Source organism: Mesorhizobium sp. M4B.F.Ca.ET.017.02.2.1 (genome assembly GCF_003998955.1).
In the GTDB taxonomy this organism is placed as follows: domain Bacteria; phylum Pseudomonadota; class Alphaproteobacteria; order Rhizobiales; family Rhizobiaceae; genus Mesorhizobium; species Mesorhizobium abyssinicae.
In genome coordinates this window covers 1-49,490 of the sequence record NZ_RZOF01000006.1, presented here as the reverse complement: position 1 = coordinate 49,490, position 49,490 = coordinate 1, and the positions used below count along the sequence as shown (strand labels likewise).

The 49,490-nt window shown below is 61.9% G+C and carries 55 protein-coding genes, 1 tRNA gene and 2 pseudogenes; 42 read left to right on the top strand and 16 right to left on the bottom strand.

Annotation, left to right across the window (positions count from 1 at the left end):
• The 4 genes and pseudogenes from EN738_RS02025 to EN738_RS02010 form a co-directional block, all read left to right on the top strand.
• A pseudogene (locus EN738_RS02025) lies at positions 1 to 426 on the top strand (ABC transporter ATP-binding protein); the annotation flags it as partial.
• On the top strand, positions 423 to 1,535 hold the full coding sequence (locus tag EN738_RS02020) for an ABC transporter permease (protein ID WP_127282245.1): 1,113 nt from the start codon (positions 423 to 425) through the stop codon (positions 1,533 to 1,535). The pseudogene EN738_RS02025 and the gene EN738_RS02020, both read left to right, overlap by 4 nt.
• The gene (locus EN738_RS02015; protein ID WP_127282244.1) at positions 1,535 to 2,455 is read left to right on the top strand and encodes an ABC transporter permease; all 921 of its coding nucleotides are present in this window, start codon (positions 1,535 to 1,537) and stop codon (positions 2,453 to 2,455) included. The genes EN738_RS02020 and EN738_RS02015 overlap by 1 nt, the downstream gene beginning before the upstream one ends.
• Before the next feature lie 51 nt (positions 2,456 to 2,506).
• Positions 2,507 to 3,574 carry a BMP family ABC transporter substrate-binding protein gene (locus EN738_RS02010; RefSeq protein ID WP_127282243.1) on the top strand — a complete coding sequence of 356 codons (1,068 nt, stop codon included), beginning with the start codon at positions 2,507 to 2,509 and terminating at the stop codon, positions 3,572 to 3,574.
• Positions 3,575 to 3,618: 44 nt separating this feature from the next.
• Here EN738_RS02010 and EN738_RS02005 read toward each other — a convergent pair whose 3' ends face one another.
• The 4 genes from EN738_RS02005 to EN738_RS01990 form a co-directional block, all read right to left on the bottom strand.
• Positions 3,619 to 4,719 (bottom strand): acyltransferase, encoded by a 1,101-nt coding sequence (locus tag EN738_RS02005; protein ID WP_127282242.1) that lies wholly within the window; start codon positions 4,717 to 4,719, stop codon positions 3,619 to 3,621.
• Positions 4,720 to 4,829: 110 nt separating this feature from the next.
• Positions 4,830 to 6,143 carry a 30S ribosomal protein S12 methylthiotransferase RimO gene (gene rimO, locus EN738_RS02000; protein ID WP_127282241.1) on the bottom strand — a complete coding sequence of 438 codons (1,314 nt, stop codon included), beginning with the start codon at positions 6,141 to 6,143 and terminating at the stop codon, positions 4,830 to 4,832.
• Positions 6,144 to 6,273: 130 nt separating this feature from the next.
• Positions 6,274 to 6,933 carry a TerC family protein gene (locus tag EN738_RS01995; protein ID WP_127282240.1) on the bottom strand — a complete coding sequence of 220 codons (660 nt, stop codon included), beginning with the start codon at positions 6,931 to 6,933 and terminating at the stop codon, positions 6,274 to 6,276.
• Between the two features lie 184 nt (positions 6,934 to 7,117).
• Positions 7,118 to 7,525, bottom strand: a complete 408-nt coding sequence (locus EN738_RS01990; protein WP_127222590.1) for a DUF930 domain-containing protein — start codon at positions 7,523 to 7,525, stop codon at positions 7,118 to 7,120.
• A gap of 179 nt (positions 7,526 to 7,704) precedes the next feature.
• Here EN738_RS01990 and EN738_RS01985 point away from each other — a divergent pair, with 179 nt between their 5' ends.
• Positions 7,705 to 8,229, top strand: coding sequence for an OmpA family protein (locus tag EN738_RS01985; RefSeq protein WP_127282239.1), 525 nt, complete (start codon positions 7,705 to 7,707; stop codon positions 8,227 to 8,229).
• Between the two features lie 14 nt (positions 8,230 to 8,243).
• Here EN738_RS01985 and EN738_RS01980 read toward each other — a convergent pair whose 3' ends face one another.
• Both EN738_RS01980 and EN738_RS36085 read right to left on the bottom strand, forming a co-directional pair.
• A complete protein-coding gene (locus EN738_RS01980; protein WP_127282238.1) occupies positions 8,244 to 9,686 on the bottom strand; it encodes a caspase family protein in 1,443 nt (480 codons plus the stop codon).
• A 402-nt stretch (positions 9,687 to 10,088) separates the two neighbouring features.
• Positions 10,089 to 10,406 (bottom strand): hypothetical protein, encoded by a 318-nt coding sequence (locus EN738_RS36085; RefSeq protein ID WP_245494307.1) that lies wholly within the window; start codon positions 10,404 to 10,406, stop codon positions 10,089 to 10,091.
• A 42-nt stretch (positions 10,407 to 10,448) separates the two neighbouring features.
• On the opposite strand from EN738_RS36085, the gene EN738_RS36080 reads away from it, so the two are divergent.
• The 4 genes and pseudogenes from EN738_RS36080 (at position 10,449) to EN738_RS01965 (ending at position 12,019) form a co-directional block, all read left to right on the top strand.
• A complete protein-coding gene (locus EN738_RS36080) occupies positions 10,449 to 11,072 on the top strand; it encodes an autotransporter outer membrane beta-barrel domain-containing protein (protein ID WP_245494306.1) in 624 nt (207 codons plus the stop codon).
• Between the two features lie 4 nt (positions 11,073 to 11,076).
• Positions 11,077 to 11,214, top strand: coding sequence for a hypothetical protein (locus EN738_RS35285; RefSeq protein WP_187331312.1), 138 nt, complete (start codon positions 11,077 to 11,079; stop codon positions 11,212 to 11,214).
• 49 nt (positions 11,215 to 11,263) lie between these two features.
• A pseudogene (locus EN738_RS35870) lies at positions 11,264 to 11,503 on the top strand (3-beta hydroxysteroid dehydrogenase); the annotation flags it as partial.
• Between the two features lie 219 nt (positions 11,504 to 11,722).
• Entirely contained in the window at positions 11,723 to 12,019 is a 297-nt protein-coding gene (locus EN738_RS01965; RefSeq protein ID WP_127282235.1) for a PilZ domain-containing protein, read from the top strand.
• 843 nt (positions 12,020 to 12,862) lie between these two features.
• On the opposite strand, the gene EN738_RS01955 is transcribed toward EN738_RS01965, so the two are convergent.
• The 4 genes from EN738_RS01955 to EN738_RS01940 form a co-directional block, all read right to left on the bottom strand.
• Positions 12,863 to 13,063, bottom strand: a complete 201-nt coding sequence (locus EN738_RS01955) for a hypothetical protein (RefSeq protein WP_127282233.1) — start codon at positions 13,061 to 13,063, stop codon at positions 12,863 to 12,865.
• A 777-nt stretch (positions 13,064 to 13,840) separates the two neighbouring features.
• A tRNA-Ser gene (locus tag EN738_RS01950) sits at positions 13,841 to 13,930 on the bottom strand.
• An 80-nt stretch (positions 13,931 to 14,010) separates the two neighbouring features.
• Entirely contained in the window at positions 14,011 to 15,198 is a 1,188-nt protein-coding gene (locus EN738_RS01945) for a site-specific integrase (protein WP_127282232.1), read from the bottom strand.
• Positions 15,195 to 15,971: a hypothetical protein gene (locus tag EN738_RS01940; protein ID WP_127282231.1), complete on the bottom strand. Its 777-nt coding sequence runs from the start codon at positions 15,969 to 15,971 to the stop codon at positions 15,195 to 15,197. Before EN738_RS01940 ends, EN738_RS01945 begins: the two co-directional genes overlap by 4 nt.
• Positions 15,972 to 16,097: 126 nt before the next feature.
• On the opposite strand from EN738_RS01940, the gene EN738_RS01935 reads away from it, so the two are divergent.
• The 6 genes from EN738_RS01935 to EN738_RS01910 all read left to right on the top strand — a co-directional run bounded on the left by EN738_RS01935 (position 16,098) and on the right by EN738_RS01910 (position 18,984).
• Positions 16,098 to 16,310 (top strand): hypothetical protein, encoded by a 213-nt coding sequence (locus EN738_RS01935; RefSeq protein ID WP_189605709.1) that lies wholly within the window; start codon positions 16,098 to 16,100, stop codon positions 16,308 to 16,310.
• Between the two features lie 2 nt (positions 16,311 to 16,312).
• On the top strand, positions 16,313 to 16,600 hold the full coding sequence (locus EN738_RS01930; RefSeq protein ID WP_127282229.1) for a hypothetical protein: 288 nt from the start codon (positions 16,313 to 16,315) through the stop codon (positions 16,598 to 16,600).
• A complete protein-coding gene (locus EN738_RS01925; RefSeq protein WP_127282228.1) occupies positions 16,597 to 16,776 on the top strand; it encodes a hypothetical protein in 180 nt (59 codons plus the stop codon). Before EN738_RS01930 ends, EN738_RS01925 begins: the two co-directional genes overlap by 4 nt.
• Positions 16,773 to 17,831, top strand: coding sequence for a bifunctional DNA primase/polymerase (locus tag EN738_RS01920; protein WP_127282227.1), 1,059 nt, complete (start codon positions 16,773 to 16,775; stop codon positions 17,829 to 17,831). The genes EN738_RS01925 and EN738_RS01920 overlap by 4 nt, the downstream gene beginning before the upstream one ends.
• A 101-nt stretch (positions 17,832 to 17,932) precedes the next feature.
• Complete coding sequence (locus EN738_RS01915; RefSeq protein ID WP_127282226.1) at positions 17,933 to 18,433, top strand: hypothetical protein; 501 nt, start codon at positions 17,933 to 17,935, stop codon at positions 18,431 to 18,433.
• Positions 18,430 to 18,984, top strand: coding sequence for a transcription termination/antitermination NusG family protein (locus EN738_RS01910; RefSeq protein WP_127282225.1), 555 nt, complete (start codon positions 18,430 to 18,432; stop codon positions 18,982 to 18,984). Before EN738_RS01915 ends, EN738_RS01910 begins: the two co-directional genes overlap by 4 nt.
• Positions 18,985 to 19,351: 367 nt before the next feature.
• Here the strand turns inward: EN738_RS01910 and EN738_RS01905 are convergent, their stop codons facing one another.
• Positions 19,352 to 19,669, bottom strand: a complete 318-nt coding sequence (locus EN738_RS01905) for a hypothetical protein (protein ID WP_127282224.1) — start codon at positions 19,667 to 19,669, stop codon at positions 19,352 to 19,354.
• A gap of 94 nt (positions 19,670 to 19,763) precedes the next feature.
• Between EN738_RS01905 and EN738_RS01900 the strand changes: the two genes are divergently transcribed.
• The 23 genes from EN738_RS01900 (at position 19,764) to EN738_RS01795 (ending at position 43,836) form a co-directional block, all read left to right on the top strand.
• Positions 19,764 to 20,354, top strand: coding sequence for a terminase small subunit (locus EN738_RS01900; protein WP_127282223.1), 591 nt, complete (start codon positions 19,764 to 19,766; stop codon positions 20,352 to 20,354).
• Positions 20,351 to 21,916, top strand: a complete 1,566-nt coding sequence (locus tag EN738_RS01895) for a terminase (protein ID WP_127282222.1) — start codon at positions 20,351 to 20,353, stop codon at positions 21,914 to 21,916. Before EN738_RS01900 ends, EN738_RS01895 begins: the two co-directional genes overlap by 4 nt.
• Positions 21,913 to 22,143 carry a hypothetical protein gene (locus tag EN738_RS01890; RefSeq protein ID WP_127282221.1) on the top strand — a complete coding sequence of 77 codons (231 nt, stop codon included), beginning with the start codon at positions 21,913 to 21,915 and terminating at the stop codon, positions 22,141 to 22,143. The genes EN738_RS01895 and EN738_RS01890 overlap by 4 nt, the downstream gene beginning before the upstream one ends.
• A gap of 12 nt (positions 22,144 to 22,155) precedes the next feature.
• Positions 22,156 to 22,341: a hypothetical protein gene (locus tag EN738_RS01885; protein ID WP_127282220.1), complete on the top strand. Its 186-nt coding sequence runs from the start codon at positions 22,156 to 22,158 to the stop codon at positions 22,339 to 22,341.
• Entirely contained in the window at positions 22,342 to 23,976 is a 1,635-nt protein-coding gene (locus tag EN738_RS01880) for a portal protein (RefSeq protein ID WP_127282219.1), read from the top strand.
• Positions 23,973 to 24,284, top strand: coding sequence for a hypothetical protein (locus EN738_RS01875; protein ID WP_189605707.1), 312 nt, complete (start codon positions 23,973 to 23,975; stop codon positions 24,282 to 24,284). Before EN738_RS01880 ends, EN738_RS01875 begins: the two co-directional genes overlap by 4 nt.
• On the top strand, positions 24,274 to 25,239 hold the full coding sequence (locus EN738_RS35280) for a hypothetical protein (protein ID WP_189605706.1): 966 nt from the start codon (positions 24,274 to 24,276) through the stop codon (positions 25,237 to 25,239). The genes EN738_RS01875 and EN738_RS35280 overlap by 11 nt, the downstream gene beginning before the upstream one ends.
• A 180-nt stretch (positions 25,240 to 25,419) precedes the next feature.
• Entirely contained in the window at positions 25,420 to 26,262 is an 843-nt protein-coding gene (locus tag EN738_RS01865) for a phage capsid protein (protein ID WP_127282217.1), read from the top strand.
• Between the two features lie 14 nt (positions 26,263 to 26,276).
• On the top strand, positions 26,277 to 26,552 hold the full coding sequence (locus tag EN738_RS01860; protein WP_127282216.1) for a hypothetical protein: 276 nt from the start codon (positions 26,277 to 26,279) through the stop codon (positions 26,550 to 26,552).
• 61 nt (positions 26,553 to 26,613) lie between these two features.
• On the top strand, positions 26,614 to 27,207 hold the full coding sequence (locus tag EN738_RS01855) for a hypothetical protein (protein ID WP_127282215.1): 594 nt from the start codon (positions 26,614 to 26,616) through the stop codon (positions 27,205 to 27,207).
• A 16-nt stretch (positions 27,208 to 27,223) separates the two neighbouring features.
• Entirely contained in the window at positions 27,224 to 27,655 is a 432-nt protein-coding gene (locus EN738_RS01850; RefSeq protein ID WP_127282214.1) for a hypothetical protein, read from the top strand.
• Positions 27,656 to 27,659: 4 nt separating this feature from the next.
• A complete protein-coding gene (locus EN738_RS01845; RefSeq protein ID WP_127282213.1) occupies positions 27,660 to 28,286 on the top strand; it encodes a hypothetical protein in 627 nt (208 codons plus the stop codon).
• Entirely contained in the window at positions 28,286 to 30,994 is a 2,709-nt protein-coding gene (locus tag EN738_RS01840; protein ID WP_127282212.1) for a hypothetical protein, read from the top strand. Before EN738_RS01845 ends, EN738_RS01840 begins: the two co-directional genes overlap by 1 nt.
• On the top strand, positions 30,994 to 31,353 hold the full coding sequence (locus EN738_RS01835; RefSeq protein ID WP_127282211.1) for a hypothetical protein: 360 nt from the start codon (positions 30,994 to 30,996) through the stop codon (positions 31,351 to 31,353). Before EN738_RS01840 ends, EN738_RS01835 begins: the two co-directional genes overlap by 1 nt.
• Positions 31,335 to 31,832 carry a hypothetical protein gene (locus EN738_RS01830; RefSeq protein WP_145966821.1) on the top strand — a complete coding sequence of 166 codons (498 nt, stop codon included), beginning with the start codon at positions 31,335 to 31,337 and terminating at the stop codon, positions 31,830 to 31,832. Before EN738_RS01835 ends, EN738_RS01830 begins: the two co-directional genes overlap by 19 nt.
• Complete coding sequence (locus EN738_RS01825) at positions 31,832 to 35,230, top strand: transglycosylase SLT domain-containing protein (protein WP_127282209.1); 3,399 nt, start codon at positions 31,832 to 31,834, stop codon at positions 35,228 to 35,230. The genes EN738_RS01830 and EN738_RS01825 overlap by 1 nt, the downstream gene beginning before the upstream one ends.
• Entirely contained in the window at positions 35,230 to 39,438 is a 4,209-nt protein-coding gene (locus EN738_RS01820; RefSeq protein WP_127282208.1) for a hypothetical protein, read from the top strand. The genes EN738_RS01825 and EN738_RS01820 overlap by 1 nt, the downstream gene beginning before the upstream one ends.
• Before the next feature lie 213 nt (positions 39,439 to 39,651).
• Positions 39,652 to 41,673 (top strand): hypothetical protein, encoded by a 2,022-nt coding sequence (locus tag EN738_RS01815; protein ID WP_127282207.1) that lies wholly within the window; start codon positions 39,652 to 39,654, stop codon positions 41,671 to 41,673.
• Between the two features lie 12 nt (positions 41,674 to 41,685).
• A complete protein-coding gene (locus tag EN738_RS35275; RefSeq protein ID WP_189605703.1) occupies positions 41,686 to 41,853 on the top strand; it encodes a hypothetical protein in 168 nt (55 codons plus the stop codon).
• A 35-nt stretch (positions 41,854 to 41,888) separates the two neighbouring features.
• Complete coding sequence (locus EN738_RS01810) at positions 41,889 to 42,731, top strand: N-acetylmuramidase family protein (RefSeq protein WP_127282206.1); 843 nt, start codon at positions 41,889 to 41,891, stop codon at positions 42,729 to 42,731.
• Positions 42,728 to 42,952, top strand: coding sequence for a hypothetical protein (locus tag EN738_RS01805; RefSeq protein ID WP_127282205.1), 225 nt, complete (start codon positions 42,728 to 42,730; stop codon positions 42,950 to 42,952). Before EN738_RS01810 ends, EN738_RS01805 begins: the two co-directional genes overlap by 4 nt.
• 108 nt (positions 42,953 to 43,060) lie before the next feature.
• Complete coding sequence (locus EN738_RS01800; RefSeq protein ID WP_127282204.1) at positions 43,061 to 43,279, top strand: hypothetical protein; 219 nt, start codon at positions 43,061 to 43,063, stop codon at positions 43,277 to 43,279.
• A gap of 134 nt (positions 43,280 to 43,413) precedes the next feature.
• Complete coding sequence (locus EN738_RS01795) at positions 43,414 to 43,836, top strand: hypothetical protein (RefSeq protein ID WP_127282203.1); 423 nt, start codon at positions 43,414 to 43,416, stop codon at positions 43,834 to 43,836.
• Between the two features lie 16 nt (positions 43,837 to 43,852).
• Here the strand turns inward: EN738_RS01795 and EN738_RS01790 are convergent, their stop codons facing one another.
• The 5 genes from EN738_RS01790 to EN738_RS01775 all read right to left on the bottom strand — a co-directional run bounded on the left by EN738_RS01790 (position 43,853) and on the right by EN738_RS01775 (position 45,732).
• A complete protein-coding gene (locus EN738_RS01790) occupies positions 43,853 to 44,140 on the bottom strand; it encodes a hypothetical protein (RefSeq protein WP_127282202.1) in 288 nt (95 codons plus the stop codon).
• 44 nt (positions 44,141 to 44,184) lie between these two features.
• A complete protein-coding gene (locus EN738_RS01785) occupies positions 44,185 to 44,430 on the bottom strand; it encodes a hypothetical protein (RefSeq protein WP_127282201.1) in 246 nt (81 codons plus the stop codon).
• Between the two features lie 49 nt (positions 44,431 to 44,479).
• Complete coding sequence (locus tag EN738_RS35270) at positions 44,480 to 44,629, bottom strand: hypothetical protein (protein WP_189605701.1); 150 nt, start codon at positions 44,627 to 44,629, stop codon at positions 44,480 to 44,482.
• A gap of 390 nt (positions 44,630 to 45,019) precedes the next feature.
• Complete coding sequence (locus tag EN738_RS01780; RefSeq protein ID WP_127282200.1) at positions 45,020 to 45,394, bottom strand: hypothetical protein; 375 nt, start codon at positions 45,392 to 45,394, stop codon at positions 45,020 to 45,022.
• Complete coding sequence (locus EN738_RS01775; RefSeq protein ID WP_127282199.1) at positions 45,391 to 45,732, bottom strand: hypothetical protein; 342 nt, start codon at positions 45,730 to 45,732, stop codon at positions 45,391 to 45,393. The genes EN738_RS01780 and EN738_RS01775 overlap by 4 nt, the downstream gene beginning before the upstream one ends.
• Before the next feature lie 358 nt (positions 45,733 to 46,090).
• Between EN738_RS01775 and EN738_RS01765 the strand changes: the two genes are divergently transcribed.
• The 4 genes from EN738_RS01765 to EN738_RS01750 all read left to right on the top strand — a co-directional run.
• Complete coding sequence (locus EN738_RS01765; RefSeq protein ID WP_127282197.1) at positions 46,091 to 46,816, top strand: hypothetical protein; 726 nt, start codon at positions 46,091 to 46,093, stop codon at positions 46,814 to 46,816.
• Positions 46,813 to 47,223 (top strand): hypothetical protein, encoded by a 411-nt coding sequence (locus EN738_RS01760; protein ID WP_127282196.1) that lies wholly within the window; start codon positions 46,813 to 46,815, stop codon positions 47,221 to 47,223. The genes EN738_RS01765 and EN738_RS01760 overlap by 4 nt, the downstream gene beginning before the upstream one ends.
• Positions 47,220 to 47,513, top strand: a complete 294-nt coding sequence (locus tag EN738_RS01755) for a hypothetical protein (RefSeq protein ID WP_127282195.1) — start codon at positions 47,220 to 47,222, stop codon at positions 47,511 to 47,513. The genes EN738_RS01760 and EN738_RS01755 overlap by 4 nt, the downstream gene beginning before the upstream one ends.
• Positions 47,514 to 48,345: 832 nt before the next feature.
• On the top strand, positions 48,346 to 49,490 hold a 1,145-nt coding region (locus tag EN738_RS01750), incomplete at its 3' end, for a septal ring lytic transglycosylase RlpA family protein (protein ID WP_145966820.1).

Here is a 49,490-nt window from a genome sequence, read left to right as displayed (position 1 = left end):
GTCAAGAGCGCCGCCATTTACGCTGCTTCCCAGCGCATCATCGAGGTGATGGACGTTCGCAAGAGCGCGCCCGATCCGGAGGCCGCGGCATTGTCCGGCGGTAATCTGCAAAAATTCATCGTTGGGCGCGAGCTCGACCGCAAGCCAAGCGTCATGGTGGTCAACCAGCCGACCTGGGGCGTCGACGCGGGGGCCGCCGCCCACATCCGCCAGGCACTGATCGAACTGGCGCGCAGCGGCTCGGCGGTGCTGGCCATCAGCCAGGATCTCGATGAGCTGTTCGAGATCTCCGATGCGATCGCGGTGATGCACAACGGCGAATTGTCGAAACCGCTGCCGATCGCCGAGGCGACCTTCGAGAAGATCGGCCTCTTGATGGGCGGGGCCGAGCCCGGCCACGCCGAACACACGCTGGAGACGGCATGATGCGCCTCGAACTCGTCAAACGCCCGCAGCGCTCGGCGCTGTTTTCGGTGCTGTCGCCCTTCATCGCATTCGCGCTCACGATGGTCGCAGGCGCCATCATGTTCGCGCTGCTCGGCGTCAACCCGCTCAATGCCTTCACGATCTATTTCATCGAGCCGATCAGCCAGGTCTGGCAGCTGCACGAACTGGCGATCAAGGCGGCTCCGCTGATCCTGATCGCGGTCGGCCTGTCGGTCTGCTACCGGGCCAACATCTGGAACATCGGCGCCGAGGGCCAGCTGATCTTCGGCGCCATCTTCGGATCCATCATCCCGGTGGTGTTCCCCGGCTTCGAAGGGCCGCTGGTGCTGCCGCTGATGCTTATCCTCGGCATGTTCGGCGGTGCCGCCTACGCCGCCATCCCGGCGCTCCTGAAGACGCGGTTCAGCACCAACGAGATCCTGACCAGCCTGATGCTGGTCTATGTCGCGCAGCTTTTCCTCGACTGGCTGGTGCGCGGTCCCTGGCGCGATCCGCAGGGCCACGGCTTTCCGCAGACCATCCAGTTCGGCGACTCCGCCATTCTGCCGGAGCTGATGCCGGACGCCGGCCGCGCCAATTGGGGCTTCGTCTTCGCCTTGGTCGCTGCCGTGCTGATCTGGCTCTTGATGAGCCGCATGCTGAAGGGCTTCGAGGTCCGTGTGCTGGGCTCCAGCCCGAGGGCAGGGCGCTTCGCCGGCTTCGGCTTCAACCGCATGGTGTTCTTCACCTTCCTCCTGTCGGGGGCGCTCGCCGGACTTGCCGGCATCTCGGAAGTCTCGGGCGCGATCAACCAGCTGCAGCCGGTGATATCGCCCGGCTACGGCTTCACCGCCATCATCGTCGCCTTCCTCGGCCGGCTCAATCCGCTGGGCATCATCGCGGCGGGCCTGGTTCTGGCGCTGACCTATCTCGGCGGCGAGGCCGTGCAGAGCGCGCTCGGCATCTCCGACAAGGTGGCGCGCGTCTTCCAGGGCATGCTTTTGTTCTTCGTGCTCGGCTGCGACACGCTCATTCACTACCGCATTCGTCTGATCGGCTTCGCCGCGCCAAAACTCGAGGCCGCGCCCAAGCTGGAGGAGGCACGCTGATGGACATCACCGTCAACATCCTTTTGACCATCGCCACCGCGGCGACCCCGCTGCTCATCGCGGCGATCGGCGAGCTGGTGGTCGAGCGCTCCGGCGTCCTCAATCTCGGCGTCGAAGGCATGATGATCATGGGCGCCGTCGGCGGCTTCGGCGCCGGCTACCTGACCGGTTCGCCGTGGATCGGCCTGCTCGCGGCGATCGTCGTGGGTGCGCTGTTCTCGCTGCTCTTTGCCGTCATGACGCTGTCGCTGGCCACCAACCAGGTGGCGACCGGGCTGTCGCTGACGCTGCTCGGCCTCGGCCTCTCCGGCATGATGGGAACGAGCTTCGTCGGCCAGCCCGGCCAGCGCCTGCCCAATCTCGACATTCCCGGCCTGAGCTCGATCCCGGTCGTCGGCAAGCTCATCTTCGGCCAGGATCCGGTCTTCTACATCTCGATCGTGCTGACCGCCGCCGTCATGTGGTTCCTGTTCAGGACCCGCACCGGGCTCACCTTGCGCTCGATCGGCGACAGCCACACTTCGGCGCATGCGCTGGGCATCCAGGTGATCCGCTACCGCTATCTGGCGGTGATCTTCGGCGGCGCCTGCGCCGGCCTTGCCGGTGGACATCTGTCGCTGGTCTACACGCCGCAGTGGGTGGAGAACATGTCTGCCGGGCGCGGCTGGATCGCGCTGGCGCTGGTGGTGTTCGCCTCCTGGCGGCCGTGGAGGGTGCTCGCCGGCGCCTACATCTTCGGCGCGGTGTGGATCGGCCAGCTTCATGCACAGGCTTTTGGCATTCCGATACCGTCGCAGATGCTTTCTTCGTTGCCCTATCTGGCAACCGTCGTGGTTCTCGTTCTAATCTCGCGCAACAAGCGTCTGACGATGATGAACACGCCGGCTTCCTTGGGGCAGCCATTCGTTCCGGATCGTTGACAACAACAAAAAGACGGGAAGCTCCAAGGCTTAACTCAGAGAGGTAACACGATGAAAAAACTGCTTATTGCCCTGATGACCACGACCGCCGCGATTTCGCTGGCGGCGACGGCCGAAGCCGCCGACAAGCTGAAGGCGTGCTGGGTCTATACGGGCCCGATCGGCGACTTCGGCTATTCCTACCAGCACGACCAGGGCCGCCTCGAGGTGGAGAAGGCGCTCGGCGACAAGGTCGAGACCGCCTATCTCGAAAACGTCTCGGAAGGCCCCGACGCCGACCGCGCCTTCGAGCGCCTGGCGCGTGAAGGCTGCAAGCTGATCTTCGGCACCTCCTTCGGCTTCATGGATGCCGAGGTGAAGGTGGCCAAGAAGTTCCCGAAGGTGATGTTCGAGCACGCCACCGGCTACAAAACCGGCGACAATCTCGGCATCTACAATGCGCGCTTCTATGAAGGCCGCTACGTGCTCGGCCAGATCGCCGCCAAGGAATCGAAGGCCGGCGTCGCTGGTTACATCGTCTCCTTCCCGATCCCCGAAGTGGTGATGGGCATCAACTCCTTCATGCTCGGCGCGCAGTCGATCAACCCGAACTTCAAGGCCAAGATCGTCTGGGTAAACTCCTGGTTCGATCCGGGCAAGGAAGCCGACGCCGCCAAGGCGCTTTTCGACCAGGGCGCCGACATCGTCGTCCAGCACACCGATTCTACCGCCGCGCTGCAGGTGGCGGAAGAGCGCAAGCTGCACGGCTTCGGCCAGTCCTCGGACATGATCAAGTTCGCGCCGAAAGCGCAGCTCACCTCGCTAACGGACGAATGGGGGCCGTACTACATCAGCCGCGTCCAGGCCGCCATCGACGGCACCTGGAAGCCGGACAATGTCTGGCTCGGCATCAAGGACGGCGCCGTCAAGCTGGCGCCGTTCACCAACATGTCCGACGACGTCAAGGCGATGGCCGAGGCCACCACCAAGAAGATCGCCGATGGCTGGAACCCCTTCACCGGGCCGATCGCCAAGCAGGACGGCTCGCCGTGGCTGAAGGACGGCGAGGTCGCAGACGACGGCACGCTGCTCGGCATGAATTTCTACGTCAAGGGCGTCGACGACAAGCTGCCGCAGTAAGCGATTGGAACATAAGACAAAAGGGCGCCGCTTGGCGCCCTTTTTCATTCGGCCGGCTGGGCGGTGGTGCGGCGCAGTCTCAATCGCCCGGCCTCGACCGCCCGCGCAAGCCGGATCCGGAGCATGCGCTGCGCCGGCCGCTCGAAATAGTGCCAGATCGCCGAGCAGACAAAGAGCATGAGCGCGACGCAGGCAAAGGCGGCCACCCATCCGCCGGCCAGCGGTGTGGTGGCGTTGATGACGAGATAGCCGACGTTCTGGTGCAGGAGGTAGAGCAGATAGGTCAGGCCGCCGAGCGCCAATGTCAGCGAGGACGAGCTGATTTGGCCGCGCAGCAAGACAGCGGCAATCAACGCGCCATGCATGACGACATTGGCGGCCACTAGATTGGCGGTCGGAACGGCGGCGCCATAGGCCTCCAGCATCCACTGCTGGGTCACGGTGATGGTGCAGCTGGAGATCAGGAACGCAGCCGCGAGGAGCAGCAAGGCGGGCCTTGAACGGCCATGCGCGTGAAGGTGGTGGACCAGCAGGCCGGCGGCGAAGAGTGGGCCGAACTCGGTGATGAACAGGAGCCTGATCGCGCGGCTGCCGATGAAGACCTCGTTCAACGTGGAGATCGCCAGCCAGGCGAAGATCAGCTGCAGCTTTCGGTTCCGGAAAGCCCCGGTCGCCATGGCGAGCGTCACCCAGCCGTAGAAGATCAGCTCCAGGAAGATCGACCAGTAGACGCCGTCCATGAAAGGCTGGCCGAAGACCGGCGCCACCATCGACAGATTTGCTGCATACTGCGCCAAGGAGGTCGAAAACAGCTGCGCGCCGAAAGAGACGATTGCCGCGAAGCTGATCGTCATGCACAGCGCGAAGCCGGGATAGAGGCGGGCGAAACGCGCGATCGCGAACTGCTCCCAGCCGCGGCTTTCCGCTGACCAGGCAATGACGAAGCCACTGATCAGAAAGAACAGATTGACCCCGAGATAGCCGTAGATGGCGATGGGCGCGACATCCGCAAAGCCAGCGCCGGCAAGATCGCCAGCAGCCGCGCCGCGAAAGAAATAGTGAAAGAATACAACGGCAAGCGCCGCCGCCAGCCGCAACAGGTCCAGCGTCGCGATATAGTCCTGCCGCGCCGGTCTGGCGTCCATGCGACCCTCGCATCTACGGTCCGGAACGCATAGCGCGGATCGCGATGGAACGGGATACGGAGGCCGGACCTATCGCAAGTTGTAGTAAATGCGGCGAATTCGAAACGCGGTCAGACCGCAGAGCCGTAAAGATCGTAGGCGTCGGCGCGATCGACCTTGACGGTGACGATGTCGCCGGCGCGCAGCGGGCGGCGCGACTGGATGTGCACCGAGCCGTCGATCTCCGGCGCGTCATATTTGGTGCGGCCCTTGGCCGACGTGCCATGCGCCTCGTCGATCAGCACCGGCAGGCGCTTGCCGACCTTCCTGGCGAGCTGCGTGGCCGAGATCTTCTGCTGGCGCTGCATGAAACGATGCCAGCGCGCCTCCTTGATCTCCTGCGGCACCTGCTCGAGACCGAGATCGTTGGAGCGGGCGCCCTTGACCGGCTCGTATTTGAAGCAGCCGGCGCGGTCGATCTTGGCCTCGTCCAGCCAGTCGAGCAGCATTTCGAAATCCTCGTCGGTCTCGCCGGGGAAGCCGACGATGAAGGTCGAGCGGATGGCGAGATCCGGGCACACCTCGCGCCAGCCTCGGATGCGCTCAAGCGTCTTTTCGCCATGCGCGGGGCGGCGCATGTTCTTCAGCACCTGCGGCGAGGCATGCTGGAACGGGATGTCGAGATAGGGAAGGATCTTGCCCTCCGCCATCAGCGGAATGACGTCGGCGACATGCGGGTAGGGATAGACATAGTGCATGCGTATCCAGATGCCGAGCTTGCCGAGTTCTTCGGCCAGGTCGAGGAACTTCGCCTTGACCTCGCGGTCGCCGAACATGCTGGCCTGGTACTTGATGTCGATGCCGTAGGCGCTGGTGTCCTGCGAGATGACGAGGATCTCCTTGACGCCGGCCTTGGCAAGCTTCTCGGCCTCGCGCAACACGTCTGCAGCCGGCCGCGAAACGAGGTCGCCGCGCAGCGCCGGGATGATGCAGAAAGTGCAGCGGTTGTTGCAGCCCTCGGAGATCTTCAGGTAGGCGTAGTGGCGCGGCGTGAGCTTCACGCCTTGCGGCGGCAAAAGGTCGATGTAGGGGTCGTGGCTGGGCGGCGCCGCCTCGTGCACCGCCGCCATGACGCTCTCATAGGCTTGCGGTCCGGTGATGGCGAGAACGTTGGGATGCTTCTCGCGGATCACCTCCGGTTCGGCGCCGAGGCAGCCGGTGACGATGACGCGGCCGTTCTCGGACAGCGCCGAGCCGATGGCGTTGAGCGACTCGTCGCGGGCGGAATCGAGGAAGCCGCAGGTGTTGACCACGACAAGATCAGCGCCGTCATGCTTGCGGGCGATCTCATAGCCTTCGGCGCGCAGCCGCGTGATGATGCGCTCGGAATCGACGAGCGCCTTCGGGCATCCAAGACTGACGAAACTGACGCGAGGGGCAGACATAAGGTTTTCCGGGCTTTTCGGGATCGGCGGGCGCAATACCACACTAATTGCGGCATTGGTATGGGCTGGCCCGTCCTGCGGCAAAACGCATTGCGCCGGCCCCAGTCCCGGCGATGACGGATATTAAACGTCAGCCCACCGCGTTGTTCACATGCGGCCACACTTCCAACACGCCCCGATAGACCATGTCGACCGCCACATAGAGGATGATCGCCAGGCCGACATAGGCGATCCAGCGATAACGATGCAGCAGCCTGGCGATAAAGCTTGCCGCAAGGCCCATCAGGCCGATCGACAGCACGAGGCCGATGACCAGCACCCAGAAATGATCGCGCGCCGCGCCGGCGACAGCCAGCACGTTGTCCAGCGACATCGACACGTCGGCGACGACGATCTGCAATGCCGCCTGGCCAAGCGTCTTGCGCGGCGCCTTGCCGGCGATCTTGCTGTCGCTGTCGAAGTCGGTGTTGGACAGCGCCTCTGTGGCCTCCTCCTCGTCGGCATGGGAGGTGCGCAGCTCGCGGTACATCTTCCAGCACACCCAGAGCAGGAGGATGCCGCCGGCCAAGAGCAGGCCGACGATCGCGAGCAGCTTGACGGTGACCGCGGCGAACAGGATGCGCAGCACCGTTGCCGCCAGGACGCCGATCAGGATTGCCTTCTTGCGCTGCTCGGTGGGCAGACCTGCGGCCGCCAGCCCGATGACGATCGCATTGTCGCCGGCCAGCACGAGATCGATGGCAATGACCTGGAGAAGGGCGGTCAGGCTTGCGGCGCTGAAAATGTCCATCGACTGGAGGCCCTTTGCTGTTCGCCGAGTATCGGTCGTCGAATGTCCAGACGCCCTAACGTGTATGGTTCGTGCACGTCAAGTCACTGCCCGGAACAAGGTCGGCAAGGCGGGTTCTTTCGGCAAGGCTGATCGATCGGCGATCGGGATCGCAGGGTCGCCGAGAGGCTGGTGCAAGTGCACCTCAGTCGTAGAGGTTGTACTTCGCCCAATCGGTTTCCGGGATCTCGTCGCCGATCCGGTAACGCAACTGCAGAACCTGCATATGGTCGGGCGCGGTCTGGCACTTGAACTTCAGCCGGTACCACTGCCCCTTGCTGCGAAAGGCCGCGCCCGGACTTCTGATGGCGTCGGCGCTCATCTCCGGCGTGGCAAAGGCGTAGGCGACCACCCGGTCGGCCTTGAAGCTTTTATCGTCATGGGTGATCCGGTCGAGCACTTCGGCATCGCATCGCTGTTCGAGCCGGGTCTGTGGATCAAGTTTCAGGAGACCGGCGCGCAACGCATTGTCCATCGCCTTGGCCGGCCAAGCCAGCGTCAGGCACGCCAGAACCAAGAGGCAGAGCTTTTTCATGGGCGCGACAAGCAACATATTTTGTCTGAGAAATCAACCAGACAGGGGTTAGGGGCAGCGTCGAACGGCGGGCGCGACCTTCGCCCGCTACCGCGGTATTTGGGCCTTTTTGCCTGTATGTGAGATGCGTCACATCGTCCGGTCATCCGTTGCGTGACAGTGTGGTTCGATCCGTGACGGCGATACCGGAGGCGGCCATGCGCGCGACCATCTCTCTCCTCGTTCTGGCGGCGGGGCTGATGCCTTCGAGCTCGCTTGCCGGTCCGGCGCAATCGTCGGAAGACATCATCAAGTTCTTCGCCAGCACAGCCCATCTCGGCCAGTCGCGCGGCATATGCGTCGGCGCTGAAGCCGAATGCGACGGCAAGGCGGACGCGCCGGCGGCGGCCGGGCTGGACATGCTGATCAATTTCAACCTCGATTCCGCCGAACTCATGCCGGACGCGCAAGCCAAGCTCGGCGAATTCGCGAAGGCGCTGAAGGACAATCGTCTGAAGGCCCAGAGCTTCGTCGTCGAAGGCTATACCGACGCCTCCGGCTCGCCCGCCTACAATAAAGGGCTTTCGGAACGCCGTGCCGAGTCGGTGACCGCATTCCTGCTGTCGAACGGCATCGAGGCGTCGCGCGTCACGCCCGTTGGTCTTGGTGCAACGCATCCGCGGGTCGCCAATCCGTACGATCCGGTCAACCGCCGCGTCGAGATGCGCATAAACGCTCAATAGATATTGTGGCGCCGCTAGAACACGCCGCCGATGCCGATCCCGCCACTGATGTCAGGGGGAGGGGCAGCCGGCCGCGAGGATTGCGGTTTCGAGGACCTTGCGGCCTTTCGGCCAGTCGCCTTGCCGCGCTCGGGCGCCGTGTCGGACGAGATCCTGGCCGGCTTGGCCTTCTGCACGACGACCGGATCCTTGCACACCCGGCCCGACTGCAAGAACAGGTCGCTCAGGAGCTCGACTGTGGGTTCGGTCGTCGACGCGATCCGCCTGGTGTTCCTGTAGTAGCTGGTGAGGGCGCGGACGGAACCCTTGCCCCAATTCCCGTCGACGGTGGCGCGGTAACAGCCCAATCGGCGCAGCTCCGTCTGGATGCTGCGCGCCAGGTCTGTCGCCTTTTCCTCGTCCGGCTCGCCGGCCGACTTGCCGACGATCAGCGTTTCGAGGCCGGAGACAACGCTTTGCTTGGCGCCCTCGAGGCTGGCGACCTGCGTGCCGGCAGGCTTGACCGAGGGGCCGGCCGGCGGCGTGATCTCGACCGATCGCAATGTCTGCCCGACGATGATCACAGCCGTCTGCAGATCGTTGGAAGCAAGCTCGACCTGCAGTTTTTCCTTCGCGACCGGATCCGACAGGATACGCGAAAGGCTGGCGCTCAATTGGGCCGGATCGAGCACCTGCTGTTCGGTGAAATAGAACTGCTCTCGCAGATTCGACTGATCCCAAGGCACCTGACGGCCGAGCGTGAGCGTCTCGGTCTCGTTGCGCACGCGGATCATCATGTCGGAAATGCTGAGCCCCGGGATTTCGACATTCTGCAGCAGGGCCGTGGTAAAGGGGCTGTTGTCGCCGGCCCCGTCAACCGTGGTGTTACCGGGCTGGGTGGCAAAGGCGACAAAAGTATTCTCCCCCACTTCGACCTGCGCCAGACCGTCGGCGACGCTGGCACCTTTGCCCACCGGGTTGTTCCGGCAGGCGTCGAGGAAGATGAAGGTCTGCCGCTCACGGCTGGCAAATTTCGCGATCACGTCGTTGAGCCTGATGGCGCGCGCGGTCAGCTGCTCCAGGTTCTGCGCGTCGGGCGTGTCGACCGGCAACAGAAAGTTCTCGCCCTGAAGCTGCACGCCGTGACCGGCGTAAAAGATAAGCACCGCGCTGGCGGTCGCGAGCTTGGCGTCGGCTTGCTGAAAGAGTTGTGCAAACCCGTCGGACGAAAGATCAGTTCCGGTCAGGACGTCGAAGTTCAGCCTTTTCAGGCTCTCGGAAAGTCTTCTGGCGTCGTTGTCGGCATTGGCGAGATGGGGGAGGCGGGCGCTCTGGTAGTTGGAATTGCCCATGACGATTGCCAGCCGCTTGGCGGGCTGGGGTGTCGGCTCTTCCACGGCAGCCGCCCAAACGCCTATCAAGCCGAGACAAGAGAAGAGCAGAACCGCCACGATGCGCAGGAAGGGGGCACAGGTCATGACGCGAGCTCGTCTCAGTTGGCGACAGTCTTCGGGCCACCGAAGCGCTCACCCCATGACGGCCCTTGCGCGCCGAACCCGCATCTTCGAAGACCTGAAAATTTTACATCAGAACCCCTCTCGAAGGAAGGGCGAGACCGTGACCGGTCAAAGTGAGTTACTATGATCTTCGATCGATTTTCTGCTAGTATGTCGAAATCGTATCTATGGGCGCCTGATCGTTGTTCTTGGAGAATTCAATCGCATAGCTTGCACCGACTGTTTGAGTAAAACTTTAAGTACGGGGACACGAAAATGAAAGCAGCGAATTGGCTTCTGCGCCTGTGCGCCGCGAGCGCGCTCTCGATTGGCGCAGCATTGGCCTTCATGCCTTCGAAAGCCAATGCTTGCATCATTGAAGGCCTAGACGCCAACTGTTATCTTGGCGGAGTGGCCAACGGCGCGATTGTCGACACGTCTCTGGATGCCCTTCACAACATTGTTGACGACATTGTCGAAGCGGATGTCGGTCCGGCCAAGGCGGCTCCGCCGGCACCAGCCCAGACGGCGCCTTTTGGCGTTTTCGCTTCCGGCCAGCTTGCCCACACCGAACATGACGGCTTCAGGATTTCGAACAGCTTCGACACAATTGATGGACAACCTTTCGATGTCGATGAATTCTCCGCTGCCGTCAGCGTGGATTTCAATGCCGCCAGGCATTTCGGCTTCGATAATGAGCATGGGCTCAACATAGGCCTGTTTGGCGGCTATGCCTCGGCCGAGGTGAGTGTCGACGACCGCCGCTTTTCCAGCGGCGGCGATGCCACCAACAGAAGCGGCATGTTTGGCGGCTATGGACTCTATCGCCATGATACGAGTTATGCGCTTGTGGCGGTGTCCGCATTCCTCGGCAACACCGACGTCGAGAATGTGGACAGCGGCTCCGGCAACTATGACACGCAGGGCTATGCGATCACCGGGTCTGTTGGACGCATCTTCAACATGACCGACCGGGTCCGTTTCGATCTGCGCGGTGGATTGCTGGGCGTCACTTTCACCGGCGACGGATATGAGGACAGCTTCGGCACCGATTACGGCAAGAGCCACCTGTCCTTCGGTGCGGTCAAATTCGAACCCGGCATCTATGCCGATTTCCAGCTTGGCAATGGCATGGTGATCAGCCCCTACGCACGGGCCGATTTCCAGCAGCGTTTCGGCTACTCCAACACGGCCAGCGTCGAGGGCGAGGAAAGCGAATTCGAGGACGCGGACTTTTCCGTGGCGCTGTACTCCGGATTCAATCTGAAGATGACGGGATCCACCACGCTCAGCTCCGAAATTCGTGGCAAGTGGTCCGCGGACAGCACGACCGTCGCCGGCAAGCTGGGCCTGAAGATCGCCTTCTGAGTGGATGTCGACGAATCGAAGCAGTGACGGCGGCGATGCCAAGGGCATTTCGGGCGACGCCGGCGCTGGCGGACTGGGTGGCATCGGCGGCATCGTCAATTTCAACCTCGGCAAGGTCGAGACCTGCTCGGGGTCGGTCTGATTGCGATGCGCTTGGCGCCATCGCCGTCGACGGTACCTAACCGGCCCGTGCCGTCGCCGACGAGGGTGTGTCGACGCGGGAAATCGCCGATGTCATCGGCCGGCGCCTCGGCGTCCCTGTGGTAGCCAAGACCCACGAGGAGGCAGCCGGCCATTTTGGTTTTGTTGGCCACTTCTTCGGTCTGGGCTGGCCGGCCTCGAGCGCGCGGACCAGGGAATTGCTGGGGTGGCCGCCGAGCCAGCCCGGGCTCATCCCGGACCTCGATCGGTCGCGCCATTTCGAAAGCTGAACGGCCGATATCCATCAGGTGAATGATCCAGGCGGTCGGCCGGAGCCCGGCGGCCACCAATTGCGTGCACCACGGGTCTAGCGTGCGACGTTGCCGGTAGCGCAGCCGATTGTCCTTGCTGTATCATTCAACTTCGGGCGGCTGGCAGACCAATAAAGCGCCGGCTAATATGAAGGCGCACCTGCCGCGAGGGTGATTCCGGATCAGGCAAGACACGCGATGGAACCCGACGAACCCAGAAGAGAGCGCCGCCTTCATCCGCGCGAGATTGTCCTGAAGGAGGCCACGATAGTTGCGAGTCCGGACAACCCGGCGATTGGTTGTTCCGTGCGAAATCAGCATGAGCGGGGTGCCGAACTGCGCGTTCCCTCCGACGCCGTCGTGCCGGAGCGGTTTCTGCTGCACGTGCCCGACGATGCAGTCACCTATCAAACGGTGGTGCGCTGGCGACGCAAGGAGCGGCTTGGCGTGCAGTTCTACGGCGCACCGAAGCCTTCGACGACGGCCGGGGAGTAGCCTGTCCGGCTTTTCGTCGGAGATCACGCTTAGTCCAGCTTCTCCAGAGGACTGCCGGCATGAGGCGCGCACGCCGTCGCCATGACTATTGGCGACCTCACCAGACGGTCAGCGCCGCAGGCGGAACCCGAGCCCGCGTTGCAATCAGCCGACCAGCGGCGAGAGCAGCCGCGATTATGAAAACCGCGGTGGCGCAAAGGAAGATCGAAGACGCAAGGACGGTCCCGCTGTTGTCGTAGCAAACCGCGAATTCCATGAGCTCTACCCCTGCAATCCCCGCGCGGCTTGCATGATGATCCTGCTTCGGCATGAAAACAAGCATCTGCTAATAAAAGACAGCGCGATCGGCGGCTGAGCCTGCCTGATGATTCGCAGGCGTCAGGCGGCGGCCTTATGGCAAGACCCACTCTCGGCCGGGAGCTCGTCGCTCGCGCTGCCTGCGGCCCGACAGTCTGTTGGGGTGGATTCGACTGACCGCCGGGCCTAACCGGCTTGGGGTTTGGGGGGCAAGCCGGCTGAGACGAACGTAATATTAGCGACTCTGCAACAAAACCCCGCGGGAACGTTTTCCCCTGCTAATGGCTAGAAGCGCAGCAGCCCGGCGCGCTCTTGTCGGGGGACAGTGACAGAGGGGCGCCGGGCCTTACCGACGTTGCTGCGAGGAAAGCGGCAACCGGCTCCAACATAGTATGCGCCTGCTCATGCAGGCGGAACACATCCATATGAACGAAGGAAGCACTAAAAGGGGGGAACACAAGTCGGGTGCGGCCTACCTCGCGCCCGACTCGGTTCATGCCAGGCGGCGACGGCCATTTGCTGGCGAGGGCAGAGGGGGGGCAGGCCCTAGCGGTCAACGATGATGAATCGCGGGCATCCGGTCACGGCATAGCTCGGCGTCGTGAACGTTCCTGTTCCGGTGAAATAGGAACACACTGCCCCGTCAGCCGCTTTCTCCTGCTGATAGAGAATGCCGCTCGACGTGGCGACCAGCGCGCCATTGGAAAGAACGGCCAGCAGGCACAGGCCGGCGAGGATCGTCCGCATTTTAGCTGACTGACTAGGCGCGTTGAAGCTGTCCGACCGAGTGCACGCGAACCCTCAGCACAAGAAGGCGTGTCGCGGCAAACAGCCCCAGCACATTTGAGGCGATGGCGATGTTGACCAGGACCGACAAGACACAGAATGCGCTGGGCGCGTAACAAACGGCTTGCATAGCCTGAACCCTTCAGTTGCCTGCGCTCCCGCCGCCGCTGGTCCATCCGCAGTCGACGGCGGGTGCAGGGCTCATGTACCCGCTCGGTGCGTGGGATTGCACCGTCCCTACACCTGCGAATCTACGACCACATCAGCGGTCGCGCAATTAATGCAAAAAGGCGGGCGGCCTCATCCTTTCAGGGGCTTGGTCTTGGAAGCAGAATTTCCAAGCCGTCGACAATGGCCGAACTCACCTGTGGCCAGGTTCCAAATCGAAACCGGAAATCTGTGACTTCCCGATCCATCAAAGTCTAACGATCACGAAAGCGCACTGGAAAGCACGTGTGATAACAGTTGATTCAACCATTGCTGGTATATAAGGCGAGGGTGGCGGCTCCGACCGGCCGTAGGGGTTGGGTTGCCGGAGCCGCCGGCGCAGCCAGGGGTAGTTAGTTGACCGCGCTGTCTCAAATTAGGACAGCGCGGTCTACGAACGGTTAACGCGCCGCACTAATTCAGCGGCGGCTAACGGAATGGAAGCGGCTGGATCAAATTCGAATTGCGGGGCGAGGCGTTATGGCAAGTCCCGGTTTCGGCGCGTCTAACGTCCTGTTTTTATTTATATTATGGCGGAGGGAGTGGGATTCGAACCCACGGTGAACTTGCGCCCACGCCGGTTTTCAAGACCGGTGCCTTAAACCGCTCGGCCATCCCTCCAAGCCTTGTTTTCGTTAGCTTTTTTGGTGTTTTGCGCTCAGCCTACTCGGCCGTTGCTACCATTTTGCTACCGAACGAGCTTAGCTACCGGGCTTTACCGCGCTCTGGATCGCTGCGTCAACCGCCTCGGCCGCGTCGGCCTGCATTCCCGGCATGACGTGCGAATATAGATCGAGCGTGATGCCGATCGTCGAATGACCCAAGCGCTCGCTGGCGACCTTTGGATGGACGCCGGCAGATAGCATCTGAGAGGCATGGGTGTGGCGTAGGTCGTGGAAGCGGATACGGGGTAGCTTCGTCTTGCCGAGCACGCGAATCCACTCGTGCGTCAGTGAGCGAGGCTGCAGCGGCTGGCCGTCGACCTGGGCTACCACAAAGCTGTCCGCGTCGGGACGGATGCCAAGGCGCAACTGTTCTTCTGCCTGTCGCGTCCGGTGAGCCTTCAACTCGGAGACTGTCGCGGCTGAAAGCGCCACGGTTCTGGCTCGACCTGACTTCGGCTCCTTGTAGCGCACACCGTCCTTGGTCTGCTCGGCGCTCTCGACAATAGACAACTGACGGAGGTTGTCGCCAAGCTCGACGTGGCGCCATCTCAAGGCCAGGATCTCACCGCGCCGGAGGCCGCACTTCACCGCCAGCAGCATAGGGATGAACATTCTGGTCGGCCGAAGCTCCTCAATGAGCTGCGCAGTCTGCGCAGCGTCGTATGCGAGCATCTTTTTGCGCTCGACCTTCGGCGGCGTCGTAGCAGCCGCTGGGTTGCGAGAAAGCCGCTCCCAAGTCACTGCCTGGCTCAACGCCTTTATGAGTACGCGCCGGTAATGGTGGATCGTCCTGGGCGCCAATGGGAGCAGAGGCTTGGCCTCCTCGCCGTCTTTGCGCTTGCGGTGGTCGGTGCGGGGCTTTGTCAATGCCTCGGAAAAGGCGGCGTCGATGCGGTCGGTCTTCAGCTTGGCCAGGGTCACTGTGCCGATGAGCGGGACCAGTCCCCTGCGACATATCTCGGTGTAGCGCTCGAAGGTCTTCGGCGCGACCGACGGCTTAATGAACCTCAGCCACTCTTCCAGAAATTCGGCGATGGTCTGCTTGGTCGGCTCAATGTAGTTGCCGTTTTTCATTTCGGCGACGAGGCGGGCGCATTCCTCCTGCGCTCCGCGCTTGTTGCCCTCGAAGCTGTGCCACTTCCGGCGGCGCTTGCCAGCCTCGTCATAGAGGTCAAGGACGATGGCCCACTTGCCCGGGCTGCGTTCGGTGATGTGGCCTTTCATGTGTCGCTCTCATCGAGTTTCATGTAAACCAAGGGAGACCCACCGCTTTCGCGCAGGCGCGCTGCCCAGCCAGGCTTCTGCCAGAACATCTTAATGTAGTACCGTTCTCGAAATGCCAGGGGGTCGGCTTCTTCCTCGGCCTTCAAGGCAGAGATCAGCTTGTCCCAATATGCATCCTGCTCGTCCTCTGACATCGCCTCGTATTTCCGGCGGTCTTCGACGGTCATTGGCGAGGACATCATCGCAATGTGAAAGTACCTGTTGTCGTCTCGCTCGGCCTTTTTTTCGGAAGCCTTGTCAGCGATGGCATTGGCTTCGGCCAATCGCTCCTCCGACGCCTTGACCCCACTCTGGAAGGTCCGCGCGTCCGCAATCGGAGCAATCGCATTGTAGAGGGCCAAGAGCATGTGGTGGAGGCCGCCCATACCTTCCTCGGCGTCGCGCGCCATCTGGCTCGCAAATTCCACGACCTGGGATACTTCTTCGGCTCCGTATTTTAGGTCGGCAGTCTTGTCGTTGAACAGCTCCCGATAGACCGTCGTCAACGCGCTCGCGTGATCCGACAAAATTTCTACGCCAGCGGTGGCGGAGTCGACGATGTCCTCAAGGGCGGAGTCGACCAACAGGCCGATACGGCACAACCGGCGGATGGCGTCCGACTTACTCTTCACTCGGTTGTTGTGCTGCCACTCTTCGATCGCTTCCAGCTCTTCGTCACTGATGACCATCTGCAAGCGCTGGCTGTCGCCCTTGCCTAGCTTCGGTCTCGCCATTTCTAACTTTCCCACAGGTTTCGGCTGTAACTTACACACAAAACGGTTGCGGGCAAGACAGTTTGGGCCTAGAAGGGTTTTCTACACATGTTTGGTATCTTTGTGGTGAATGGAAAGGGAACAAAATTGACCCTCGACGAAGCGCTCTCCAAACCAACCGTGTCGGTAAAGGATGCCGGCAAGGTCTTCTTCAACTTGGGGCGCAATGCCGCTTACGACGCGGCAAAGCGCGGTGACTTCGACACGATCCGGATGGGCGGCAAGATTGTTGTGCCGGTGGCGCCTATCGCTGCAAGGCTCGGGCTGCGCATGGCGATGAACGGCCGAAAGGATGCGTGAGGATGAAGTACACGATCCTTGTGAAGGTCGAGCCTGACGGCGCCACGATGCGGTTGGATGGTCGCGTGGCCTGGGCCATTAAGAAGCTCATCGATGCCGGGAAGGGTGGTTGCACTCCGATCACGCATCCCGGGCCTCGCTGGTCGGACTACGTGCACAAGGCGAGGGCGCTCGGCTTCGTCATCGAAACGATCCACGAAAGCCACGGCGGCCATTTCGCCGGACACCATGGGCGCTATGTGCTTCACACAGAGGTCAGCATCCTCGAAGACATGGCGGTCGCCGCATGACGGATGCAAAAGAGGATAGCGGGGGCGTGCAAGCCGCCGCGCATTGGCTCGCCGCTGGCGGCGCGGACCGGTCCAAGGCGGCGGTGCCGCAACTCCGCCAGCGCTTCGGGCTCACCGCTGCGGAAGCGGTCGCGGCGATCAGGGAAAGTAACCTCATCCAGGCGAGGGCGCATTGAGCGGCGTCTTCGCGGAATGGCAACCTGTCTACGCTGAACACGGCATTGCTACCTTCCCGGTGTCGATCGTCGGGAAGGACAAGAAGCCGGCCGTGAAGGGCTATCTCAAGCTCGGGTCCAAGGTGAGCGGGCAACTGGCGATCAAGTTCCCCGGTCATGACGCCATCGGCCTTGCATGCAAGCGTAATAAGATAACAGTGCTCGACGTTGATACGCCGGACGAGCGCATCCTTGCTGACGGTCTGGCGAAGCACGGCCCGAGTCCTTTCATCGTCAGAAGCGGGTCGGGCAACTTTCAGGCTTGGTACAGGCACAACGGTGAGGGGCGTCGCATTCGCCCTGATCCTGCTGTCCCGATCGACATCCTTGGTCATGGCTATGTCGTGGCGCCGCCGTCGCGCGGATCGCGCGGCACCTATGAGATAGTTTTCGGCAAGCTCGACGACCTGGACAGCCTGCCCGTCATGCGGCGTTTGCCAGTGGCCGCGCCTGTCCCTCTGACCAACGACAACGTGCCAGACCTGACTTTGTCCGCCGTGGCGGACATTCCGGCTCCGGCCAGCAAGTCCCAAACCCGGGAAGGCAACCGCAACGACACCTTGTGGCGGCAATGCATGATCTTTGCCCGGCACTGCGGAAACATCGAAGAGCTGATGAGAGCGGCCATGCAACACAACCGAGAAGAATTCTATCCAGCGCTGCCCGCCGAAGAGGTCCTGAAGGTGGTGGCTTCGGCCTGGGGTTACGAAGTCGAGGGCAAGAACTGGTTCGGCTACGGGCCTCGGGTCGTGTTCGCCGCTGATGAAGTCGACAACCTCATGGACGACAACTCCGACGCCTTCATCTTGCTTACCAAGCTCCGGCGTCACCATTGGGGTCGCGACTTCGTGATCGCCAACGCCATGGCAGAAGAGATGCCTGACGGCGGCTGGCGTCGGCATCGCTTTGCTGGCGCCCGCCAATACCTGATCGACAAGGATGTGATCGAGGAAGTGAGGCCGGCAAGCCGTCAGCACGGCCCCGCCGTCTACAGGTTCAAGGGTGGGCGAAAATGAACACCAATAAGAAACAGACACCTTTCTCCTGTCCTGTCTCTTTTCTCTCCCCCCTGTGAGTATCCCGACGGCTCGGCGAATGATCGGCGAACGAGGCACGAATGAGCGACGACCTATCGGAAGATGAAATTCAGCGCATGGCCGAAAAGCTGCTGGCGGGCTACCAGCCGGCATCGGCACTGACCGGCCTGGACCCGGAAGAATTGCGGATGGCGCAACGGCTGCTCGGGCGGTCGAACGCCGAACGGCTGGCAACCACGGGCCGGGACGAGCGCTTCAAATATCGGCGGCCGGTCCACGTGATCGAATACTACCGGGGCGGATGGGGCTGGGCGATCGATCTACTGGAAAACGGGAAGCGCCAGACGTTCAAGGCACAACTGAGCGATGACGAGCTGCGCACCGTGCTCGACGCGATCAGGAAGAAGGGCGTGCCGATCCGGCATTTCGAAACTGAAGGCGAGAAGCAGGACCGGCTGGAACGGGCGCGGCGCCTAGCAGATCGGGAGCGCCAGCTTGAAGAGAACCCAACACCGAAGGACCCGCCGCTGCGAAGCGCGCGTTTCGACATCCTCAACCAGTTGAAGGACTTTCGCGCATGAACATGCAGGTAGCCGCCGCCAAAATGTCAAACGCGTTTGACTCCAGCCCGTGGGTCGTCGTGCGGTCGAAGCCGCAGATGGAACGCGTGGCCGAAGAAGAGATGACCAAGCGCGGGATGACAGCCTACTGCCCAACCTACCGGTACGAGTTCAAGCATCATCGCAACAAGAAGTGGATAATCCGCGAGTGGCCGTTGCTGCGCGGCTATCTGTTCCTCCGCGCCGATACCATCGACTGGTACAAGCTCACGCGGTGCAAGGCGGTGCAGGCCATCCTGCGCAGCGTCGGCGGCGAGCCGATCGGCCTGGCGCCGTCGGTCATCGAAGAGATCCGCGCGCGGCAAGTTGCCGGCGACTTCGACATGTTGCGCGTCCATGGCGCGGTCGTGAAGGCGGGTCTGCCGGTCAAGGTTCTGGAAGGGCCTCTGGCCGGTCTGGAAAGCGTCGTCGAGACTGTCCGCAACGGGAAAGCCGCCAGCATCTTGGTCTCGATCTTCGGGCGGCAGGTCGAAACGACGGTGCCACTTGAAAACCTTGGCAGAAAAGGCTAATTTCGGGGCCGTAACAAATCAGGCGACACGTTCGCAGCGCGGGGCCACCTGAGCCGCCAGCCGGAACGGTACGGGTCCTCGCCACCCGTATGCGAAAGACGTGCGCCTTGAAATACCTCCTTTGAGCCCCCGTTTTCCACCGTCGATACCGGCTATGCGGCCAAAGCCTTTCGCTCGATCCTGAGAAGAACCGATGGGGGCTGGCGCGCGGGCGCCTCATGAAGTCGGGAAGCGAAGGCGCCGGATATCCAACACCAACGTTTGCAAATGGTAGCCAACGTTTGTCACGTGACAGCTACGCCACCGTCACGTGACAGATCAAGGGCCGAGGAGGGAATCGTGGTCCCCAAGGATGTGAATGTGCTGATCAAGCTTTCGGGTAAGGGTTCGGGCGCCCTGACGCTTCCCATTGTGAAAGCGAGCGGCCGACCTCATCGTAAAGTTGGGTAATGTGAGCCGCCATGTCTTTACGGAGTTCGGCTTTGGAGGCTTCATCGCCCGTTGTGATCTCAAAGCCCTTGATCCCGCGCTCGGCAACCTCCCGCATGACGCGAAGGCGTTCGCGCCAATCGTTGGCTTCCCCAGCTATTTGTCCGATGAGACCAAGTAGTACCAATTGATGAGCACGCTGCTCGGCGATGATGGCGTTTAGAGCCGCTTCGATCTGCTTGATGAAATCTTCCAAGATGAGTCTCCCTCTGTAGAGAGGGCAACCTATCCGCAGAAATCCGTAACGTCACGTGACGATGCAGTAACGTTACACTGTAACGCGAGAGGCTATGCCGGACCTGAACGACCAGCAGGCGCGCTTCGTCGACGAATACCTGATCGACCTGAACGCCACACAAGCCGCCATCCGTGCCGGCTACAGCGAGAAGACCGCATATTCGCAGGGCCAGCGCCTGTTGAAGCATGTTGAGGTGCAGGCGGCTCTCTCTGCGGCACAGAAGGCGCGCTCGGAACGCACGAAGATTGATGCCGACTGGGTGCTATCGCGCCTGGCTGATGAGGCAGAGGCCGACGTCGCCGACCTATACGACGACAACGGGCATCTGAAGCAGGTGAAGGAATGGCCGGCGGTCTGGCGCAAAGGCCTTGTGGCCGGCATCGACGTGGTCGAGGAGTTCGAGACGGTCGACGGCAAGAAGGAACGCGTCGGCGTCGTCCGCAAGCTGAAGCTCTCGGAACGCATCAAGCGTATCGAACTGATCGGCAAGCATGTCGGTGTGCAGGCATTCCGCGAACGTGTCGCGCATGAGAACCCGGATGGGTCGCCGCTCGACGCTCCATCGCCGCGTGATGTGGCTCGCGAGATAGCCTTCGCGCTCGGCGCGGGGCTTCGCAGCATCGATGAGAAGGCCGGTAAGTGACAGTCGCGCAAACGCTCGACGACATCCTGCGCGCCTATCAGGCTCTGCCTCCGGAGCAACAGAAGGATGTGCTCGACAAGGCGAGGGCGGTTCGCGGCAACAAGGTGGCGCTGCCCAATCCTGGCGCACAGACTGAAGCGTATTTCAGCCAGGCGGATGAGCTGTTCTATGGGGGCTCTGCCGGCGGCGGCAAAACCTACCTGATCTGCCTGCTGGCGCTGAACGAACACCAGAACTCACTGGTGCTTCGTCGCATCGGCAAGAACCTCAAGGGCATCAAGCGTGAGCTACAGGCTCTGCTCGGCACAAGGCAGGGGTTCAACGAACAGGCCGGCACCTGGGCGCATGCACACGGCGTCATCGACCTCGGGCACTGCGAGCATGAGGGCAACAAGGAAGACTATCAGGGCATTGCCCACGACCTGAAAGCCTTCGACGAGATAACCCAGTTCACCGAGACCCAGTATGTCTATGTCTGCGGCTGGAATCGCTCCGCTGATCCGAACCAGCGCTGCCGCGTCCTGGCTACAGGCAACCCGCCGTCGACGGCTGAAGGCCAATGGGTAATCCGCCGCTGGGGCGCGTGGCTGGACCCGACACACCCCAATCCGGCCAAGCCTGGCGAACTGCGCTGGTATACGACCATCGAAGGTGAGGACACTGAAGTCGACGCCGACTATGTGGGGCCGAAAGGTGAGCGGCCCCGGTCTCGAAGCTTCATCCCTTCATCGCTGGAAGACAACCCGGACCTGGCCGAAACCGGCTATGCCGCCACCATCGAGGCAATGCCGGAGCCGCTGCGAACGATGCTTCGTGAAGGCCGGTTCGATGTCGGACAGCAGGATGACCTCTGGCAGGTGATCCCTGCTGACTGGATCAGGCAGGCGCAAGCGCGATGGAAGTCGGACGGGTTCAAGGGTCTGAAGATGACGGCGGTGGCCGTCGACGTGGCGCAAGGCGGTCCCGACAAGTCGTCCTTCGCCTCTCGATACGGGACATGGTTCGCCGAACTGGTGCGCAAGAAGGGCATCGACACGCCGGATGGGCCAAGCATCGGCGCCGAAGTGTTCAAGATCCGTCGGGATGGCGCCGTGGTCGTGGTCGATCTGGGTGGCGGCTACGGTGGCGATGCCAAGCGGTTCCTCTCGGACAATGGCGTCTCGGTCGCCGGCTTCAACGGTTCGCACGCCTCGACGGCGCGGACGGTGGATAAGGCGCTGGGCTTCCTCAACAAGCGGGCTGAAACCATCTGGCGCTTCCGTGAAGCTCTGGACCCCGGACAGGAAGGCGGCTCGTCCATCGCATTGCCTCCTGACCCGATGCTGGTTGCCGATCTGGTGGCCTATCGCTGGAAGCCGGTCGGCGCCGGCAACATCCAGATCGAATCGAAGGAAGAGCTTCGCAAGCGCATAGGTCGATCGCCTGACGATGGCGACGCAACCATCATGTGCTGGGCGGAAGGTGAGAAGCAGGCAATCCGCAAGATGCATGAAGCCGCGCTCGGTGGTCGACTGCCGCAAGTCAAGGTCGGCTATGCGCAACAGAAGGGACGCAGACGATGACGTTCGAAGACAGCATCACCATTCCGAAGCCGAAGAAGGGCGAGAGCCGGGGCATCGTCACGGTCAAGGCCGCTGAAGCCACGCTCGCCGCTGCTGCTGCGGCATTCGGTGAAGCCAAGTTCGGCCTGCTCCGGGCTGAACGCAGCGCCGGCAGGATATCGCTGCTGTACGGGCTCAAGGGCCGCCAGCTCGATGCTGGGGCGCTGGCTTACGAACTGAACAACTGAAGGACCAAGACCATGGCAAACCTCTTCAAGCCCAAGACGCCGGCAGTTGAACCGGTGACCCGCATGCCCGATGCGCAGGACCCTGCTGTCCTGGCTGAGAAGCGCCGGCAGATGGCCGAGATGCGCGCCCGTGGAGGCCGAGACAGCACCATCATGTCCGACAATCTCACCGGCTCTACCGGCAAGCTCGGGGCGTAAATGCAGACCTCGCCCGCCGTCCAGACCATCGTCGATAACGGTAATCGGCTCTTCACCGAGAAGACGCCGATCCTGCCGCATTGGCAGGAACTGGCGGAGCATTTCTACTACGAGAGGGCGGACTTCACCGGCCCGCTTAACATCGGCTCGGACTATGCTGCTGGGTCGTTCTCGTCCCGGGCGGCAATCTATCGCCGCGACATGGCGGACCTTTATAGGACCATGCTGCGGCCGGCTGACTTCTTCGAGGTGAAATCCCTCGATGATGCGCGCAACAAGCTGCCTGATGCCCGCTCCTGGCTGGAATATGCCACGACCATGCAGCGGGCGGTCATGTATCGGAACGGCGCCGGGTTCACGCGGGCGACTGAGGCCGGGGACCATGACCATCTGACTTTCGGGCAAGCGGTGATCGAGGTAGCGCCGACGACTGACAGGCGCGCCGTGTTCTATCGCAACTGGCATCTTCGGGACTGCGCCTGGTCGGAAGACTATGCCGGCTCTGTGTCTGACGTGCACCGCAACTGCAAGCCGACAATCACGCAGCTCATGCAGCTATTCCCCGGCAAGGTGCCGGCCGCGCTGACGAGGGATGCGGAAAAGGACCCGTACAAGAAGATATCGGCCCGACACGTGGTGGTCCCGGCCGGTGTCTACGATACCGGCATCCCGCTCCGGGCTGAGCATGAATTCGTTTCGCTGTGGGTGCTGCCTGAGTGTGAGGGCGAAGTCCTCGAAAACATCGGCCGCACCTTCCGTGGCTATGTCATCCCTCGTGGGCCGACGGTGTCGGGTTCGCAGTATGCCCGCTCGGTTTTCACCAGCATCATCCTGCCGGACAGCCGCACGCAACAGGCCATAGAGCGCATCCTGCTCGAAGCCGGCGAGAAGGCGATCGACCCGCCGATGATAGCGACCATGGACGTTGTACGATCGGATATCGGCCTCGGCGCTGGCGGCATCACCTGGCTCGATCGGGAGTATGACGAGCGGCTTGGCGACGCGCTGCGGCCCCTGCCGATGGACTATAGCGGCCTGCCTGCCGGCCAGAGCATGTCGGACCGTCTCGATATGACGATCCGCATGGGCATGATGACCGACAAGGTTGCTATCCCGGATACCTCGGGCATGACGGCCTACCAGATCCGCAAGGTGGTCGAGCAACAGATGCGGGCTCACATTCCGATGTTCGAGCCGGTGGAGGTCGAATACTCCGAACCGCTCTGCTCCGAGACGTTCAAGGTGATGCGCTCGCTGGGCGCTTTCCCTGCCAGCGACATACCGGATTCGCTCAAGGGCTCTGGCGTCGAGTTCACCTTCAAGTCGCCGATCAAAGACCTTGAAGACGAGGGCATGCAGCAGAAGCTCATCGAAGGTCTGGGCGTCGTGAAGGAAGCGGCTGCGCTCGATCCGACGGTTTCCAAGCTGCCGAATGCGATGGCGATAGCAAAAGACCTTCTGCGCCGCGCCGGCTGGCCTGAGGAGTGGATCAATGATGACAAGATGGTCGCCGCTGAAGTCGAGAAGATGGCTGCGGCGGCGAATGCTCAAAGCGTGGCGGAAACCGTTGGCGGTGCCGCTGAAGCCGCTGGCCGGGCTGCTCCGATGGTCAAGGCTCTACAGACGGCTGCATGACCCAGCATTCGCCTCGCAGCAGCGGCGCACGGGTCAATCCGATGGCGCCGGCCGCATATGATGACCTCGATGTCGAAGCCATCAAGGCGGTGGCTGCCGGCAATGCCTCGGAAGGGCAGCAGAAGCGGGCGCTCGCCTGGATCGTGCACAAGGCGGCGATGACCTACGACGAAGTCTTCGTCCCGGGACAGCCAGACGTCGGCCATCACCTCACCGGCCGGCGCAACGTCGGAAACCAGATCCTGAAGCTGGTCAACACGCCAATCCATTTGCTGACGAAACAGAAAGGAACGACTGATGTCGGATGATACTCTGGCGGGCGCGGCTCCGGCCGAAAACCCCGCTGCGGTTACTCCACCTCTTGCCACCGCAACGCCGGCTCCGGCGCCCGCGCCAATCCCATCACCGACGCCAGCCCCTGCGGCTCCTGCGCCCGCTGCAAAGCCCGCTCCTGCGCCTGCGGCAGACGAAGATGGCACATGGGGCAAGGATTGGCGGGAGAAGCTGGCGAAGGGCGATACCAAGCGCCTCGAGCGTCTCGGCCGGTTCGCCTCGCCTGATGCTCTGCTCGAAGCCCAGGAGGCGGCACAGCGCAAGATATCGGAAGGCATCAAACCCAAGGGTAAACCCGGCGAGAAGGCGACCGACGAAGACTGGAAGGCGTACCGGAAGGAGAACAACATCCCCGATGGCGTCGACGACTTCGTCAAGGCCATCGTCCTGCCCGACAAGCGGGTGATCGGCGACGATGACAAGCCGGTTGTTGCCGCCTTCGCGGAGCGCGCGATCAAGAAAGGCATCGCTCCCGCCGACATGGCCGAAATGGTCGACGAGTACTACGCGCTGCAAGAGGAACAGCAGTTCCAGCAGGCGACCCGCGACCAGGACTTCAAGAAGACGACCGAAGCCGAGTTGAAGAAGGAATGGGGCGGCGACTATGCCGGCAACTTCGCTGCGATGCGGCCCTATTTCGAGAGCGTCAATGCGGAGCTGTTCGACAACCTGATGGGCGGTCGGATGGCCGACGGCAAAAAAATCGGCAATCACCCCGACATTCTGCGCTTCTTCGTCAACAAGGCCGTCGCTGAAAACCCGATGGCAACCATCGTTCCGGCTGGCGGCTCCTCGGTCGAAGCCCTGCATGCAGAAATCGCGACCCTGGAAAAGCGGATGAAAGACGACCGCAACGCCTGGTTCAAAGACACGGCGGCGCAATCGCGCTACCGGCAACTCATCACGGCCCGCGACAAGCTCAAGGCCTGACATCCCGCAACAGACGGCCAACCCGCTTCGCGGCTCCGTCTTCGCGGCTCTACCCAAACAAGCACGTCGTCAGCGCCGAAGGGCGGTTAGCGGCTCCGGTTAACCCCGGGCAACCCGCGACACTGGCCTGCGGACAACCTGCCTACGGCTCCCGATCCCTCAACAGAAGGAATCTGGACCATGGCCGATACGGCATTCCAGAAACAGTACCGACAGGAATACATCGCCGGTTTCGAATCCGGTGATAGCCCGCTGCGCATGTCGGTCACGACTGAGTTCGTGCGCAAGGGCAACGAAGCCATCTTCCTCGTGGCCGACAGTGGCAGCGCGGAAGCTCGCACTCGCGGCGTCAACGGTCTCATCACCGCACGCGGCGACAACCTGACACAGAACACCGCAACGCTGGTGGAATGGCACGATCTGGTCCGCAAGACGGACTTCAACATCTTCGCGTCGCAGGGCGATCAGAAGAAGATCATGCAGGACACCTCGCTCAAGGTGATGAACCGCAAGGTTGACGCGGACATCATCACTGAGCTTGCAAACGGCACGGTCGATACCGGCGCCGCTGCAACCGCTTCGCTGGCTCTGGTCACGAAGTCCATCGGCATCCTCGGCCTGGCCAAGGTTCCGATTCAGGAAATCGACAATATGTGGGGGCTCATCACTCCCGCGTTCTATGCGTACATGCTGCGCGACGCGACCTTCACGTCACACGACTACGTCGACATGAAGCCGCTCTCGGGTGGCCCGCTCAAGCGAGTTCTGCGCTGGGCAGGCGTCAACTGGCTGATGCACCCGGACCTCCCGGGCGTCGGTACGAATGCTGAAAAGTGCTTTCTCTACCACCGCTCCGCCATCGGCCACGCTGCCGATACGGAAAACCTCGAATCCCTTGTCGGCTATGACGAAGAGCAGGGTTACTCCTGGGCTCGCGCCTCCGCCTTCATGGGCTCGAAGCTGCTGCAGAACAGCGGCGTTGTCGTCATGAACCATGATGGCTCTGCCATCGTCGGCGTCTAAGGAGGGCTGACACCATGGCCTATAGCACCTCGAACCCTCCGGTCCTGATCACTCAGGGCATCGCTGGCTTCCGTATCTGGAAGTACGAATCCGTCGACGCGGCCACGCTGGTCCGCGTCTCGGGCTACTTCACGAACGGCTGGCAGCTCGGCATGCGTGCGAACGACATTGTCTTTGTCACCGACACTGACAGCTCGAACGCCACGACCATCCACACCGTCAACTCGGCCACGTCCTCCGGCGTCGACCTGACTGACGGCCTGGCGGTCGGCACCACCGACACCGACTAAGGCGTCGACGGGCAGGGGCTTCGGCTCCTGCCCTTTCCTCTTTCATCGAAAGGATACGGCGATGGCCGAAATTCTTCCCGTTGTCGTCGGCGATCCTGGCGCGACCAAAGTCAAGCCCGTCCTCCTTGTTGACGCTCTTGGCAACCCGATCGACGCCACTCACCAAGTCGCGACCACCTTGTACGCCAGTAACGTTGCCCTCATCGCCGGCGTGAATAACGCCGATGCGATTGCTGTCACTGGCACGTTGAACAAACTCACCACGATTGGTTACGGCTATCAGTTCAACGGCACATCGTGGGATCGCTGGCGCAAGGCCAACGCCGTCTCTCGCCTTATGTCATCGGCCGCCACGACGAATGCCACCTCCGCAAAAGCGTCGGCGGGCGATTTGAAGAAGATCACAGGGCTGAAAGCCACCGCTGCGAACTGCTTTCTCAAGCTTTACAACAAGGCGTCGGCTCCTACGGTCGGCACCGACACTCCGGTGATCGTGCTCCCCCTGATAGCTTCTCAACCCTTCAACTTCGATTTCGGTGAAGGGTTCTACTTCAGCACCGGCATTGCGTGGGCGATCACTGCCCTTGCCACGGACGCCGACACGACCGCCATAGCCGTGGGCGATGTTCTTGCTCTGACGATCATGTACGCCTGACCCGAAAGGAATGAAGATGCCTCTCAACGTCAACGGCCTCATGCAGGCCGAAAGCAAGCGCAACATCTACCGCGTCCAACTGGCGGCGGGGGACAAGCCGGACGACCTTCTGTCGCCTGAGTGGTGGGTCCACGTCGCCAAGCAGATGCGCCTGGACGACATGGTCGAGGTTATGGCGTTCGATCGTTCGTGGTTCGGCACAGTCACGGTCATCGAGGTCGGCAAGGCCGGCTATGGCGGCGCGCGCGTGGCCTACGTAGTCGGCCCGGTGAAGCTTGGCAACGCGGCCGAAGTCGCGAAGCAGGCAGACCATGAAGTCCGGTGGGGCGGCCCGAATGCTCAATGGCAGGTGGTTCGCATCAAGGACAAGCTCGTCCTCAAGGCTGGCCTTACCAGCAAGGAAGACGGCGGTGCCTGGATGGCGGAAAACCTGAAGGCGGCGGCCTGACCCGATGACGGATCAGCTTTCCCTCTACAACGGCGCGCTGATCAAGCTGGGTCAGCCGCGCCTCTCCGACTTGTCCGACGAGGGCAAGGCTCGGCGCGCGCTCGATGCCGAGTACGCGAAGACGGTGAAGGCAAGTCTTGAAGGGGCTTTCTGGAACTTCGCTATGCGCTTCGTGCAGATGGAAGCCACGCCGTCGGCCGGCACCAACTACGGCTACCAGTACGTTTTCGACAAGCCGGACGACTGGCTGCGGACCGCTGGCGTGACCAGCGACGCCTACGGCCGATGCCCGCTGCTGGACTATGACGACCGCGCTACTTTCATCCTGGCCGACATCTCCACCATCTACCTGCGCTACGTCTCGAATGACCAAGACTACGGCCTGGATCTCGGCAACTGGCCGCAAAGCTTCGTCGACTTCGTCGAGACCAGCCTTGCCTTCCAAATCTGCGAAGAGGTGACAGGCTCGTCCGACCGCAAGGACAAGCTGGAAAAGGCGCGAGACAAAGCCAAGTACAAGGCCTCGAACACCGATGCCATGAACGAGGCGGTGATGCGCTACCCGCCTGCTGGTCGGCTTGTGCAAAGCCGTGGTACGTCGTCCCGTCGCCGGCCTGACGGGCTTCGCTGATGGCGAAAACCAATGCGCCTCTGCTGGCCTTCAATCGGGGGCTGGTATCCACCTCTGCGCTCACCCGCATTGATGTGGATCGCATCCGCTTGTCGGCGGAGGTGATGGAAAACTGGCTGCCGAAGACGGCCGGCGCCATGTTCCTGCGGCCGGGCTTTGGCTATCTTGGCACAAGCCGCAACAACGCTTTCGGAATCGACATCCCGTTTGTGGCGTCGACCACCGACACGGCGCTGATCGAGTTCGCCGACGGCAAGATGCGGGTTCGCATCAACGATGTACTGATCTCCCGCCCGGCCGTCACCACGACCATTTCCAACAGCAACTTTGCCACTTCGACGGGCTGGACCGATGGGTCGACGAACGGCGGCGCGCTGACGTTCGGCGGCTCCGGCCTGGTGCTCGATGCGACGAACGTAGGCGGTCTGGCCCTCTGCCGGCGTCAAGTCACGGTCTCCGGCGGCAACATCGGCGTCGAGCATGCTCTGAGCATCGCTGTGACACGTGGGCCTGTGGTGTTCCGCTGCGGCTCTACCTCCGGCGGCGATGAATACATCTCCGAAACCACGTTGCGCACCGGATCGCATAGCCTGGCCTTCACCCCGACCGGCGACTTCTACGTCCAATTCCAGAGTGATCTGGATATCGACAAGATAGTGGCCTCCTGCGCCATTGCTGCGGCCGGCACGATGGAATTGGACATCCCCTACACCGCTGCGGATTTGCCGTATGTGCGGTGGGACCAGTCGGCGGACGTCGTCTTCCTGGCCTGTGATGGTTTCCAGCAGAGGCGCATCGAACGCCGCGGCTCGGGTGATAGCTGGTCGATCGTGCTCTACGCCCCGATCAATGGCCCGTTCTATAGCGGGCGGACTGCAAAGGTAAAACTGAAGGTCGGCTCGACGGCTGGCAACACAACGCTGACTTCTGATTTGCCCTTCTTCAAGCAACAGCACGTCGGTGCGCTGTTCCGGCTGTTCAATGAAAGCGTTGCCCAAACCTATCTGCTCGGTGCCGAAGGAGCCTATACAGTTCCGATTCGTGTGACTGGCGTCGGCAATGACCGCAATTGGAACTACACAGTCTCGGGCACGTGGTCTGGCACGCTCAGGTGGCGGCGTTCATGGGATGGAGCCGACCAGGGGTATACGGATTTCCGTAGGGATAGCGGGACATCTGCTACCGATATCACCGGGAACGTAACAGCCGGCAATTCCGATACGGACGCCAACGCCATCATCTATTATAAGCTTGGCTTCAAGCCGGGTGAATACACATCAGGTACGGCAACCGTAACGGTCAGCTACGACGGCGGCAGCGGCTATGGCGTGTGTCGCGTCATTGGATACACGTCGTCTACGCAGGTCGATATCGAGGTGCTCGACCGCTTTAACACCACGCAGTACACCGACAACTGGCAGGAAGGCATCTGGTCGGATCGCCAAGGCTGGCCTGGTGCTGTCGCCTTCGACAAGGGGCGCCTGGGCTGGGCGGGCAAGTCGCGCTTCATCTTCTCGGTGTCGGATGACTATGAGAATTTCGACCCTGACTTCGAAGGCGACGCGGCACCCATCAACCGAACCCTGGGGTCTGGCCCGGTCGATGCCATCAACTTCATGCTGTCGCTCAGCCGGCCGATCATCGGCACGCCTGGCGCAGAGTTCTCGATCAAGTCCAGTTCGTTCGACGAGCCGCTGACGCCACAGAATGCACAGGCCGGCGCGCCGTCGACGCAAGGCTCCCGGCAAGGTGTGTCTGCCGTGAAAATCGATGGTCGCGGCATCTTCGTCCAGCGGTCCGGCAAGCGGCTTTTCGAGCTCATCTTCGACCCGAACACCTACGAGTATTCTCCTCGCGATTTGACGCTCCTTTGCCCGGATCTCACTGGCTCGGCCAACGTGAAGGGCATTGCAATCCAGCGCCAGCCGGACACGCGGGCGCATGTCTGGCTCGATGACGGGACGGTCGTGCTGCTCACCTACGAGCCTTCCGAAGACGTGACTTGCTGGTCGAGGCTCACAGTGGGCGGCTCGGGTTTCATCGAAGGGGTATCGGTGCTGCCGGGCGAGGACGAGGACAAGGTCTATTATCGCGTCAAGCGCACGGTCAGCGCGGCGACGGTTCGCTATCTGGAAAAGATGGCGATGGAATCAGAGTGTATCGGTGGCAGTACCAACAAGCAGGCCGACGCCTTCGTTGTGGTGTCGTCGGTCACCGGGACGAGCGTCACCGGCCTTTCGCATCTGAACGGCCTTAGCGTCGTAGCCTGGGGCGGCGGGAAGTATCTCGGCACCTACACGGTAGCGGCCGGCGCCATCACTCTCAGCGCCGCCGTGACGGCTACGGATATCATGGTGGGCCTGCCTTACACCGCGCTCTACAAGTCGACCAAGCTGGCCTATGCAGCCTCTGCTGGCACGGCTCTGAGTCAAATCAAGAGGGTCAACTACGTCGGCCTGATCATGGGCCGTGTCCACAACGACGGGGTCGAGGTCGGCCGCGACTTCACCAACATGGACAAGCTGCCGCGCCTCTATCAGGGGCGGCCTGTCGGCACTGATGAAATCTTCACCGAATACGAAGAGCCGGCGACGTCCTTTCCTGGCGAGTGGAAGCCGGACAGCCGGCTCTGCATCCGCGCAACTGCACCGAAGCCCTGCGTGCTCAATGCCGCCGTGGTGGCAGTCGAGACGAACGACAAAATCTGATGGCTCACCAAGTCGTTCCGCTGACGCGGGAGCATCTGGTCGAGTGGTACGGCGACAAGGGCAACGGGCCGACGGTGCGCGGGATCGCCGGCTTGGTGGATGGGCAACTCGTGGCGGTCGCCGGCCTCATGTACTCGGGCGGCAACGTCGTCGCCTTCTGCTCGCTGAAGGATGAAGCGCGGCCTTTCCGGCACTCAATCCATCGGACGGCTCTCGCAATCATGGAAGAGGCCAAGGCTCGTCATAAGCGCATCGTTGCGCTCTGCGACCGTGACGAAAAGACCTCGCCAAAATGGCTCACCCGGCTTGGTTTCAAGCCTGAGGACGGGGACGTGTGGACATGGCAGATTTCGGACTAAGTACTATCCTCGGCCTAGTCGGCACGGCGGCGTCTGCTGCAGGTACGCTCGCGGCCGGCGTGGCGCAGAAGAGCGCTTCCGAGTATCAGGCGGCGCAGCTTGAACAGCAGGCCAAGGAAGAGAGGGCTGCGGCGCAACGCGAGGCCGAGCGGGCGAAGAAGGAGAAGGATTTCGTTCTGTCACGCCAGCAGGCCGTAGCGGGCGCCTCTGGCCTCGGCGCGCTCGATGAGACGGTGCAGGACCTGGCCGGCGACGTCATCACCCAAGGCACTCTCAATGAAGGAATGATCCAGTACGGCGGCGAGGAGCGTGCGAAGGGCAGGCGCGCTCAAGCGGTGTCGGCTCGCCTTGAAGGCAAGGCCGCGCAAACCGCCTCCTATTTCGGCGCGGCCGGTACGCTGATGGATGGCATCGGTTCCTTCGCGAAGGACTGGAAGCAGCCGACTTATGCCGCGCCTAGCTCGGGGATCTATTACTGATGGCTCTGAAGCTTCCTGGTGCCGAAGACCTTAGCGCGCCTGTCAGCGGGCGGTCGGGGCGGCCAATCGCGACCTATGACACCTCGGCCATCGGTCGCGGCGTGGCGCAGCTCGGCGCCGGCATGCAGTCGATGGCGAGCAACCTGAAGATTCGCGAGACGCAGGCCAAGGAGAACGTCGACAAGGCGGAACTCTTTTCGACCGAAAGCCGCTACCTGCAATTCAAGTCGCAGCAGGCGCAAGAGCTTACGGCTGCCGGCGACAAGGCAGAGCCGGGCGCGTTCGGTTTCAAGGAGCAGTTCCAAGGCTCATACAAGGACGCGGCCAAGGCCTTCATGTCGACGGTGCCGGCCGCGCTGAAGCCGGTCTATGACCAGAAGCTTTTCAATACAGAAGAAAACCTCGTCAACGGCGAGGGCGGCGCGGCTGACTTCGAGCGCAAGCAGCGCAAGGCCTACTACAAGACCAACGTCGACGAAGGCCTGACGGCTATTGAAAGCCGCCTCTACAGCGACCCGTCGAAGTTCGATGACGCTGTCTTCGAGGGCAACAACTACATCGACTCGATCCCTGACGACGACGTCAATCCGATCGAGAAGGACGCGCTGCGCCGTGGCTGGAAGGCCAAGGCACAGATGGCCGCGCTGAACGGCATGAAGCCGGCCGATCGGCTGCGGGCTCTCGGCGAGGCTCCTGGGCAGGATGACATCATCAACGCCATGAAGGGTGTCGAAAGTAACCGAGACCCTTCGGCGGTGTCCAACAAGGGCGCTATCGGCGAAATGCAGGTGATGCCGGACACTGCTGTCGAGATTGCCGCCGATCTGCAAGACCCTAACTTCCCGAAGACGCCAGAGGCACAGGAAGAATACCTCAAGGACCCTGCTGTCTCCGAGAAATATGGCACCTACTATTTCAACAAGATGCTGGCTCGGTACGACGGCGACACGGAAGCCGCGCTCATAGCCTATAACGGCGGGGCAGATCGGGCTGACAAGTGGCTTGCCAGTGGTCGCAACGATGCTGTCATCCCACAGGAATCGGCCGATTACTACAAGAAGGTGCTGGCGCGCACGAAGCCCGGCGCCGACGGCGCAGCGCAATCCACTCCGCGCGGCCTGGTCGTGCCTGGCAACATCGACCTGAATTCCCGTCCCGTGGTCAAGAACGCCGACGGCTCAATCTCGACTGTCCGGTCAATGTCCTATGAAAACGACGCCGGCCAAGAGGTGCTGATCCCGACCGTGTCCGACGAGGGCAAGGTCATGTCGAATGAAGAGGCCATCAAATATTGGGGCGAGAAAGGCCAGTTCCTCGGCAAGTTCGACAACGCCGACGACGCGACCGCGTACGCTCAAGACCTCCACAATGCGCAGGCGAGGCAGTACGGCGGGAAAGACCAGCCGGTCATCATCGGCAACCAGGCCGGCCGTGTGGGCAGCGCTGACGTTGCCGGCGTCAACAGCGTCGTGATGAACCGCTTCAAGCAGGTGCAGAACGCGTTTGGCGCCTCGGTGCCGATCGTCTCCGGCTACCGCGACCCGGAGCGCAATGCTCGCGCCGGCGGCGCTCGCAAGTCCGAACACATGCACGGCAACGCGCTGGACCTTGATGTCAGCAAGCTTTCGACCGACGAGCGCGTCCGGCTCATCCAGACGGCGTCTTCGATGGGCTTCACCGGCATCGGCGTCTACGCCAATTCTCTGCATCTCGATATCGGGTCGCGGCGCGCCTGGGGCGCATCGCATCACTCGGACAGCGTGCCGAATTGGGCACGGGAAGTCATCGCTGCGCACCTTGCCGGCAAGTCGGTCCCTCTCGGCCAGCGTGGCGGCGCCGGCTACAAGGTCGACCCTCGTTTCGCCGACATGGACTACGTCACGCGCGACACGGTGGCGAAGTCCGCGCTGAAGGATATACAGACCGAAGCGACCGCCGCGCGCGTCCGGCAGCAGGCCGAATACAAGGCCTATGACGACGCCATGGGCCTCAACATCGAAACCGGCAAGATTGTCAGTGAGGATCAGATCCTCAGTGACCCGGTGCTCGACGATGGCGACATCACCAAGCAGTTGAAGGCATTCCGTTCCAAGCAGAAGGAAGACGGCGGCGTCGGCGCGCTGGTGTCGGCTATCCTGGCGGGAAGCCCGGCCGCCTCGGTCAACAGCTTCGACGGCGATCAGAAGTCGACTGCCAACAAGGCCTACGACCAGATGATGAAGGTCACGCCGCAAGAGCAGCAGCCGGTTGTTACCCAAGGGTTCGTCAAGGCAACCGGCTACATTCCCGACACGCTACAGGCACAGGTGAGGCAGGGCGCGGCGTCGAAGGACCCGGCTATCTTCGCTGCGGCCATGTCGCAAGCCGATGCCTTGCAGACCGTCGCGCCAGTGTCGTTCGGCGCCGTCGAGGGCGCGGCCGACATTCGCGACAAGCTCGCTTCCTTCCGGCATTTCGTGAACGACCGGGGCATGTCGGGCGAGGAGGCTTCGCAGCGCATCCTTTCGCAAGACGATCCGGCGCAGAAGGTCAACCGTGAGGTGCTGAAGCCGAAGCTCGAAGCGTTCACCAAGACGCTTTCCGTGGCCGATGTCACCAATGAGTTTGACCCGGGGCTCTTCTCCTCCGCGCCTGCGGCAGGCGTCATATCGCTTCAGAGCAGCGCGCTCATGGCCGAATACAAGGAAATCGCCGAAGAGAAGTTCTACGCGACTGGTGGCGACGAAGGCGCGGCCAAAGCGCAAGCCTTGGCTGAAATGAAAACCCGCTGGAATGTCAGCAACATATCCGGTTCACCGAACCTGATGCGCCTGCCGCCAGAGCTGCATTACCCGCCGATCGACGGCAAGTATGACTATCTGCGCACCGATGCCATGAAGACGGCGCAAGAGTACGTCGCCGGGCTTCACGACGGACGCAAGGTCGACAACATCGCCATCCTTCCCAGCGCCACGACGCGGGCCGATATCGAGATGAAGCGGCCTCCGCGCTATCGCCTGTTCTATACCTACGCCGAAGGTGGGCAGACCAAGTTCGATGAGGTGTTTTCCGGGTCGTGGGGCATCGATCCGCAGTCGCTGAGCACGGGCGTTGCCAAAAGCTCGGAAGACGCCAAGAAACGCTTCCTGACGCGGCACAGCATCGACGACGCGGCCAACGATATCGACCGGGCTGCCGTTGCAAAGGCCAAGGCGATCAATGAAGATACGAATACGCAGGATTTCATCAAGGCGCTTGGCTCGGAAGCGACCATCGGCGCCGGCCGGGTCCGGTCGGATATGCTTCGCTCTCAAGGCGAGCAGCAGGACCAGCCCCCGGCCGAACCTCCGCCCGGCACCAAGACTTATGACGGAAGCCAGCGCTCCGGGTTCGGTGTAGGTTCGGGAGGCAAGTTCTGATGCCGATCCTGCAATATCCAGAAGACCGGCCGGCCCTCGGCACGTTCGGCGCCGTCGACTACAAGCCGGAGCAGGAAACCGAAGTGTCGCCCGACACGGCGACGTTGCTCGGCGCTGCCTTCAGGCAGGACAACACCATCGGCTCGATGTCCTCGAACAAGCTGGCCGGCATCGACATTGCCGCGCGTGACGGCATCACTGGCGACGAGATATGGAATTCGATCAAGGGGACGAAGTACGAAGCCCATGCCGATCGGTTCATGCCCATTTTCAATCGCCCTGCATTCGAGGCGATGAAGTCTCAGATCGACATGGAAGATGAAGACCGGCGCACGGTCGAATCCGCTGGCTGGTGGGGAACGGGCGCTTCGATGCTGGCCGGCGGCCTTGATCTTCCGTCGCTCATTCCTGGCGGCGAGGCGGTTGCTGGCCTGCGCATGGGGCGGGCGGTGGTGCAGACCGGACTGCGCACGGCGGTCGCTGGTGGCCTTGCGGCCGGCGCTTCCGAGATAGCTTTGCAGGCCACGCAGCAAACGCGGCCCCTGTCCGAAAGCGCGATGGCGGTAGGCGGCGGCCTGGTGCTGGGCGGCATGCTCGGTTCTGCGGCCGGTGCACTGTTTTCCCAAGCCGAACGGAAGGCGGCTTTTGCCTCGGTCGAGCGCGCTCTTCAGGACCATATCCCCACGCCTGAAGAGGTCGCGGCACACGCTGAAGCCGTGGGCATGGGCGCCCAAGCCGTCGAGAAGCCGGTACTCGGGGACTATGGCATCGCGACCGGCGCCAAGTCGGTGGGGCAGTTGCAGGCTGGCTTTAACCCGCTGCTGCGCGCTGCCCATAGCCCATCGGCGGTGCATCGATCGATCATGGCCGATCTGGCTGAAACAGGCTTCTACCTGGAACGGAACGTGCGCGGAGAAGGCAATCTCGCTGTCGAAAGCGCGGTCAAGTATTGGGATCGCGGCGCGTTGACCAAGGCGCTGGATGACATGCGCGCTACCTACGTCAAGGCCCGCAAGGAGCCGGGCTTCGACATGACGCCGGAAGAATTTCGCATCGCTGTCAGCAAGGCGATGCGGCGCGGTGATGTGGGTGAGAACAACGCTGTCTCGGCGGCGGCTCAATCTTGGCGCAAGACCCTGTTCGATCCGCTGAAGGATGAGGCGATTGCGGCAGGGCTTCTGCCGGCCGATGTGAACGTCAAGACGGCAACGTCGTATCTTACCCGCCTCTGGAATTCGCAGCGCCTCAATGCCAGAGAGCAGGACTTCAAGCGGATCGTCAAGCCGTGGATCGACGACCAGCTCACGCAGTTGGAATTCAAGGCCGACGAGATCCGGGTGGGCAACAAGATTGTCGATGCGGAGAAGCAGCGCGAAGCGTTCGGCAAGGTCTCTGAACGTCTCGATTCCATCGAAGGCCGCTTGGCCGATCGGCAAGGTATTCGCCAGCGCAAGCAGGCCAATCTCGCCCAATTGGAGCAGACGCGGCAGGACGTGTTGAAAGAGCGTGCGCCGGCCGATGTGGTGAAGATGCTGCGCGGCGCCGACGAGAACGCCGCCATGGTCGACACGGTAAAGCAGGCGAGGGCGGCCGAACGGTCCGCCAATAAAAAGCAATCCTTCGCCGAACGGTCGCCGGTCCTGGCCCTGGTCAAGCAGAAGGGTGGGGTGCGTGTGGGTTCGAAGCTCGACAGTGAGTTGCGCGCTCTCGACGTGACACCGAAGACGCACCCGGGCCTGTTCGTGAAGAGCGGCGGCATCGGCGACGTCGACAACTTCGTCCAGTCGGAAGACGCCGTCTTTGCCAACCTGCCGCAAGACGGAAATGGCTACGTCAACCCTGTGGCCGTAATGGAAGCGATCCGCTCGGAACTCGGTGGCAATCCGCTGCGCACGCCGGAGGAGGAGGCAGCAGCGGCGGCGCTCGACAATCTGGACAAAGTTGCCGCCGAATGGCTGGACCGCGTCGGGCTGGCTCCCAACGCGACGGTGAAGGATGTCCGCGACTTCATCGCCCGGGTGACTGGAGCGGAAAAGAACACCTACGGCATGGATTCGCGGATCTCGCGGCTAGAGCAAGAGATTGAAGACTTCGACCGTGCTACCGACGGCATCGTCAATGAAAGCAAAATCACCGCTGCGGAAGCAAAGACCCTCGGCGAAGAGCTAGACAGGATGGAAGCCGAACTCGATGCGGTGAGGGACCTTGCCAACTCCTCGCCGCGTGTTGGCCTGGTGGTCGACTACGGCACGACCCGCCGCGACCTGTTCAAGTCGAAGCTGAAGGAGCGGACCCTTTCGAAGCGAGTCGAAGCTCTCAAGCGCCTTCAAGCCGAAGGCGAGGCCAATAACGACATCCTGGCTGAGCTTGCCGCCAAGTCGATCGAACTGGACCGGGTGCGCGCCAGCATCGACGGTCTCAAGACCAAGGCTGACAGGCTCGAACCAATGATGCCCAAGGTGAAGCAGGAGATTCCTGACTTCGTATCGCCGGAGGACCGGGCCGACTATGTCAAAGGCATCGTCGACGATATCTTCTCGCAGCTCACCGGCCGTGCCAACCAGGGCATGCCCTCCTATGACATGACAGTGGCGGCGCGCGGACCGCTGAAAGAGCGCACCTTCAACATCCCTGACCACCTGATCGAAGACTTCCTCGAGCACGATATTGAACTGATCGGCCGGCGCTATGCCCGCGTGATGGCCGCCGACGTCGAGCTGACCAATATGGACAAGCGCCTCGCCGGGGCGGGCAAGCCGACGCTTCAAAGCCAGCTAGACCGGGTGCGGGCGGACTACCTGACGCTCCGCGAAGCGATCAACGCGGACCCGGACATCGCGCCCAAGGCACGCGAAAGGGCTCTCAAGGCGCTTGCGAAGAGCGAGAAGAACGATGTCGAGGACATCGGGAGCGTACGGGATCTGCTGCGCGGTCAATACAAGGTCGAGAGCCAGCACACCAACTATGCGCGGGTGCTGCGCATGGCCGGTGTCTTCAACTTCATGCGGTCGCTGGGCGGTGTCGTCGTGTCGTCGCTGTCTGACGCTGCCCGGCCGCCAATGGTGCACGGCATGGCCCGCTACATGGGCGAGGGGATCGCACCGCTGGTGACAAACCTAAAGGCGGTCAAGCTGGCGGTCGAGGATGCGAAGCTTCTCGGCGCCGTGACGGAACGGTCGTTACAAAGCCGTCTCGCCACCATGGCCGAACTGGCCGATCCCTACGCGCACAACTCGCCTTTCGAGCGCTTCATCGACAATGCCGCGAACCTGTTTTCACGGATGACACTGCTGCCCTGGTGGAACGACATGCATAAGTCGATCGCCTCGGTGCTGGTGCAAAACCGCCTGCTAAAAAACGCCGCGGTCGATTATGAAAAACTCGGACCGGCCGAATTGAAATATATGGGCTTCCTCGGCATTGATGCTCACATGGCCGAACGGATTGCGAAGCAGTTTGGAGAGTTCGGCGAGGTCGACGGCAACGTCCATATTCCCGGCATAGCCAATTGGACGGACGAGGGCGCGCGCCGCGCCTTCGCTGCGGCGGTCAACAAAGACGTGGACAGCATCATCGTCACCAAGTCCGTCGCTGATGTGCCGCTCTTCGCTCATACGCCTACCGGCCGGGCGCTGCTACAATTCAAAAGCTTTGCCCTGGCGTCCAACCAACGGGTGCTGATGCGTGGCCTGCAAGAGGGGCCGGGCTCGTTCATCACCGGCCTCGTCGGCATGTCGTCGCTGGGAATGCTGACCTTCTACCTGAAGCAGGTGGAATCGAACCGCGAGTTGAACGACAACCCCGGACGGTGGATCGCGGAAGGGATTGACCGCTCCGGCGTCTTCCAACTCGCATTCGAAGTCAACAACACATGGGAAAAGCTCGGCGGGTCGGGCATCTATGCCTTGTCCAGCGCCGCGTTCCCTGACCGCACGCAGCGGGCGCCTGCCTCAAGATATGCGAACCGCGACGCCTTCGGCGCTCTGCTCGGCCCGTCGTTCCAGCTCGGTACCGACACGGCTCAATTGCTCGGCATTGTCGCTCGCGCAACACATGGCGACATCGACCTAAAGGACGCGGACATAAACCGCGCGATTGGCATGACGCCATTCGCAACGCTGCCTTACTGGCGGTGGATCATTGAAGGTGGGTTTGGCCTCGGTGATGCCGGCCTGAAGCCCCAGATCAAACAGGCGGTCGCGAACTAGCAGTTGTAGGTATCGTCTGACCGACCGCCGTAATTCCAGCATTTGTCTGACGCTGACCCGCCCTTGGCGGGGATGAAGGTCGACACGGCGGCATAAGCCAGACCGCCAAAAATCAGCAACCCGATCACGACACCGATCCCGCTCCATCGCGGGTCGCTCCAAAAGCTCGGCTTGGCCGGGACAATCTTCTTCTTAACTGCGGAGTCCAAAATAATGGCGACCACTTCGGTTGATCAGATCACAGGCTATGGCGAAACCGTAGCATACAAGGCGCCATGCCGCCTAGCGACCACGGCGGCAATCGCCCTGAGTGGTTTACAGACGATCGATGGCGTCATCACAGACGCGAATGACCGCGTCCTCGTGAAAGACCAGGCCGATGACCGGGAAAACGGGATCTATATCACGTCGACTGGCCTATGGGCGCGTGCTCGCGATTTCGACAGCAACCGTGATGTCACCAAGGGAACCCGCGTTGACGTCACCGACGGCACGGCCAACAGCAACACCGTCTGGAAAATCAGCACCAGCAACCCGATCACCATCGGGACCAGTGACATCAACTTCGTCGCCATTACGTTCGGCCCCATTTCGGTCGTCGATGAAGATGACATGGCATCGAACAGCGCCACCGCTGTTCCGACCCAGCAGAGCGTGAAAGCCTATACCGACGCCGGCATAGCCTCTCGGCAGCCGCTCGATGCCGATCTGACCGCATTGGCCGGCATTGGAACGGCTGTCCAGGGGGATATGATCTATGCCAATGGTGCTGGCACGTGGGGACGCCTTGCCAAGGGCCGGGCGCTTCAGGGCTTTCGTCAGAACGCTGGCGCTACCGCTCCTGAATGGGCTGACTTCGCACCTGGCTATGACGTCAACGGTTTTGCAGGAGCCAACGAGAACGCAAGGATCGCGGCCCTATATGCGGCGGCGCCAACCAACCCCTTCATCTATCGGTCGGACACCCACATTGGCATCATCCGCGATACGGCGCCGCTGAACTATCAGGGCACGCGGGCTTCCCTCGTCGTTCAGCACCGCGATATCGCTGCCGGCGGTACAAATGAACTCATCCCCGGCGTCGTGTTTTCCTTCAATTCAACCGGAGACGGGGTCGTCACCGCCGCGTCTGACCTTTCCCTGTCAATATGGGAGGGCGTGGTCTCCGCGCACAAGAAGACCGGCGACGGGTCCGCACAGGCGTTCACGGTAATTGGCGAACTTGGGGCTTACGGCGCCGGTCAATACAATGAGTTTGGCGGAATCTGCGGGACCATCACGAATACCGGTTCGAACCACGGGACCATCAGCGGCGTAGAATTCCTAATCCGCGATGGCGATTCTAGCACCCATTTCGACACCGCTCTGCACGCGATTATCGGCCGCGTCGCGCGCTATCACAACGGCGCTCGCGATGCCTCCAATTTCTTCGCGTCTTCGGAGGGGACGGTCGGTCCTGCTGCGATCCTGAGTGCCAGCCCTGGCGGCCTTCATACATGGGCACGCGGCATCGACCTGAAGGACGCTATTTTCACGCTCGGCCAAGCAGTGCTGCTTCCGAACAATACCTCGATCGCGTGGATGAATGCGGCGGCCTCGCCCATTCCTGTCATGTTTCTGTCGAGCGCAGATGAGGTCTGGCTGCAGGCCGCTGCCGCCACTGGAGGCGTGTCCGTGGGCAACAGCGCGTCGGCCCGCTCGTTCCGCGTGGCGGGCGTTGCCAGTGCCGTCAACTACGTGGAGGCATCGGGAAATACGACCGGCAATACCCCGACAGTCTGGGCCAAGGGTTCAGATACCGATATCGGCATGACGTGGGGCACCAAGGGCGCTGGTGTCCACTCGTTCTACACCGGCGGCGCGAGCTTCTATAAGCAGGCCGAGATTGGACATGTCGCCAGCGCGGTGAACTACGTCTCCCTGAAAGGTGCGGTGACCACCGGCCATCCGATCCTTGCTGCGGCTGGCACGGACAGTAACCCGTCTATCATCGTTCGAGGCAAGGGCACTGGCGGCGTCAAGGTCCAGGACGGAGCGTCAGCGAACAAGTTCGAAGTCAACACGACCGGTATTGGCTTCTTCAACATCGCGCCGGCTGCGCAGGGAGCCATCGCGCTTCCGACCGGCACCATTCAGCGCACCACGTACGCCACCGGCACCGTCACACTGCCGCAGCTCGCGGGCGTCGTGATGGCCATCATCACCGACATGCGGGCCTACGGCCTGTCTGGTTAAGAAGGGACGACGATGCATAAGATCGAACTCACTGACGAACAGATGAACATCATCGGCTCTGCTCTGGCCGACCTGCCCTACAAAGTCGCGGCGCCCGTGATCAACGCGATTCAGATACAGCTCACCGCCGAAGACAAGGCGCCAGCGCCCGCTGGGAAGAAACCGCGCGGCCGAACCTAGCCGTCTATCCACCTCCACAAATCAAAGAGGCTTCAATGAACCGCAATTTCGCGGGCGCAGCTCTGCGCCTGGGCGACATCGATATTCCGCGCATCGGCTCCGAGATTGGCGTCGGCGAGGACGAGCTTCACGCCTTTATGGATGTGGAGGCCTCTGGCTCCGGCTTCGACCACATGAACCGGCCGAAGATGCTTTTCGAGCCGCACGTCTTCTACGGCATGCTGGGCAAGGGCTCGAAGCGTGACGCGGCTGTAGCCCAAGGGTTGGCCTACCCGAAGTGGGGCGAGAAGCCTTACCCGTCGGACAGCTACCCGCGCCTCATCAAGGCAATGGCGATCGACGAGACGGCGGCGCTGAGGAGCGCGTCCTGGGGCCTGACACAAATCCTTGGTCGCTATCATGCCGACATAGGCTACGCGTCGCCTCAAGAGATGGTCGAGGAATTCGCCAATCACGAAGCGGAGCACCTTGAGGCGACCGTCAAGCTTCTGAAGGCCTGGAAGGTCGACGACGATCTGCGCGCGCACCGCTGGGCAGTCGTGGCCGAAACCTGGAACGGGCCAGGTTACCGCAAGAACCGCTATGACACGAAGCTCGAAGCAGCCTTCGCCAAGTGGCAGAAGATCAAGGACACACCCTGGTCGCCAACCGCGCCTGCGCCGCAGCCAGCCTCGCCAGTTCCCATCGTGCCTATTCCGGCCGCTCCGGCACCTGCCGCGCCTCCGGCGCCTGCCGTGGTCGAACGCGATCCCCAGCCCGTGCCAGCGCCGACGAGTAAGGCACCCGGCATCATTGCCGTTGTCGTCCTTGCGCTCGGCTCGGCCGCTGCCTGGCTCGCGCATCTTCCCTGCAACATCTTCGGAGTGCTCTGCCAATGAAATGGCTCAACACCAACGCGCTGCACAATTTCCTGAACACCCTGATCTTCGTCATCACGTCGGGCGCGCTCGCCGGGTTCGACTGGACGATGTTTGGCATTACCGACCATCTCGCCCTTCAGATCAGCGGCACGCTTGCGCTGGCCAAGCTGCTTATCAACGCATTCCGCGACGGCCCGGCCGGGATGGTCGCGCCGCCTCCGCCGGCAGAGGAGAAGTAACATGGAGAATCTAAAGTCCCTGCTCGCACAGGCCATAGAGCAAACCAAGCCTTACTGGATCGTCGGCGGTGCCTGCTTCGTTGCGGGCCTCATCTTGGGGTTTTGCCTGTGAGCATCGACCTGGCCGTCATCGGCGGCGCCATCGTCGCTATTCTCACGTTCATCGGAACCCTGCTGTTCAAGGCCAAGAAGGCCGGCGTCGACCAGCAAAAGGCCAAGGAGGCCGACTCCTATGAGAAGCATATTCAGGATATTGCTGACGCTGCTGGCGCTCGCCCTTCTGGTGGCGTGCAGTCAGACCCTCACAACCGCGACAACCAAAAGTGATCCGGTCTGCCTGATCTGGACGCCGGCCACATACTCGGCAAAAGGCGATACCGCCGAAACCGTGGAAGGCAACCGCGCGCTGAACGCGAAGCGCGACGCCTTCTGTAAGAAATAGCAGTGCAGGGAAAAGGGCATTGGGGCTGATGGATGGTGAAATGCCGAACGCAAGCGCGCAGAAGATAGCGGATAACGTCTTGCTCCTCGCCATTGCGCGGGTGTCCATGGCGTTCTCGCTGCCGCTCATCGGGTTTGTCGCCTGGCTTGGCGGCCAATACCTGGAAAGCAAGTTCGACGTCATCAACGACAGGGTGACATCGGTCGAGAAAACTGCGGCGTCGGCGAGCGACCAAGCCACAAAGGTCAACGACCGGCTTATCACCGTCGAGACCAAGCAGACGCAAGCCGACACGTCGAGCGAGAAATTCCAGAGCGCAACGCTCAACCGGCTCGATCGCTTGCAGGATTCCATCGTAGGGCTGTCCAATGCCGTCGCGGCGCTCACGGCCACCGTTCAGGCGATTGCTGACGAAAAGAACCGCCCGACCCAGCGTCCCTAATCCCAAGCGCAGCCCTTCATGTCGGCCTGTCGACTGGCGGCTTGTAGGGCATTGCCAGCCTAACCTTGTCCTTATCGACAGTGACCGGCACACCTAGGCTCACCGTGACGCGGTCTCCGTCGATATGGACCACGTCGCCAACCAGTTCGATCGGCTGGCCCTTCTTTATCTTCGACGTTCGGTCGACGATTGAATGCGGGAATCCGTATGATGGGATCGAGACGCTAACCCGGTCCTCTGTGACCCGTCGGCGCACAGTTGCGGTGATGACGACCTCGTCGCCAATATTGATGCCCTTCGCCATTCCGATACAACTCCGGCACGGCAAATAGGTTCGTCAAGCAGAAGCTAATGTTCCCGCCGTTGCCCGACAACAGGACCCGTCGAGTTCCAAGCGACGAAGGCGGCATCCCGGCCGGTGACTTCCTTGACCGACTTTAGCAGCGCCTCATTGAGATCCCGCAGTGTCCGGTAATGGTCGCATTGCGGCGATATCAAAGGCGCCACGATGACCTTGTGCAGCGCCTCAGCGGCTGCCATGAATGCCGCCACCTCTGCCTGCGAGAGTGCCTTCGGCTTGTTGCGTCGAACCATTGCGACCTCCAACGAGTGCCGGCCCATCTAGGATGTAATTCCTAGAGCGCTACAGGATCGGGAGCAAGACCGTCACGATGGCACAGCCGGCCATGAACAGGCAGGCCAGGCATCGGACGACATCGCCACGACGCCCAAACCAGACCGCGCTGGCGAGCATGGCGGCGCCGATTGCAGCGATGTAGATCGGGACGGCCATTACTTTCCCTGCGCTCAAATCGCAAGCTTGACACCGGATGTTCTTCGGTTGCCGGCGGGATGGTAGCGCTTATCGCTCGTATAAGAAGCTAATTGATGGTCTGACCCTGCGGTATCTGAACCTCGCTGGGTGCGGCTAATACCTGCTGAATAAACTGCACGGTGTGAGGCGCGATTCTTAGTCGAGCACAGACGCGCGCGGTTCGAGTACTGTCATCCCCATCTATTGTTAGGGCGGCGAGGGAGAGGTACAGCATCCCATTGTGAACTCGGATCTCTGTCACCAAGTCGGCAAAGACGGGGGCAAGGTTATCGGGGTCGATAATCGGGACCGAAATTGTATCACTCAATTTGAGGTGTGGGCCGTCTGACATTTCGCTTCCTTTGCTTTCTAGTTTGCTGTCGCCACGTAGCGCCTGCGACGCCAATCGAAGGAAACGCCGGCCGGGGCCTGAAAAGCCCGAGCCGGCTTTTCTTTTTTGGCGCCGGCCTCGGCCTGGCGCTTCGCCTTCGCGATGCGGGGTAGATCCTCCTCGGCGGTCTTCTTCAGCGCACAGGCGGTATGCGCTGGTCCGCAGTTGCTATTGACGTCCGGCCCAAGAAGCCCGAGCGCGCGCTTATGCTCGATGATCCACTGATCGTTGTGCCGGTGGACCGGCTCGCCACATATGCAGCACGGCGCGACATTGTGGGCCGTGCAGTTCTCGGAAAAGATGTGGTGCCGGCGCTTCGGCGACATCGGCCGGCGCGGGGTCGGGTCGATCATTGCTGCCGGTTCTTCAGTTCGATGTAGAGGTTGATTGCGGCATCGGAGATATCTTGAAGCGGATTGGCCTGACAATAATTCGTTACCCAGACTTCGACCCCATCAACGTCGGTTGTGTTGACCAGATTGGTGCAGCAAGCGTGTTGAAGCGAGGCTTCGTGAGCGTTCATGGCGGTCAGATACCCCAGCACCCAGCTCATGCCCATTTGGCGGATATTGTGGCTTGCGTTCACCCAGGTCCCGCATGACGCGGCGCCAATGCCGTTGACGGCATAGTTCATCGCATGCGCTCCGCTCGCCAGAAGGGCAACGGTCACGGCCAGACTGATTCTGCGCATGGTGCTTACCCCTTTCCCCGAAGCCGAACGCCAGGACTGCCGTGGTTTAGGAACTCGATGCCCTCGGCTTCAAGGACTTGCATCACGGATCGGATCTTGTCCAAGCCGCTGGTCAACCCATCAGCGCCGCGCTTCTCCATCGCGCTTATGGTGTTGATGTTCACGCCGGCCCGTTTCGCAAGCGTTCCCTGATCCATATCGGCTAGCGCTCGGGCCGCCCGAAGCTGGTTTCCAGTCGTTAGCATCTGTGTCCCTTTCTCATCTGACTAGTATTTTTTCATAGTTTGCTGTTGACGGCAACATAATTGTGATCCATGGTGAACTAGTAAATAAACCTAGTTAACCCGGAGCCAATCACATGCCGAACACCTCTGTTCGGGCTGCCGCCGAAGGTATGCCCACCATCAACCGCCGCGCAGCTATCACCGCTGCGGCTGCAATGCTGGCCGCAGCCAGCACGGTCAAGGCTGCTCCCGCAGCAGAAATCTCTCCCGAACTGGAAAAGCTGATCGCCGCGAAGGACAAGGCCTGCGCTGCGTTCGACGAAGCCCTGGAAGCCAGCTACGAGGTCGAGGTGGCCTACTTCAAGGCTCATCGGAAGGAACTGTTCGTTGACCTGTCTATTGGCGGTGCGCAGTCCTTTCACCCTGACTTCGACCGCGATTTCTTCCACCATGATGTGCGCAACGACATTATCAAGCGGTACGAAGATCAAACCCGCAAGCTCGTCGGCCTGGAGAAGATCAACCCGGCGATTGCTGCCAGCGCGGCGGACGCTCTGAATTCCGCGCTGATCAAAGACCTTCGCACTTTCCGGCAGGTGCTGCGCGATGAAATCGGGCGCCGGAGGGCCTTCGGCTACTGGCAGGCGGAAGAGGCGAGGGAGGAAGCATCGCAGGCCGATCTGGATGCCTTCACCGACCTGTGCGCCTACCGCTGCGCCAACTTCGCCGAGCTGGCACGCAAGGCCGAAGTGCTGGCCCACTACACCGGCTCTCGATTCGCCGAAATACAGGCTGAGGATTTTCAGATCCTGCTCACCTCGATGATGCCGGTGACAGCCGGGGAAGGCGGTGCATCATGAGCATCACCCGCCGTCTTTTCCTCCGCAACACAGCGGCCGGCGCCCTGGCTTCAACGGCTGTTGCCGTGCCGGTCATCGCCGAAGCGACTCAGCGTGACAGCGCCTTCGCGCGCGCCCGCTACCACTACGACCAATTCGCCGCAGCCATGGACGAATTGACGGTCGGATACCATGGCTGGCTCATTCGCGGCGCCGGGCATAGGCGCGAGTTCTCTGCCCCTGGATGTCGAACGCTCGATGAAGGAGCATGGTTCTCGCCTGCCGTAGTCGAATACCAGACTGGCACGGAGCCGCGCTGCCCGTCCTTGGTGATCGAGTGGCATCACGAAATCATCGGTCTGCAAAAGCAAAGCGACGGCTGGCGCGACGAGCCGATGAACCCTGACGGCAGAACGGTGCGGTTATGAACGCACATCTTCGCCTGACCGATCCGGCCGTGCGCCGATCGATCGAAGACGAAATCGAGCGGCTGATAACGCTGCTCGACTTCGTAGAGCCCGACCCCGATCTAGAGCCGTGGCTTGCAGGCGGGACCGAAGTCGTTGGTACCGATGACCGCGAGGGAGACGCCAGCGACCTCGAAGATGGTGGCGATTCGGAATGCTACCTCGGCTGGCCAGAGCCATGCAGCCAGGGCCGGGACGAATGGGAGCGGCAACGCTTTCCGCCCATCGTCGGCAGCGATGGCGACGACTAGAACGGGTCGAGAACGGCTTGCTACCATTTTGCTACCGAACTCGGTAGCACAGGCCGGTACAGAGTGGGATGGTTGAACCAGGAGCACGGCCGGGAACCCTGAAAACTAAGGACTTAGGGGGATAGGACAGGGCAGGGCGGGACGGCTGCAAGCGAATTTCAAGACCGGTGCCTTAAACCGCTCGGCCATCCCTCCATCGTGATTTTTCAATCACTTGGGTGCTTTCGTTGATCTCTGACGTCGCCCTTGGCGCGCCAAGGCACGAGATCATCATTCGCACCGCACTGCTCTAGTGCGGGGCGTAAAGACCTGTCAACCGCGCTAGGGTCGAGTGGTTACATATTGCCGAACGGCAACAGCTTCCAACCATCGGTCTGGCCCCGATTGACAATGCGGCGCAGGGCTGGCCAATCTGTGGCGTGGCCATTTTGCCCGCGGGGTTAAGGGAACTATGAGAAAGACCTACGAAAAGCCGGTTTTGATCAAGCGCGAGAAGCTGTCGGTCGTGACGGCGCAGGTGGTTACGTCGACGGATTGATCGGCGCGCTCGGATCGGCGCCGGGGGATTGACCCCGGCTAACACGCTCCTTCGCCTTTTTTGTTTAGATGCCGGCTCTCGGCCTCCGGCGTCACACGAGTATTGTGGTGTGTAGCAGCCAACCGGTGCGCCGCCACAATCTCGCCCCCTTCCGACCACAATCGGTTAATACCGTGATAAACAATTCCTGCGCACAAGGGGATTGGGGATCCGGGTGTCGCTGGCAAGTGTCGAGTGGGTGCTTTGGCTCCACTGACGTTCAGCTGGTGGCGAGACTGTAGGGGACATCATAAAATGCAGACTTCGGCGCGCCCGCGTCTTCGTCGCGCTCCCGCTCTTGCACTGTGCGCGCTGTCGGCGGTGCTGCTTGCGGCCTGCACATCGACACCGCAGCCGAAGGCGATGGTCGACAAGAGGCCGCGTTCCAAGGAATATTTCGCTGAGACCGAATATGGCGTGAAGGCGAGCCCGCGCGTTGCCTTCATGCGGCGCGGCGGCGGCCGCGACCAACTCGGCAAGCCCTACCAGGTGCGCGGCAAATGGTATTATCCCAAGGAAGACAAGCGCTACCGCAAGGTCGGCCTGGCATCCTGGTATGGCGATGCCTTCCACGGCCGGCTGACGGCCAATGGCGAAGTCTACGACACGGCGCAACTCACGGCGGCGCATCCGACGATGCCGCTGCCGAGTTACGCCCGCGTCACCAACCTCGAAACCGGCAGTTCGGTCATCGTGCGCGTCAACGACCGTGGCCCATACCATGAGGGCCGCATCATCGACGTCTCACAGCGCGCCGCGCAGATGCTCGACTATGACAAGGTCGGCACCGCTAAGGTGAAGGTCGAATATGTCGGCCGCGCGCCGCTCGATGGCAATGACGACCAGTATCTGATGGCCTCCTACCATCCCGGCAACAGGCGTCCGGATCCGTCCGACGGCCTGCCGACCGGCGTGATGGTGGCGATGAACGGGCCGACGCCGGTTCTGGCGGCGGGCGCGACTGCCGCCGCCGTGCCGTTCCCCGGCCAGCTGACGGATTCCGGCCAGGCGCCGCAGGCCGAGCCGACCATGTCTTCGCAAGCGCCCGGCGACGTGGCGCTGCCTGATTTCGGGCCGATCGTGCCGGAGCGGCCGGACATCAGCCTGCCGCCGAATTCGCCCTTCGCCATGGCCTCGCTTTCCTATGCCGATGAGCGCGTCGGCCGCGCCGATGTCTTCGCGGCTTTCGATGGCGCCGGTATGTCGCCCTCCGACATCCTGCAGTCCTGGAAGAGATCCAATTCGACGTCGCCGGATGTTACCGACTATGTCGCCGCCGGCTCCTTCGATGATGCCGCCGAGGCAAAGCGTGTGGCCTCGGCGCTCAAGCCCTTCGGCCGGACCGAAATCCAGCGGACCGAGCTCGACGGCAATGATTGGTACGCGGTCAACGTCTATCC

Bases quoted from the DNA above. Each gene is read 5' to 3' on its own strand.
- EN738_RS02020 (WP_127282245.1), top strand. From the start codon at position 423: ATGATGCGCCTCGAACTCGTCAAACGCCCGCAGCGCTCGGCGCTGTTT.
- EN738_RS01805 (WP_127282205.1), top strand. From the start codon at position 42,728: ATGAAATGGCTCAACACCAACGCGCTGCACAATTTCCTGAACACCCTG.
- EN738_RS01980 (WP_127282238.1), bottom strand. From the start codon at position 9,686: ATGACCTGTGCCCCCTTCCTGCGCATCGTGGCGGTTCTGCTCTTCTCT.
- EN738_RS01940 (WP_127282231.1), bottom strand. From the start codon at position 15,971: ATGGCGAGACCGAAGCTAGGCAAGGGCGACAGCCAGCGCTTGCAGATG.
- EN738_RS35285 (WP_187331312.1), top strand. From the start codon at position 11,077: ATGTCGACGAATCGAAGCAGTGACGGCGGCGATGCCAAGGGCATTTCG.
- EN738_RS35275 (WP_189605703.1), top strand. From the start codon at position 41,686: ATGCATAAGATCGAACTCACTGACGAACAGATGAACATCATCGGCTCT.
- EN738_RS01755 (WP_127282195.1), top strand. From the start codon at position 47,220: ATGAACGCACATCTTCGCCTGACCGATCCGGCCGTGCGCCGATCGATC.
- EN738_RS02010 (WP_127282243.1), top strand. From the start codon at position 2,507: ATGAAAAAACTGCTTATTGCCCTGATGACCACGACCGCCGCGATTTCG.
- EN738_RS01810 (WP_127282206.1), top strand. From the start codon at position 41,889: ATGAACCGCAATTTCGCGGGCGCAGCTCTGCGCCTGGGCGACATCGAT.
- EN738_RS01915 (WP_127282226.1), top strand. From the start codon at position 17,933: ATGAGCGACGACCTATCGGAAGATGAAATTCAGCGCATGGCCGAAAAG.
- EN738_RS01900 (WP_127282223.1), top strand. From the start codon at position 19,764: ATGCCGGACCTGAACGACCAGCAGGCGCGCTTCGTCGACGAATACCTG.
- EN738_RS01785 (WP_127282201.1), bottom strand. From the start codon at position 44,430: ATGGTTCGACGCAACAAGCCGAAGGCACTCTCGCAGGCAGAGGTGGCG.
- EN738_RS01825 (WP_127282209.1), top strand. From the start codon at position 31,832: ATGGCTCTGAAGCTTCCTGGTGCCGAAGACCTTAGCGCGCCTGTCAGC.
- EN738_RS01835 (WP_127282211.1), top strand. From the start codon at position 30,994: ATGGCTCACCAAGTCGTTCCGCTGACGCGGGAGCATCTGGTCGAGTGG.
- EN738_RS01985 (WP_127282239.1), top strand. From the start codon at position 7,705: ATGCGCGCGACCATCTCTCTCCTCGTTCTGGCGGCGGGGCTGATGCCT.
- EN738_RS01910 (WP_127282225.1), top strand. From the start codon at position 18,430: ATGAACATGCAGGTAGCCGCCGCCAAAATGTCAAACGCGTTTGACTCC.
- EN738_RS01865 (WP_127282217.1), top strand. From the start codon at position 25,420: ATGGCCGATACGGCATTCCAGAAACAGTACCGACAGGAATACATCGCC.
- EN738_RS01965 (WP_127282235.1), top strand. From the start codon at position 11,723: ATGGAACCCGACGAACCCAGAAGAGAGCGCCGCCTTCATCCGCGCGAG.
- EN738_RS01860 (WP_127282216.1), top strand. From the start codon at position 26,277: ATGGCCTATAGCACCTCGAACCCTCCGGTCCTGATCACTCAGGGCATC.
- EN738_RS35280 (WP_189605706.1), top strand. From the start codon at position 24,274: ATGTCGGATGATACTCTGGCGGGCGCGGCTCCGGCCGAAAACCCCGCT.
- EN738_RS01890 (WP_127282221.1), top strand. From the start codon at position 21,913: ATGACGTTCGAAGACAGCATCACCATTCCGAAGCCGAAGAAGGGCGAG.
- EN738_RS01845 (WP_127282213.1), top strand. From the start codon at position 27,660: ATGACGGATCAGCTTTCCCTCTACAACGGCGCGCTGATCAAGCTGGGT.
- EN738_RS01820 (WP_127282208.1), top strand. From the start codon at position 35,230: ATGCCGATCCTGCAATATCCAGAAGACCGGCCGGCCCTCGGCACGTTC.
- rimO (WP_127282241.1), bottom strand. From the start codon at position 6,143: ATGTCTGCCCCTCGCGTCAGTTTCGTCAGTCTTGGATGCCCGAAGGCG.
- EN738_RS36085 (WP_245494307.1), bottom strand. From the start codon at position 10,406: ATGCTCATTATCGAAGCCGAAATGCCTGGCGGCATTGAAATCCACGCT.
- EN738_RS02015 (WP_127282244.1), top strand. From the start codon at position 1,535: ATGGACATCACCGTCAACATCCTTTTGACCATCGCCACCGCGGCGACC.
- EN738_RS01925 (WP_127282228.1), top strand. From the start codon at position 16,597: ATGACGGATGCAAAAGAGGATAGCGGGGGCGTGCAAGCCGCCGCGCAT.
- EN738_RS01955 (WP_127282233.1), bottom strand. From the start codon at position 13,063: ATGCGGACGATCCTCGCCGGCCTGTGCCTGCTGGCCGTTCTTTCCAAT.
- EN738_RS01780 (WP_127282200.1), bottom strand. From the start codon at position 45,394: ATGATCGACCCGACCCCGCGCCGGCCGATGTCGCCGAAGCGCCGGCAC.
- EN738_RS01815 (WP_127282207.1), top strand. From the start codon at position 39,652: ATGGCGACCACTTCGGTTGATCAGATCACAGGCTATGGCGAAACCGTA.
- EN738_RS01855 (WP_127282215.1), top strand. From the start codon at position 26,614: ATGGCCGAAATTCTTCCCGTTGTCGTCGGCGATCCTGGCGCGACCAAA.
- EN738_RS01830 (WP_145966821.1), top strand. From the start codon at position 31,335: ATGGCAGATTTCGGACTAAGTACTATCCTCGGCCTAGTCGGCACGGCG.
- EN738_RS01990 (WP_127222590.1), bottom strand. From the start codon at position 7,525: ATGTTGCTTGTCGCGCCCATGAAAAAGCTCTGCCTCTTGGTTCTGGCG.
- EN738_RS01995 (WP_127282240.1), bottom strand. From the start codon at position 6,933: ATGGACATTTTCAGCGCCGCAAGCCTGACCGCCCTTCTCCAGGTCATT.
- EN738_RS01760 (WP_127282196.1), top strand. From the start codon at position 46,813: ATGAGCATCACCCGCCGTCTTTTCCTCCGCAACACAGCGGCCGGCGCC.
- EN738_RS01775 (WP_127282199.1), bottom strand. From the start codon at position 45,732: ATGCGCAGAATCAGTCTGGCCGTGACCGTTGCCCTTCTGGCGAGCGGA.
- EN738_RS01930 (WP_127282229.1), top strand. From the start codon at position 16,313: ATGAAGTACACGATCCTTGTGAAGGTCGAGCCTGACGGCGCCACGATG.
- EN738_RS01945 (WP_127282232.1), bottom strand. From the start codon at position 15,198: ATGAAAGGCCACATCACCGAACGCAGCCCGGGCAAGTGGGCCATCGTC.
- EN738_RS01880 (WP_127282219.1), top strand. From the start codon at position 22,342: ATGCAGACCTCGCCCGCCGTCCAGACCATCGTCGATAACGGTAATCGG.
- EN738_RS01790 (WP_127282202.1), bottom strand. From the start codon at position 44,140: ATGGCGAAGGGCATCAATATTGGCGACGAGGTCGTCATCACCGCAACT.
- EN738_RS01765 (WP_127282197.1), top strand. From the start codon at position 46,091: ATGCCGAACACCTCTGTTCGGGCTGCCGCCGAAGGTATGCCCACCATC.
- EN738_RS35270 (WP_189605701.1), bottom strand. From the start codon at position 44,629: ATGGCCGTCCCGATCTACATCGCTGCAATCGGCGCCGCCATGCTCGCC.
- EN738_RS02005 (WP_127282242.1), bottom strand. From the start codon at position 4,719: ATGGACGCCAGACCGGCGCGGCAGGACTATATCGCGACGCTGGACCTG.
- EN738_RS01875 (WP_189605707.1), top strand. From the start codon at position 23,973: ATGACCCAGCATTCGCCTCGCAGCAGCGGCGCACGGGTCAATCCGATG.
- EN738_RS01840 (WP_127282212.1), top strand. From the start codon at position 28,286: ATGGCGAAAACCAATGCGCCTCTGCTGGCCTTCAATCGGGGGCTGGTA.
- EN738_RS01885 (WP_127282220.1), top strand. From the start codon at position 22,156: ATGGCAAACCTCTTCAAGCCCAAGACGCCGGCAGTTGAACCGGTGACC.
- EN738_RS01850 (WP_127282214.1), top strand. From the start codon at position 27,224: ATGCCTCTCAACGTCAACGGCCTCATGCAGGCCGAAAGCAAGCGCAAC.